At 54.8% G+C, this 56,636-nt stretch carries 55 protein-coding genes (2 of these 55 running past the window's edge); 19 read left to right on the top strand and 36 right to left on the bottom strand.

The genetic code is table 11. The features are described 5' to 3' along the window. The 4 genes in view from potD to potA are tightly spaced (each overlapping or abutting the next) and all read right to left on the bottom strand, a layout consistent with a single transcriptional unit that may run on beyond the window. Positions 1-322, bottom strand: partial view of a spermidine/putrescine ABC transporter substrate-binding protein PotD gene (gene potD / locus I6L58_RS03750; RefSeq protein WP_088207491.1) — the start only. Its footprint begins 713 nt before the window's first position; only the first 322 of its 1,035 coding nucleotides appear in the window; it begins with the start codon at positions 320-322; its stop codon lies beyond the left edge, outside the window. Next, positions 319-1,110: a spermidine/putrescine ABC transporter permease PotC gene (potC, locus tag I6L58_RS03745; RefSeq protein WP_006174735.1), complete on the bottom strand. Its 792-nt coding sequence runs from the start codon at positions 1,108-1,110 to the stop codon at positions 319-321. Before potC ends, potD begins: the two co-directional genes overlap by 4 nt. Beyond that, entirely contained in the window at positions 1,107-1,964 is an 858-nt protein-coding gene (potB, locus tag I6L58_RS03740) for a spermidine/putrescine ABC transporter permease PotB (RefSeq protein ID WP_088207490.1), read from the bottom strand. Before potB ends, potC begins: the two co-directional genes overlap by 4 nt. After that, positions 1,948-3,096: a spermidine/putrescine ABC transporter ATP-binding protein PotA gene (gene potA / locus I6L58_RS03735; RefSeq protein ID WP_176399413.1), complete on the bottom strand. Its 1,149-nt coding sequence runs from the start codon at positions 3,094-3,096 to the stop codon at positions 1,948-1,950. The genes potB and potA overlap by 17 nt, the downstream gene beginning before the upstream one ends. A 237-nt stretch (positions 3,097-3,333) precedes the next feature. Here potA and pepT point away from each other — a divergent pair, with 237 nt between their 5' ends. Together pepT and I6L58_RS03725 are read left to right on the top strand one after the other, a co-directional pair. Further along, positions 3,334-4,557: a peptidase T gene (gene pepT, locus I6L58_RS03730; protein ID WP_088207488.1), complete on the top strand. Its 1,224-nt coding sequence runs from the start codon at positions 3,334-3,336 to the stop codon at positions 4,555-4,557. Positions 4,558-4,660: 103 nt separating this feature from the next. After that, entirely contained in the window at positions 4,661-5,152 is a 492-nt protein-coding gene (locus I6L58_RS03725; RefSeq protein ID WP_088207487.1) for an REP-associated tyrosine transposase, read from the top strand. A 91-nt stretch (positions 5,153-5,243) separates the two neighbouring features. Here the strand turns inward: I6L58_RS03725 and I6L58_RS03720 are convergent, their stop codons facing one another. The 8 genes from I6L58_RS03720 to rluE all read right to left on the bottom strand — a co-directional run bounded on the left by I6L58_RS03720 (position 5,244) and on the right by rluE (position 13,051). Next, the gene (locus tag I6L58_RS03720; protein ID WP_058609123.1) at positions 5,244-6,365 is read right to left on the bottom strand and encodes a ribosomal protein uL16 3-hydroxylase; all 1,122 of its coding nucleotides are present in this window, start codon (positions 6,363-6,365) and stop codon (positions 5,244-5,246) included. 91 nt (positions 6,366-6,456) lie between these two features. Further along, the gene (gene phoQ, locus I6L58_RS03715) at positions 6,457-7,920 is read right to left on the bottom strand and encodes a two-component system sensor histidine kinase PhoQ (protein WP_088207486.1); all 1,464 of its coding nucleotides are present in this window, start codon (positions 7,918-7,920) and stop codon (positions 6,457-6,459) included. Continuing rightward, positions 7,921-8,592, bottom strand: coding sequence for a two-component system response regulator PhoP (gene phoP, locus I6L58_RS03710; protein ID WP_042320504.1), 672 nt, complete (start codon positions 8,590-8,592; stop codon positions 7,921-7,923). 122 nt (positions 8,593-8,714) lie between these two features. Continuing rightward, a complete protein-coding gene (gene purB / locus I6L58_RS03705) occupies positions 8,715-10,085 on the bottom strand; it encodes an adenylosuccinate lyase (protein ID WP_006174750.1) in 1,371 nt (456 codons plus the stop codon). A gap of 19 nt (positions 10,086-10,104) precedes the next feature. After that, complete coding sequence (hflD, locus tag I6L58_RS03700; protein ID WP_006174752.1) at positions 10,105-10,734, bottom strand: high frequency lysogenization protein HflD; 630 nt, start codon at positions 10,732-10,734, stop codon at positions 10,105-10,107. 27 nt (positions 10,735-10,761) lie between these two features. Continuing rightward, a complete protein-coding gene (mnmA, locus tag I6L58_RS03695) occupies positions 10,762-11,874 on the bottom strand; it encodes a tRNA 2-thiouridine(34) synthase MnmA (protein WP_006174754.1) in 1,113 nt (370 codons plus the stop codon). A gap of 40 nt (positions 11,875-11,914) precedes the next feature. Further along, positions 11,915-12,388: an NUDIX hydrolase gene (locus tag I6L58_RS03690; protein ID WP_058609121.1), complete on the bottom strand. Its 474-nt coding sequence runs from the start codon at positions 12,386-12,388 to the stop codon at positions 11,915-11,917. A gap of 9 nt (positions 12,389-12,397) precedes the next feature. After that, positions 12,398-13,051, bottom strand: coding sequence for a 23S rRNA pseudouridine(2457) synthase RluE (gene rluE, locus I6L58_RS03685; RefSeq protein WP_088207485.1), 654 nt, complete (start codon positions 13,049-13,051; stop codon positions 12,398-12,400). A 117-nt stretch (positions 13,052-13,168) separates the two neighbouring features. On the opposite strand from rluE, the gene icd reads away from it, so the two are divergent. Next, positions 13,169-14,419 (top strand): NADP-dependent isocitrate dehydrogenase, encoded by a 1,251-nt coding sequence (gene icd, locus I6L58_RS03680; protein WP_006174760.1) that lies wholly within the window; start codon positions 13,169-13,171, stop codon positions 14,417-14,419. A 207-nt stretch (positions 14,420-14,626) separates the two neighbouring features. Here icd and I6L58_RS03675 read toward each other — a convergent pair whose 3' ends face one another. The 4 genes from I6L58_RS03675 to I6L58_RS03660 all read right to left on the bottom strand — a co-directional run bounded on the left by I6L58_RS03675 (position 14,627) and on the right by I6L58_RS03660 (position 19,513). Beyond that, complete coding sequence (locus tag I6L58_RS03675; RefSeq protein ID WP_254082145.1) at positions 14,627-15,610, bottom strand: fimbrial protein; 984 nt, start codon at positions 15,608-15,610, stop codon at positions 14,627-14,629. Positions 15,611-15,684: 74 nt separating this feature from the next. After that, on the bottom strand, positions 15,685-18,048 hold the full coding sequence (locus tag I6L58_RS03670; RefSeq protein ID WP_088207483.1) for a fimbria/pilus outer membrane usher protein: 2,364 nt from the start codon (positions 18,046-18,048) through the stop codon (positions 15,685-15,687). A 172-nt stretch (positions 18,049-18,220) separates the two neighbouring features. Continuing rightward, positions 18,221-18,898: a fimbrial biogenesis chaperone gene (locus tag I6L58_RS03665; protein WP_140418793.1), complete on the bottom strand. Its 678-nt coding sequence runs from the start codon at positions 18,896-18,898 to the stop codon at positions 18,221-18,223. 60 nt (positions 18,899-18,958) lie between these two features. Then, a complete protein-coding gene (locus I6L58_RS03660) occupies positions 18,959-19,513 on the bottom strand; it encodes a fimbrial protein (RefSeq protein WP_058609074.1) in 555 nt (184 codons plus the stop codon). Positions 19,514-21,610: 2,097 nt separating this feature from the next. On the opposite strand from I6L58_RS03660, the gene I6L58_RS03655 reads away from it, so the two are divergent. After that, positions 21,611-21,856 carry a DUF2543 family protein gene (locus I6L58_RS03655; RefSeq protein ID WP_058609071.1) on the top strand — a complete coding sequence of 82 codons (246 nt, stop codon included), beginning with the start codon at positions 21,611-21,613 and terminating at the stop codon, positions 21,854-21,856. Positions 21,857-21,879: 23 nt separating this feature from the next. Further along, positions 21,880-22,569 carry a hypothetical protein gene (locus I6L58_RS03650; RefSeq protein WP_088207481.1) on the top strand — a complete coding sequence of 230 codons (690 nt, stop codon included), beginning with the start codon at positions 21,880-21,882 and terminating at the stop codon, positions 22,567-22,569. Here the strand turns inward: I6L58_RS03650 and I6L58_RS03645 are convergent. After that, a complete protein-coding gene (locus I6L58_RS03645; RefSeq protein ID WP_088207480.1) occupies positions 22,561-24,057 on the bottom strand; it encodes an EAL domain-containing protein in 1,497 nt (498 codons plus the stop codon). The two genes, I6L58_RS03650 and I6L58_RS03645, sit on opposite strands and share 9 nt — an antisense overlap. A 423-nt stretch (positions 24,058-24,480) precedes the next feature. On the opposite strand from I6L58_RS03645, the gene I6L58_RS03640 reads away from it, so the two are divergent. Beyond that, positions 24,481-24,729 (top strand): GlsB/YeaQ/YmgE family stress response membrane protein, encoded by a 249-nt coding sequence (locus I6L58_RS03640; RefSeq protein WP_088207479.1) that lies wholly within the window; start codon positions 24,481-24,483, stop codon positions 24,727-24,729. Between the two features lie 55 nt (positions 24,730-24,784). Here I6L58_RS03640 and I6L58_RS23040 read toward each other — a convergent pair whose 3' ends face one another. Genes I6L58_RS23040 through I6L58_RS03625 form a run of 3 tightly spaced genes read right to left on the bottom strand, consistent with a single transcriptional unit; the run spans position 24,785 to position 26,032 of the window. Continuing rightward, positions 24,785-24,838: a hypothetical protein gene (locus I6L58_RS23040; protein ID WP_390881724.1), complete on the bottom strand. Its 54-nt coding sequence runs from the start codon at positions 24,836-24,838 to the stop codon at positions 24,785-24,787. 21 nt (positions 24,839-24,859) lie between these two features. Further along, a complete protein-coding gene (locus tag I6L58_RS03630; RefSeq protein WP_042319583.1) occupies positions 24,860-24,958 on the bottom strand; it encodes a YoaK family small membrane protein in 99 nt (32 codons plus the stop codon). A gap of 45 nt (positions 24,959-25,003) precedes the next feature. After that, positions 25,004-26,032: a sensor domain-containing diguanylate cyclase gene (locus I6L58_RS03625; protein WP_058609068.1), complete on the bottom strand. Its 1,029-nt coding sequence runs from the start codon at positions 26,030-26,032 to the stop codon at positions 25,004-25,006. A 301-nt stretch (positions 26,033-26,333) separates the two neighbouring features. Here I6L58_RS03625 and I6L58_RS03620 point away from each other — a divergent pair, with 301 nt between their 5' ends. Both I6L58_RS03620 and I6L58_RS03615 read left to right on the top strand, forming a co-directional pair. Then, on the top strand, positions 26,334-26,591 hold the full coding sequence (locus I6L58_RS03620; protein ID WP_042320506.1) for a putative hemolysin: 258 nt from the start codon (positions 26,334-26,336) through the stop codon (positions 26,589-26,591). A gap of 80 nt (positions 26,592-26,671) precedes the next feature. Then, positions 26,672-26,983, top strand: coding sequence for a hypothetical protein (locus I6L58_RS03615; protein WP_006174793.1), 312 nt, complete (start codon positions 26,672-26,674; stop codon positions 26,981-26,983). Here I6L58_RS03615 and I6L58_RS03610 read toward each other — a convergent pair. After that, a complete protein-coding gene (locus tag I6L58_RS03610; RefSeq protein ID WP_006174794.1) occupies positions 26,978-27,322 on the bottom strand; it encodes a DUF488 domain-containing protein in 345 nt (114 codons plus the stop codon). The genes I6L58_RS03615 and I6L58_RS03610 overlap by 6 nt on opposite strands. Positions 27,323-27,473: 151 nt before the next feature. On the opposite strand from I6L58_RS03610, the gene I6L58_RS03605 reads away from it, so the two are divergent. Continuing rightward, positions 27,474-28,181 (top strand): CTP synthase C-terminal region-related (seleno)protein, encoded by a 708-nt coding sequence (locus tag I6L58_RS03605; RefSeq protein ID WP_006174795.1) that lies wholly within the window; start codon positions 27,474-27,476, stop codon positions 28,179-28,181. Between the two features lie 33 nt (positions 28,182-28,214). Here I6L58_RS03605 and I6L58_RS03600 read toward each other — a convergent pair whose 3' ends face one another. Next, positions 28,215-29,402 carry a CynX/NimT family MFS transporter gene (locus I6L58_RS03600; RefSeq protein ID WP_058609066.1) on the bottom strand — a complete coding sequence of 396 codons (1,188 nt, stop codon included), beginning with the start codon at positions 29,400-29,402 and terminating at the stop codon, positions 28,215-28,217. Positions 29,403-29,501: 99 nt separating this feature from the next. Here I6L58_RS03600 and I6L58_RS03595 point away from each other — a divergent pair, with 99 nt between their 5' ends. Then, positions 29,502-30,293, top strand: coding sequence for an AraC family transcriptional regulator (locus tag I6L58_RS03595; RefSeq protein WP_088207905.1), 792 nt, complete (start codon positions 29,502-29,504; stop codon positions 30,291-30,293). Here I6L58_RS03595 and I6L58_RS03590 read toward each other — a convergent pair. The 3 genes from I6L58_RS03590 to I6L58_RS03580 all read right to left on the bottom strand — a co-directional run bounded on the left by I6L58_RS03590 (position 30,277) and on the right by I6L58_RS03580 (position 34,214). After that, complete coding sequence (locus I6L58_RS03590) at positions 30,277-30,723, bottom strand: DUF441 domain-containing protein (protein ID WP_006174798.1); 447 nt, start codon at positions 30,721-30,723, stop codon at positions 30,277-30,279. The genes I6L58_RS03595 and I6L58_RS03590 overlap by 17 nt on opposite strands. 107 nt (positions 30,724-30,830) lie before the next feature. Beyond that, positions 30,831-32,867 (bottom strand): glycoside hydrolase family 31 protein, encoded by a 2,037-nt coding sequence (locus I6L58_RS03585; RefSeq protein WP_088207478.1) that lies wholly within the window; start codon positions 32,865-32,867, stop codon positions 30,831-30,833. A 15-nt stretch (positions 32,868-32,882) separates the two neighbouring features. Further along, a complete protein-coding gene (locus I6L58_RS03580; protein WP_058609064.1) occupies positions 32,883-34,214 on the bottom strand; it encodes a glycoside-pentoside-hexuronide (GPH):cation symporter in 1,332 nt (443 codons plus the stop codon). A gap of 283 nt (positions 34,215-34,497) precedes the next feature. On the opposite strand from I6L58_RS03580, the gene yoaI reads away from it, so the two are divergent. Together yoaI and I6L58_RS03575 are read left to right on the top strand one after the other, a co-directional pair. Beyond that, positions 34,498-34,602, top strand: coding sequence for a small membrane protein YoaI (gene yoaI, locus I6L58_RS22995; protein ID WP_088207477.1), 105 nt, complete (start codon positions 34,498-34,500; stop codon positions 34,600-34,602). A 186-nt stretch (positions 34,603-34,788) separates the two neighbouring features. Continuing rightward, a complete protein-coding gene (locus I6L58_RS03575; RefSeq protein ID WP_088207476.1) occupies positions 34,789-36,828 on the top strand; it encodes a TonB-dependent copper receptor in 2,040 nt (679 codons plus the stop codon). Positions 36,829-36,844: 16 nt separating this feature from the next. Here the strand turns inward: I6L58_RS03575 and I6L58_RS03570 are convergent, their stop codons facing one another. The 3 genes from I6L58_RS03570 to yeaG form a co-directional block, all read right to left on the bottom strand. Next, positions 36,845-37,345, bottom strand: a complete 501-nt coding sequence (locus I6L58_RS03570) for a YbaK/prolyl-tRNA synthetase associated domain-containing protein (RefSeq protein WP_088207475.1) — start codon at positions 37,343-37,345, stop codon at positions 36,845-36,847. A 114-nt stretch (positions 37,346-37,459) separates the two neighbouring features. Continuing rightward, positions 37,460-38,743, bottom strand: coding sequence for a YeaH/YhbH family protein (locus I6L58_RS03565; RefSeq protein ID WP_042319587.1), 1,284 nt, complete (start codon positions 38,741-38,743; stop codon positions 37,460-37,462). A 73-nt stretch (positions 38,744-38,816) separates the two neighbouring features. Then, on the bottom strand, positions 38,817-40,751 hold the full coding sequence (gene yeaG, locus I6L58_RS03560) for a protein kinase YeaG (protein ID WP_006174806.1): 1,935 nt from the start codon (positions 40,749-40,751) through the stop codon (positions 38,817-38,819). A 432-nt stretch (positions 40,752-41,183) separates the two neighbouring features. Here yeaG and I6L58_RS03555 point away from each other — a divergent pair, with 432 nt between their 5' ends. Further along, the gene (locus I6L58_RS03555; RefSeq protein WP_006174807.1) at positions 41,184-41,930 is read left to right on the top strand and encodes a MipA/OmpV family protein; all 747 of its coding nucleotides are present in this window, start codon (positions 41,184-41,186) and stop codon (positions 41,928-41,930) included. A 699-nt stretch (positions 41,931-42,629) separates the two neighbouring features. On the opposite strand, the gene I6L58_RS03550 is transcribed toward I6L58_RS03555, so the two are convergent. Both I6L58_RS03550 and gapA read right to left on the bottom strand, forming a co-directional pair. Next, positions 42,630-43,514 (bottom strand): D-hexose-6-phosphate mutarotase, encoded by an 885-nt coding sequence (locus I6L58_RS03550; protein ID WP_088207474.1) that lies wholly within the window; start codon positions 43,512-43,514, stop codon positions 42,630-42,632. A gap of 75 nt (positions 43,515-43,589) precedes the next feature. Then, the gene (gapA, locus tag I6L58_RS03545; RefSeq protein WP_006174810.1) at positions 43,590-44,585 is read right to left on the bottom strand and encodes a glyceraldehyde-3-phosphate dehydrogenase; all 996 of its coding nucleotides are present in this window, start codon (positions 44,583-44,585) and stop codon (positions 43,590-43,592) included. 341 nt (positions 44,586-44,926) lie between these two features. Here gapA and msrB point away from each other — a divergent pair, with 341 nt between their 5' ends. Continuing rightward, complete coding sequence (gene msrB / locus I6L58_RS03540) at positions 44,927-45,340, top strand: peptide-methionine (R)-S-oxide reductase MsrB (protein ID WP_006174812.1); 414 nt, start codon at positions 44,927-44,929, stop codon at positions 45,338-45,340. A gap of 41 nt (positions 45,341-45,381) precedes the next feature. Beyond that, complete coding sequence (locus I6L58_RS03535; RefSeq protein WP_006174813.1) at positions 45,382-45,654, top strand: YeaC family protein; 273 nt, start codon at positions 45,382-45,384, stop codon at positions 45,652-45,654. A gap of 48 nt (positions 45,655-45,702) precedes the next feature. Here I6L58_RS03535 and I6L58_RS03530 read toward each other — a convergent pair whose 3' ends face one another. From I6L58_RS03530 to sppA, 4 genes are all read right to left on the bottom strand, one after another. Beyond that, positions 45,703-46,956, bottom strand: a complete 1,254-nt coding sequence (locus tag I6L58_RS03530; RefSeq protein WP_088207473.1) for a glycoside hydrolase family 18 protein — start codon at positions 46,954-46,956, stop codon at positions 45,703-45,705. Positions 46,957-47,155: 199 nt separating this feature from the next. Continuing rightward, complete coding sequence (gene pncA, locus I6L58_RS03525; protein ID WP_058609059.1) at positions 47,156-47,797, bottom strand: bifunctional nicotinamidase/pyrazinamidase; 642 nt, start codon at positions 47,795-47,797, stop codon at positions 47,156-47,158. A 9-nt stretch (positions 47,798-47,806) separates the two neighbouring features. After that, positions 47,807-48,823, bottom strand: coding sequence for an asparaginase (gene ansA / locus I6L58_RS03520; protein ID WP_088207472.1), 1,017 nt, complete (start codon positions 48,821-48,823; stop codon positions 47,807-47,809). Positions 48,824-48,881: 58 nt separating this feature from the next. Beyond that, positions 48,882-50,738 (bottom strand): signal peptide peptidase SppA, encoded by a 1,857-nt coding sequence (gene sppA / locus I6L58_RS03515; RefSeq protein ID WP_088207471.1) that lies wholly within the window; start codon positions 50,736-50,738, stop codon positions 48,882-48,884. Between the two features lie 167 nt (positions 50,739-50,905). Here sppA and I6L58_RS03510 point away from each other — a divergent pair, with 167 nt between their 5' ends. The 3 genes from I6L58_RS03510 to I6L58_RS03500 all read left to right on the top strand — a co-directional run bounded on the left by I6L58_RS03510 (position 50,906) and on the right by I6L58_RS03500 (position 54,535). Continuing rightward, a complete protein-coding gene (locus I6L58_RS03510) occupies positions 50,906-51,457 on the top strand; it encodes an NAD(P)H nitroreductase (protein ID WP_006174818.1) in 552 nt (183 codons plus the stop codon). Positions 51,458-51,573: 116 nt separating this feature from the next. Further along, positions 51,574-52,617 (top strand): selenide, water dikinase SelD, encoded by a 1,044-nt coding sequence (gene selD, locus I6L58_RS03505; RefSeq protein ID WP_058609057.1) that lies wholly within the window; start codon positions 51,574-51,576, stop codon positions 52,615-52,617. 4 nt (positions 52,618-52,621) lie between these two features. Further along, positions 52,622-54,535, top strand: coding sequence for a DNA topoisomerase III (locus I6L58_RS03500; protein WP_058609056.1), 1,914 nt, complete (start codon positions 52,622-52,624; stop codon positions 54,533-54,535). Between the two features lie 91 nt (positions 54,536-54,626). Here I6L58_RS03500 and gdhA read toward each other — a convergent pair whose 3' ends face one another. Further along, the gene (gene gdhA, locus I6L58_RS03495) at positions 54,627-55,970 is read right to left on the bottom strand and encodes an NADP-specific glutamate dehydrogenase (RefSeq protein WP_058609055.1); all 1,344 of its coding nucleotides are present in this window, start codon (positions 55,968-55,970) and stop codon (positions 54,627-54,629) included. A 227-nt stretch (positions 55,971-56,197) separates the two neighbouring features. On the opposite strand from gdhA, the gene I6L58_RS03490 reads away from it, so the two are divergent. Further along, the gene (locus tag I6L58_RS03490; protein WP_042319595.1) at positions 56,198-56,470 is read left to right on the top strand and encodes a YnjH family protein; all 273 of its coding nucleotides are present in this window, start codon (positions 56,198-56,200) and stop codon (positions 56,468-56,470) included. Here the strand turns inward: I6L58_RS03490 and I6L58_RS03485 are convergent. Further along, positions 56,430-56,636, bottom strand: the 3' portion of a protein-coding gene (locus I6L58_RS03485; RefSeq protein WP_072208768.1) for a pyrimidine (deoxy)nucleoside triphosphate diphosphatase. The gene runs 210 nt beyond the window's last position; 207 of the gene's 417 nt are visible here — the last part of the coding sequence; the start codon falls outside the window, past its right edge; its stop codon occupies positions 56,430-56,432. The genes I6L58_RS03490 and I6L58_RS03485 overlap by 41 nt on opposite strands.

The raw sequence follows: 56,636 nt of genomic DNA, 5'->3' as shown, positions 1-56,636 counted from the left end.
GATCGAGGTTTGAAAAATTGCTTAGCTTCGTTTTGTCGATCTTCTGGATCATGCCCTCTTTGCGCATCTTATCGACGAAATAGGTCGAAGGAACCACCAGATCGTACGCACCCTCTTTATACGTTTTGAGCTTGGCGTACATGGTTTCGTTCGACTCATAGGTCGAGTAGATCACTTTGATGCCGGTCTCTTTAGTGAACTGCTCCAGCAGGCCTGGCGGCACATACTCGGTCCAGTTGTAGAAATAGAGCGTTTTGCTGTCATCAGCGTGCGCCGCACCCATTCCGAGCACCAGCGCCGCAGCGGCGAGCATTTTTTTCATTTCATTGTCCCCTGAGATTTTGTTTTATCACGCGCAATAAGCTGGCTGGCAATCACCAGGACCAGCGAGAGCACCAGCAGGATAGTCGCCAGCGCGTTCACCTCCGGTGAAACACCGACTTTCACCATTGAATAGATCTTCAACGGCAATATTTCATAGCTCGGCCCCGTCACGAAGGAGGAGACCACCACGTCGTCCATCGACAGGGTAAAGCTGAGCAGCCACCCGGCCGCAACGGCAGGCATCGCCAGCGGCAGGATGATTTTACGCAGGATTGTCATCTCGCTGGCACCCAGGTCTTTAGCCGCCTCCAGCATGCGCACGTCGAAGCCTTTCAGGCGCGCAAAGACGGTCACCACCACAAACGGCAGGCAGAAGGTGATGTGCGAGAACAGCAAAGACCAGAAGCCCAGCTGCACGCCCAACAGCATAAACAGCACCAGCAGCGAAATCGCCATGACGATGTCCGGCGACATCATCACCACAAACAGCATGCCGCTGACGAACGGCTTGCCGCGAAAACGGTAGCGATAAAGCGCCACGGCGGTGAGTGAGCCAATCAGCGTTGAGAAGGTGGCGGAAAAAATCGCCATCGTCAGCGAGTGCTGGGCGGCCTGTAACAGGCTGTCATTGTTCAACAGCAGGCTGTACCAGTTGGTGGTAAACCCCTTCCAGCCGATCCCGAAGCGCGAGCTGTTAAACGAATTCACGATCAAAATAATAATCGGAATATAGAGATAAGCATAAATGGCGGTCATAAACCCGCCGCGAAGCAGTCGACCGATCATTCCAGCTCCACCCTTTTATTCAGCATACGCGACGCGCGCCAGTAGACCAGCAGCATCAGGCCCATCACCACCGTTAGCGTAATACTCGTTGCCGAGCCAAACGGCCAGTCGCGGATATTGAGGAACTGGCTCTTGATCACGTTACCAATCAGCAGGTTTTTTGCCCCGCCCATCAGGTCAGAGACGAAGAACAGGCCCATCGCGGGCAGCATCACCAGCAGGCAGCCGGCGACAATGCCCGGCATGGTCAGCGGAATGATGATGCGGATAAAGGTCTGCAGCTTACCGGCACCGAGATCTTTCGCCGCTTCCAGCAGAGGCTTATCCAGCTTTTCAATGCTTGAGTAGAGCGGCATCACCATAAACGGCAGCAGGATGTAGACCAGGCCGATGATGACCGCGCCCGGCGTATACATGATGCGGACAGGGGTATCGATCACCCCCAGCCACAGCAGGAACTCGTTGAGATAGCCTTTGGTGCTGAGGAAAATTTTCAGCCCGTAAATGCGGATCAACGAGTTCGTCCAGAACGGAACAATCAGTAAAAACAGCAGCAGAGGCCGCACCTTTTGCGGCAGCCGGGCCAGGAACCAGGCGAACGGGTAGCCCAGCACCAGACAGGCAACGGTGGCGATCAGCGCCATGTTGAGCGAGTGAAGGAGCACGTCAAAATAGAGCGGATCGAGCAGACGCGCGTAGTTATCCAGCGTAAAGACCAGCGTGACGAAGTGAGTATCGTCGCGGGTCAGGAAGCTGGTGGCGATAATCATCAGGTTGGGTAAAAAGACGAACAGCACAAGCCAACCGACGATCGTGGCAATCACCACCTTCTGGAATTTACTTGTGTTCTTCATCAGCCAGTACAACCTCCCAGCTTTCTACCCAGTTGATGACCATTTTCTGATCGAGGGAGTGGTCAAAGTCAGGATCGTCCTCGTTAAAGAACTCGCTGACCATCACCATCTTGCCGTTTTCCAGCTCCACCACGGATTCGAGCGTCATTCCTTTATAGTTGCGCTCGCGGATATAGCCAATTAAGCCTTCCGCCTCGGTGTTGTCGTGGATCTCATCGACACGCAGGTCTTCAGGGCGCAGCAGGACGTTGAGCTTTTGGCCCCGCTCGACGGGGAAATTCACGGTGATATTGCACTCGCGGCCTTCCACGCTGGCGCGCACCCGCTGGTCGTCGAGACGTTCAATGACGGTTGCATCAAAGATATTGATTTCACCAATAAAGCTGGCGACAAACAGGTTTTTCGGCTCTTCGTAGATCTCGCGTGGGGTACCGTCCTGCTCAATTTTGCCTGCGCGCATCACCACGATACGGTCGGACATGGTCAGCGCCTCTTCCTGATCGTGAGTGACAAAAACGAAGGTAATGCCGAGCTTTCGCTGCAGGGCTTTCAGCTCGTTCTGCATCTGCTTACGCAGCTTGTAATCCAGCGCGGACAGAGATTCATCCAGCAGAAGCAGGCGCGGTTTATTGACCACCGCCCGGGCAATGGCAACGCGCTGCTGCTGGCCGCCGGAGAGTTGGTGGGGTTTACGCTGGGCAAACTCTTCCAGCTGAACCATTTTCAGGGCCTCGTTGACGCGAGGAGGGATTTCGCCAGCGGGCGTTTTTTGCATCCGCAGGCCAAACGCCACGTTCTCGAACACGGTCATATGCGGGAATAACGCATAGCTCTGAAAGACGGTATTAACGTGACGATCTTCGGCAGGAACCTCGGTGATATCCTGGTTCTCAAGGTGAATATGGCCGCTATCGACGCTTTCCAGCCCGGCGATAAGGCGCAGGACGGTGGTTTTGCCACAGCCAGAAGGGCCGAGCAGCGTGAGAAACTCACCGTCTTTGATGGTCAGATTGAGATCGGAAATGACATCTTTACCATCGAAACTTTTACGAATTCGTTCCAGCTTCACCAGCGGTGAAAGGGAACGGGGTTGTGTTTTCAATTTTTGCGCTGTCCCATATAGACGCTTCAGGCAGCAGACCGAAGCGGGGTTTGTGTGTAACCACCTTGGTGACTCGTAATGAGGGCGGACATTCTACGGCAAACCCATTGAATCGCCAATCCTTCTCACTGATCCATAAGCTACATTTATTAACGTATAACGATACAAACGTAAAAAGTTCTCGTTTGCGGGATAAAAGTGACCTGACGCAATATTTGGGTTTTGATGCTTATTGATAATGTTGTCACAAAAAGTGAGGGTGACTGCATGGATAAATTACTTGAACGTTTTTTACAGTACGTTTCGCTGGATACCCAATCTAAACCGGGTGTCCGACAGGTGCCCAGCACCGAAGGCCAGTGGAAGCTATTAAACCTGCTGAAAGAGCAGCTTGAGGCGCAGGGGCTGGTCAACGTCACGCTCAGCGATAAAGGCACCGTGATGGGCACGTTGCCAGCGAACATCGACGGGGATATCCCGGCGATTGGTTTTATCTCCCATGTCGATACCTCACCTGATTTTAGCGGTAAACACGTCAATCCGCAGATTGTCGAAAACTACCGCGGCGGGGACATTGCGCTGGGAATTGGCGATGAAGTGTTATCCCCGGTCATGTTCCCGGTGCTGCATCAGCTGTTGGGGCAGACCCTGATCACCACCGACGGCAAAACGCTGCTGGGGGCGGATGATAAAGCCGGTATCGCCGAAATCATGACGGCCCTGGCGGTGCTGAAGGAAAAAAACATTCCCCACGGTGATATCCGCGTGGCGTTCACGCCGGATGAAGAAGTCGGAAAAGGGGCCAAACATTTCGACGTCGAAGCCTTTAACGCCCAGTGGGCCTATACCGTCGACGGTGGTGGCGTGGGCGAACTGGAGTATGAGAACTTCAACGCGGCCTCGGTCACCATCAAAATCGTCGGTAACAACGTTCATCCCGGCTCCGCCAAAGGGGTGATGGTTAATGCGCTGTCGCTTGCCGCACGCATTCATGCCGAGGTTCCGGCAGAAGAAAGCCCGGAGATGACGGAAGGCTATGAGGGGTTCTATCACCTGACCAGCATCAAGGGCACCGTGGACAGCGCGCAGATGCACTACATCGTGCGCGACTTTGACCGTAAAGCCTTTGAAGCCCGCAAGCGTAAGATGATGGAAATTGCTAAAAAGGTCGGCAAAGGGCTGCACCCGGATTGTTATATTGAGCTGATCATCGAAGACAGCTATTACAACATGCGCGACAAGGTAATGGAGCACCCGCATATTCTTGAGATCGCCCAGCAGGCGATGCGTGATTGCGACATTGAGCCGGATCTCAAACCGATTCGCGGCGGCACCGATGGCTCACAGCTTTCCTTTATGGGACTGCCGTGTCCAAACCTGTTTACCGGAGGCTACAATTACCACGGCAAGCACGAGTTCGTCACGCTGGAAGGGATGGAAAAAGCGGTGCAGGTGATTGTGCGGATCGCGGAGTTGACTGCGAAACGGTAGGTGCTTTTAGCCGGGTGGCGGCTACGCCTTACCCGGCCTACGTTTATGGATTTTGTAGGCCCGGTAAGCGCAGCGCCACCGGGCTTTCAGGCAAGGAGCACCCATGTCAAACTACCGTCGTCATTACGTCTCCGGCGGAACCTGGTTTTTCACCGTTAACCTGCAAAACCGCCAGAGCGATCTGCTCACCCGCCATATCCAAAGCCTGCGTGCTGCCACGGCAACGGTTAAACGTTCTAAACCCTTTCACATCAACGCCTGGGTCATCCTCCCGGAACACATGCACTGTATCTGGACCTTACCGGAAGGGGACTGCGACTTTTCTGGCCGCTGGCGCGACATTAAAAAGACCTTCAGCCGCAACATTGAGATGCGCCACATCTGGCAACCCCGTTTCTGGGAGCACACCCTGCGTAATGAGGAAGATTACCGGCGGCATATGGATTACATCTACATCAACCCGGTAAAGCATGGCTATGTCCGGCAGGTCACCGACTGGCCGTTTTCAACCTTTCATCGTGATGTCGCCGAAGGGCTATATCCGGTGGACTGGGCGGGAGAGACAGACGATTTTATGGCGGGGGAGCGGAAGTGAAAAAAGCCGGGTGGCGGCTACGCCTTACCCGGCCTACGTTTATGGACTTTGTAGGCCCGGTAAGCGCAGCGCCACCGGGCATAATCGCGACTCAGTCCTCAAAGAACCAATACCCGCTGTTCACCAGCGCGGACAGCATCGCAAGGAAGGAGGGATCTTCAAGTGCGTCACCGAAGATATCCGCCGTTAACACCATATGGCTGGCGATCGCGTCCAGTGCCGGGCGGTGCGGGGAATCCAGCTTCTCGCCGTTGACGAAAACGTCCTCACCAATGCGCAGCACGCGTAAACCTCCCAGGCGAACCAGCTTGTCACCCTGCTGCAATGCATCGTAAATTTCATCGGCCTGATACGGCGGCTCCGGCGGTGCGACGTCAAGCTCGTGTCGGGACTGGCTGACAAATTCGCCGAACCACTGCCTGAAATGCTCCGGCTCGTTGATCAGATCCAGCATCATGCCGCGCAGCTTATCCAGCTCCTCAGGCAAAATATCGGCCGGATGTTCACGTGCAGGCACATCCGGATCGCTGTAACGGTAGCTGCCCAGCTCGCGCTGTAAAACGTAGTCGGCAAAACCGCTGATCATCTCGCGGCCGCTTGGGGCGCGGAACCCGACGGAATAGTTGAGCGAGTTTTCCAGGGAGTAACCCTCATGCGGGAATCCCGGCGGAATATAGAGGATATCGCCCGGTTCCAGCTCTTCGTCGATGATGGCCTCGAACGGGTCCACCTGAAGCAGGTCGGGGTGCGGGCAGTGCTGTTTCATCGGCACTTTCTCACCCACGCGCCAGCGGCGACGGCCTGTTCCCTGGATGATAAACACGTCATACTGATCCAGATGCGGACCTACGCCGCCTCCCGGCACCGAGAAGGAGATCATCAGATCGTCCATTCGCCAGTCGGGCAGGGCGCGGAACGGACGCATTAACGCCGCGGTCGGTTCGTGCCAGTTGTTTACCGCCTGAACCAGTAACGACCAGTTGTTTTCACCCAGGTGATCGTAGCTTTCGAAAGGACCATGGCTGACCTGCCATTTTCCGTCCTGGTGGCTCACCAGACGGCTGTCCACTTCGTTTTCCATGGCCAGACCGGCCAGTTCGTCAGGGGAGATAGGGTCGACAAAATTGCTGATCCCGCGTTTCAGAACGACCGGGCGTTTTTGCCAGTAACGTTCGATAAACTCGGGCCAGTTAAGCGTTAAGTGATAATCCATGTTTTTTTATTCCGCAGGCTCTTACTGAGACGGATTATAACGGAAGGACGGGAGCCTGCGTGCGAGATCATCGCTTTTTTCACATAACGGCTTAACTATTATCCGATGTGGGCTGCTGACGGCCAAAAATCACTTCCATTCGCGCGCCGCCGAGCAGGCTATCGCCGGTGTCTATCTTGCCATCGTATTGATCGACAATCTCGCGTGCGACGGATAATCCCACGCCCTGGCCGGGTCGCAGGGTATCGGCACGCTGTCCGCGATCGAAAACGACGTCGCGTTTGTTATGGGGAATACCGGGACCATCATCCTCGACGATAATGTGCAGCTCGTTATCCGTCTGGCGGGCGGAGACTCCCACAAACTCCAGGCAATATTTACAGGCGTTATCGAGCAGGTTGCCCATCACTTCCATGAAGTCATTTTTTTCACCGACGAAGCTGATCTCCGGCGAAATATCCAGGCTAATGTTCACCCCTTTACGCTGGTAAACCTTGTTCAGCGCCGACGTCAGGTTATCCAGCAGCGGAGCGACCGGGTGCAGTTCGCGGCTGAGCAACGCGCTGCCGGAGCGCATGCTGGCCCGGTGCAGGTAGTAGCCAATTTGCTGGGAGATACGGCTGATTTGCTCCAGCATCACCGGCTCGGCCTCGTCGACGCTAAGCTTTTCGCCGCGCATCGACCGCAGCGTACTCTGCATCACCGCCAGCGGCGTTTTCAGGCTATGGGTAAGGTCGGTAAGCGTGGTGCGGTATTTATCATAGCGCTCCCGCTCGCTTTTCAGCAGACGGTTGAGGTTACGCACCAGGCTGGTCAGTTCGCGCGTGGTTTCGGGGTTAAGCTTCTCACGATGATGCTCTTCCAGCTCACGTACCTCTTTCGCCAGCGACTCAATTGGGCGCAGGCTCCACCACGCGGCAATCCATAGAAGCGGGATCACCAGCAGCAGGTTGGCCGCCAGAACGTACACGAACCAGCTCCAGACCTTATAAGAGCGTTTAAGCTCAACCGGGATCGTGTCGATCACCACGATAGTCAGCTGTGGCATATTCATGGTGGCAGGATAGAGATTAATGGCGACGGAGTGGGTCATTTCTGTGTCGTCATCATCCTCGCGGATCTCGTTCAGTTTTTGCTGCAGAGAACGATCGTCGCGCAGCAACACGCTGGAGGCGTTAAGGTCGGCCTCAATCTCATGAAAACCGTTGGTCTTGAGCCATTCCGGTCGAATACGCTTTTTCAGCCACGGGACATCGCGCTGGGCCCACAGCAGTTTGCCTTTTTCGTTATAAATCATCGCCAGCGTCGGACTTTGCTGGTTCAGGTGTTCAGGCATGTCCACGGTGATGTGGTTATCTTCCCACTTCGCCAGGGTGTAAAACAGGTTACTTTCGCCACGTAGCAGGCGGAAGGTCGTTTTATCAAAGCTCACGCTATAGCCGACCAGCGCCACCATCCCATAAGAGAGGGAGAGCACCAGCACCACGGCTGCGGTGGCCAGCAGAAAGCGAACCCGCAAAGAGAGGGGGAAAAGATGGCGTACGATCCCTTTCATTTAGCGTAATTCGAACAGATAGCCCTGACCACGCACCGTCGTGATCACATCCTGCGGATACTGTGCCTGAATTTTTTTGCGTAAACGTCCCATCAGCACGTCGATGGTGTGGCTTTCACGCAGCTCCGCATCGGGATAAAGCTGGAGCATTAAGGAATCTTTGCTGACGACCTTGCCGTTGTTGCGGATCAGCGTTTCCATAATCGTGTATTCAAACGCGGTGAGTTTAATCACCTCATCGTTAATCGAGAATTCACGACGGGAGAGGTCAACCTGGAACGGCGGCAGGGAGATAACCTGCGAGGCCAGCCCGCTGTTGCGGCGCAGCAGCGCCTGCATACGTGCGGCCACCTCTTCAATATGAAACGGCTTGGTGACGTAATCGTCCGCGCCTGCGCTGAGGACTTCTACTTTGTCCTGCCAGCCTTCACGGGCGGTCAGCACCAGCACCGGCAGGGAGACGTCATGGCTGCGCCAGCGACGGATCAGCGACAGACCGTCCTCATCGGGCAAACCTAAATCGACGATGGCGATATCCGGCAGGTGTTCATTGAGATAATAATCCGCTTCTTTCGCATCTTCGGCATCGTCCACCTGATGTCCCATCTCCTGAAGCTGCACTTTCAGGTGGTGGCGTAGCAATGCGTTATCCTCAACAACCAATACGCGCATCATCTGTTCTCCCTAAATAAATGGTATGAATAGTTTAACGCCGATTATGTTGTTTTGGGGATAAACATTGAATAAACCAGTGAAAAGCAACCCCCTTTTCAGGCGAAAAGGGGGAAGGGAGATTACTTCAGCTCGTCAACCATGGTGGTTGCGCGGCCAATGTAATTGGCAGGAGTCATCGCTTTCAGGCGGGTTTTCTCTTCTTCCGGCAGTGCCAGACCGTCGATAAACTGTTTCATGCCTTCTGCATCCACACGTTTCCCGCGCGTCAGCTCTTTCAGTTTCTCATACGGTTTTTCAATGCCGTAGCGGCGCATAACGGTCTGAATCGGCTCTGCCAGCACTTCCCAGTTGTGATCCAGTTCGTCCAGCAGACGGTCGCGGTTCACTTCCAGCTTGCTCACACCCTTCAGGGTAGACTGATAGGCGATCAGCGCGTAGCCGATACCCACGCCGAGATTACGCAGCACCGTGGAGTCGGTCAGGTCGCGCTGCCAGCGGGAAACCGGCAGTTTGCTCGCCATGTGCTGCAGTACGGCATTCGCCAGGCCCAGGTTGCCCTCGGAGTTTTCGAAGTCAATCGGGTTAACCTTGTGCGGCATGGTGGAAGAGCCAATTTCACCGGCGATGGTTTTCTGCTTGAAGTGGTTAAGCGCGATATAGCCCCACACGTCGCGATCGAAGTCGATCAGAATGGTGTTAAAGCGCGCGATGCAGTCGAACAGCTCGGCGATGTAGTCGTGCGGCTCAATCTGGGTGGTGTACGGGTTCCACTGAATGCCCAGAGAGGTCACGAACTCTTCGCTGAACTGATGCCAGTCCACTTCCGGGTAGGCGGCGATGTGGGCGTTATAGTTACCTACCGCGCCGTTGATTTTTCCGAGGATCTCAACCTGTTCCAGCTGGCGATACTGGCGTTCCATACGGTACGCCACGTTGGCCATCTCTTTACCCATGGTAGAGGGAGTGGCTGGCTGGCCGTGAGTGCGGGAAAGCAGCGGAATATCACGGTACTCTACGGTCAGCGCTTTTACCGCATCAATGATTTTGCGCCAGTAAGGCAGCACCACGTCTTTGCGTGCGGTGGAAAGCATCAGCGCGTGTGACAGGTTATTGATGTCTTCAGAGGTGCAGGCGAAGTGGATGAATTCCGACACCGCCTGCAGCGCAGGGACGCTTGCCACTTTTTCTTTCAGGAAATACTCAACCGCTTTAACGTCGTGGTTGGTGGTGCGTTCAATTGTTTTAATGCGCGCGGCATCTTCTTCGCTGAAGTCGGCGACGATTTTATCGAGGTAATCGTTTGCCTGGGCGTCAAAAGCAGGAACTTCCTTGATTGCTGCCTGAGCGGCCAGCTTTTGCAGCCAGCGCACTTCTACCTGTACGCGGAACTTCAGCAGACCGTATTCGCTGAAGATCCCGCGCAGCGCGCTGACTTTATCGCCGTAGCGTCCGTCGACAGGGGAAACGGCGGTCAGTGAGGATAATTCCATAATTCGCAACTCCGGGAGGTTAACAATGAGCAAGAATTTGTTTTGCCTGAGTTGTCAGGCGTTGACGAGAAAACATTAACTGCAGGCGGCCACCGCCAACCTGATGCCACAGCACGGCGGCACGAATGCCAGCCAGCAGCGAAGCGCGAACTTTCGCCTGCACCTGTGGGCTTTGCAGAACGGCAGGGGAGCCGGTGACCTGAATACGCGGCCCCAGCGGGCTGATCACGTCGACATAAATACCGGCCATGGCGCTCAGCAGGGTTTCAGACTGCAGATCAAAGTGATCGAGCTGGCGTTGAAGCCCCGCGATGCGATCGCCCAGGGTATCCAGCGCACCTTTCGCGGCGCTGAGCTTACGCTCCAGCACCATCAGGCTTAAGGTGTAGCGAGTCAGTTCGGCGTTTAAACCCTGGCGACTGCTGGCATTGAGCACGCCGAGTAAGGTTTCAAGACCGAGGCGAAGGTTCGTCTCACTGCCGCCGAAAACCCCCAGCGTGGAGCCGGGGTTGAGGTCGATAACGCTGTTAAGTGAAACGTGCAGGGCGTCAGCGTCGCAATGACCCTGATGCGCTAACTGTTGCACCAGACGGGCTGACTGGCAAATTCCTGCCAGCGCCAGGGTGATGTCGTAATAGTTCTTCGCCACACGTTCTCCTTTATGTGTGCAATCGTGTTAAACAGCGGGCAGCGGCAGGCGCTGTTCAATGATCCCACCGCCCAGGCAAATTTCACCGCTGTAAAACACCGCGGACTGGCCCGGCGTGACGGCGGCAACCGGCTCGTCGAAACGTACGTCAATGCGATCGTCGTCGAGCGCGGTGACGGTGCAGGGAATATCGGTCTGACGGTAGCGCGTTTTCACCGTGCAGCGCAGGGTGCCTTTTACCGGCTCGCGATCGACCCAGTGCAGCTGCTGCGCAATCAGCCCTACGGACATCAGGCGCGGATGGTCATGGCCCTGAGCGACAATCAATATATTGTTTTCGACATCTTTGTCGACCACGTACCACGGATCTTCGCTTCCCTCTTTGGTGCCGCCAATACCCAGCCCTTTACGCTGACCAAGGGTATGGTACATCAGCCCCTGATGCTGACCGATTTCATCGCCGTCAACGGTGACGATTTTGCCCGGCTGTGCAGGGAGATAGCGCCCGAGGAATTCACGGAATTTACGCTCGCCGATAAAGCAGATGCCGGTCGAGTCCTTTTTCTTGGCGGTGATCAGGTCCAGCGCTTCGGCGATTTTACGCACTTCCGGCTTTTCCAGTTCGCCAACCGGGAACAGACTTTGGGCGATCTGTTCGTGGCTCAGCGTATAAAGGAAGTAGCTCTGATCTTTATTGCCATCCAGACCGCGCAGCAGCTGGCTTTTGCCATTCACATCTGCACGACGCACGTAGTGGCCGGTCGCAATATAATCTGCGCCCAGGTCTTCAGCGGCGAATTCCAGGAAGGCTTTAAATTTGATCTCTTTGTTGCACAGAATATCCGGGTTTGGCGTGCGGCCCGCCTTATACTCTTCGAGGAAGAGTTCAAAGACGTTGTCCCAGTATTCTGCGGCAAAGTTAACGGTGTGTAGCTCAATGCCGAGCTTATCGCACACGGCCTGCGCATCGGCAAGATCCGCAGCAGCGGTGCAATATTCCTCGCCATCGTCTTCCTCCCAGTTCTTCATGAACAGGCCCTCCACCTTATAACCCTGCTGTTGCAACAGGTAGGCGGAAACGGAGGAATCGACACCGCCGGACATGCCGACGATCACTTTTTTCTGGCTGTTATCTGACATGGAATACTCACGACATTGAACTTCAAGGCGGCGTATTCTATCACGCCACCCCACCATTGACACCCTCTGTAAACGGCCAGTTAAACTCGCCGATAACCTCAAGCGGCAGGCGCGCGGCGGACTGCCAGCAGCGGATGCTTTCGGCAACCAGCGGCGAGCGCAGGTTTGGCGCGTTCAGGATCTCCTCGGCAGTGACCCACAGGCAGCGATCGATATCGTCATCGTGCGGTTCAGTAGCGCATGTTTCGTTAAGTTCGACGGCAAATAAGAAACGCAGGAAAGGGGTATGGTCCGGGGCAATCCACTGGTGCATACGGACGAAATGCTGCGGTTCGGCGTGGATCCCGGTCTCTTCCCACAACTCGCGTCTGGCAGCCTGTACCAGCGTTTCGTCGGCTTCAAGATGCCCGGCAGGCTGGTTCCACAGCGCCTTGCCGTTGATGGTCTCTTCAACGACCAGGAATTTGCCCTGCGCGTGCACCACGCAGGCGACCGTAACATGCGGTTTAAACATCATTTCTCCTTAAGGGGCAATGTCTCGCCATGCGCCGTTTGCCAGGGAATCCAGCGTGTAGCGACCCATGGCGTAGCGGATCAGGCGCAGCGTAGGGAAGCCAACGTGGGCCGTCATGCGGCGCACCTGACGGTTACGGCCTTCATAAAGGGTGATTTTGAGCCAGCTGGTCGGAATCGATTTGCGCTCGCGAATGGGCGGATTGCGCGGCCATAACCACTCGGGTTCGCTGACAAGTTCAACTCCGGCCGGAAGCGTGGGGCCATCGTTTAACGTCACGCCCGTGCGCAGTTTCGCCAGGGCGTCTTCATCCGGTTCGCCCTCAACCTGCACAAAATAGATTTTTCCGGTACGTTTCCCCGGCTGGGTGAGCGTCGCCTGAAGTGCGCCATCATTGGTTAAGACCAGTAAGCCTTCGCTATCGCGATCGAGACGACCGGCGGCGTAAACCCCCTGAACGGGGATGTAATCCTTGAGCGTGCTGCGTCCGGCTTCGTCAGTAAACTGCGGCAAAACATCGTAGGGTTTATTGAACAGAATCACCCGCGTTGGCTGGGTTTTCTTTGGGCTTCTGGTGGCTTGTTGTGAGCTGAATCGCTCAACCCGGTGTTTTCTAAAAGAAGTTTTCTTCATGGTATTTTCAGGCTGTATCAATTGCCGCATTATAGCCTAATAACGAAGACCTTTCATGGCGTCGGACAATCAGGTACTATCGGAAGGCTCATTACAATTTATTAACATAAGATCAGTAACAACCAGAAGCGCTCGAAGGAGAGGTTAATGGAAAGCAAAGTAGTTGTTCCGGCGGAAGGTAAAAAGATCACCCTGCAAAACGGCAAGATTAACGTTCCTCACAATCCAATTATCCCGTTCATCGAAGGTGACGGTATCGGTGTAGACGTTACCCCGGCAATGCTGAAAGTGGTTGATGCCGCTGTTGAGAAAGCCTACAAAGGCGAGCGTAAAATTTCCTGGATGGAAATTTACACCGGTGAAAAATCAACGCATGTTTATGGCCAGGATGTCTGGCTGCCAGCCGAAACGCTGGACCTGATCCGCGACTACCGCGTAGCCATTAAAGGCCCACTGACCACCCCGGTCGGCGGCGGTATTCGTTCCCTGAACGTCGCACTGCGTCAGGAGCTTGACCTGTACGTGTGTCTGCGTCCGGTCCGTTACTATCAGGGCACCCCAAGCCCGGTTAAACATCCTGAACTCACCGACATGGTTATCTTCCGCGAAAACTCAGAAGATATTTATGCGGGTATCGAGTGGAAAGCGGACTCTGCTGATGCAGAAAAAGTGATTAAATTCCTGCGCGAAGAGATGGGCGTGAAGAAAATTCGCTTCCCGGAACATTGCGGTATCGGCATCAAGCCGTGCTCCGAAGAAGGGACCAAGCGTCTGGTTCGCGCAGCCATTGACTATGCTATTACCAACGACCGTGACTCCGTGACCCTGGTTCATAAGGGTAACATCATGAAATTCACCGAAGGCGCGTTCAAAGACTGGGGCTACCAGCTGGCGAGCGAAGAGTTCGGCGGTGAGCTGATCGACGGCGGCCCATGGCAGAAAATCAAGAACCCGAACACCGGTAAAGAGATCATCATTAAAGATGTGATCGCCGATGCGTTCCTGCAGCAGATCCTGCTGCGTCCTGCCGAGTACGACGTTATCGCCTGTATGAACCTCAACGGTGACTACATCTCCGATGCGCTGGCTGCACAGGTTGGCGGTATCGGTATTGCGCCAGGCGCAAACATCGGTGACGAGTGCGCGCTGTTCGAAGCGACCCACGGTACTGCACCAAAATATGCAGGCCAGGACAAAGTGAACCCAGGCTCTATCATCCTGTCCGCAGAAATGATGCTGCGTCATATGGAATGGTTCGAAGCCGCAGACCTGATCGTTAAAGGTATGGAAGGCGCGATTAACGCGAAAACCGTAACTTACGATTTCGAACGTCTGATGGAAGGCGCGAAACTGCTGAAATGCTCAGAGTTTGGCGACGCGATTATCGCGAACATGTAATCCAGAGTATGGGTTAAAGAAGAACGGGAGCCAGCTGGTTCCCGTTTTTTTTATTAGTGTTCGAATGGTTATCAAAACCGCTCATTCAAGCCAGGCCAAACGCATCAACATAGCCCTTAAAAAAACAAAGCCATTCAACTTAAATGACCGGCATTAGGCCGGCGGGCTCCTTTCGCTTATCGCGCATCAGACCATTTAAATTAAGAGTTAACGATAGGTCATGGTAAATGATGCCGTGGCGCTCACCGAGCCTGATTGTGCATTCGCTGAGGTCATGTAATATGCGGCCTTGAAGGGAATATTGACGACCTCCCCTGGCGAGGCTGCCGTGCCATATTTGATAAGTTTGCCGAACTGAACGGGCGCATCGTTATATTTTAGCTGAATGCCCAGACCTTTTGCTGTCGAGTTGCTATTTAACCCCAGTACGCCGTTGGCTGGATCGGCAAGCGGGCTGACGTTATCCAGAGTGACATTTACTGCGGTCTGTTCACTACAGATAAGCGGTATGGAAAACGTCACCGAATTTTGGGTGCTGCCCACGCCATTGAACTTCGGCAACAGCGCAATACCCATATTAATATTCAGGTTTTTATCTTCAATCTGACAGGATGCGGTGCTGATATTCATCGGCGAAAATATATACTTATAAAGCGGCAGGCGTTGAATGTTATTGCTGACCGGCGTGCTGTATTCCATATTTAGCGTCAACGCGGGTATAGAGCCCGTTAATGGGGTGGTGCTAGTTTTGATCAGTTCAAAGGTATCTGTGAAGGTTGATACCCCATTCTGAAGGACCCCTCGCCTCCAGCTCGCGTTATTCAGGTTCATCCTGGAGACAAACTCGCTGGTTCCGGTAGTGCTGGAAAAGTTTTTCCATCGGATGCCGATGCCCGGGACCTCCGTCGCCCGAACGTTGGCCAACGGAGAGGCGCCATAATCCGCATTTGCTCCAGAGAGCTGAATAAACCATGAGCCATCGTATCCAATTTGCTGCCCCTCAGGGTCACATTTTATGGGATTACGGGTGGTTAGCGTTGCTAATACCGTCCCTACGGGCGCATCCCGCTGAACGACGATATTGTGATCGAAGTTGACCGTTACGTCGTTTGCAGAACACAGCGCAAAAGCATTCATAGAGATAGCGCAAACCATAGCAGCCGTCGCGATTTTAAATACGGTGGACATCATATGTTCCTTCATTTTAGGCGAGGCGTAAGCCTTCTCTCGCAAAAGTAATAATGCGAATCAACGCAATCAGAAAGTTAACGACATGTCGCGGTAGTACGATGAATTTTACCCGGTAATACGTTCAAGGTTATTTTGGCGCGGCAGGTTTTTGCTCCCCACTGTACCGTTATGCCATCACCGTCGTTCAGGCCACTCATATAGACTTCGCCGTCATTCCCCACAATGCTCATCGCATCGCTTTCGTTGAGCTTTACCATCGCGCCAAAGGGCACAGGCGTGTTCTGATACATCAGCGTTATCAAGGCACGGACTCCCGTTCGCGCCTTGAACGTAGCGCGTACCACGGCACCGCGCGTAGGCACAACCTTGACCACGGATTCGGCAACATCCACATCTGCTCCCAGTGAACCGGTGTCAATTGCAATACGGTTTTCCTGATAGGCACTGGCATAGGGCACCACTGCGTATCCGCGCCAGTCCGTTTTCACGCCGGGGTTATTGCGAACTCTCACGCCGGATGCACCCTGCGCTTCCAGTAGCACAACGGTATCTCCCAGCGGCTGAGAGAATGTCACGCCATGGTTATGGCCGACGATCCCACCCTGCAGGCCAAAATTCAGCTGGCTGTTCTGTCGACTGTGGTTGTAGCCCGCGCTCACGGTGCCGTAGCCGCCCTTATAGGTACCACTCAGAGAGCTTCTCGATTCCCCGCCCGACGAGGTATAACCCTGCTGGACCAGGTAGCTCAGGTTATTATCGGCGAGCGCGGTGCCGCTCAGTCCGACCTGGTGCGTCTCAGCGCCGTTCTTTTGCATATTCACGCTGTAGCTGGCCCAGCTTTGCGGCAGCCATTTGCTCAGCGGCACCTGCAAACTAAAGGCTACAATCTGATCTTTACGGTCTTTGCCCGGCGTTTCGCTGTAGGTGTAGCCGAGCGAGTAATTAATATCGCTAATACTGGTGTTAAAACCGGTGCTGACGTTGCGTTCATAGCCCCGCTTGCTCCAGTAGTCTTGTTGGTATGCCGAAATATAAAAGTTACCCCAGGTTTGTAGCGACTGGCTAAGGTTGAGCTGCAGGCGGCTCCGCTTGTTGTAGCGCTGGCTGCTAAATTCATTCACTTCCTGAAAGGTATAAAATCCCTCTGTAGAGTAGCGATAGCTGGCGAGCGTCACGGTGGTGTCGGTTGTGGCCACCGTTTTAGAATATTGCACGCGATAGGACTGTCCCCGGCTGCGGCGTTTTTTCTCATCAACGAGTTTGCTATCGGCAACGGTTATGTCGGCCGACAGTGAGCCTATATCGCCAAAGCTTAAGCCGGTACCCAGGACCCCGGACGCATAGTTACTCGCTCCCAGGAGGCCGCCGTACAGCGTGAGATTATTGGAGAGGCCATAGGCCATCGTGCCCAGACCGAATGAGGGCGTTTGGGCACCACTCTTCGTGGTTCGGTACTCTCCTCCGCTCAACGCATACTTTACGCGTCCTTCCCGCAACATGACGGGAACCGCAGAGAAAGGCTGCACAAAATGCTGGACGCTGCCGTCGGCTTCGGTGACGGTTACGTCCAGATCGCCGCTCGCCGACGTAGGATAGAGATCGCGAATTTCAAAGCTGCCGGGCGCCACGTAGGTTTGATAAACCGTGTAACCGTTTTGCTTCACGGTAACCGTAGCATTGGTGCGGGCTATCCCCCGAATGATAGGGGCGAAGCCGCGCAAGCTTTCCGGTAGCATCGTGTCGTCAGAAAAAATCTGTGCGCCGCGAAACATCACGCTGTCAAACACGTCGGCGGGAGTACTGGTTTCCCCCAGTTGAAACTGCGCTCTCAAAAACTGGACGTCGCGGCTCAGGGTGGTATTCAGCGACGAAAATGACTGTTTTCCGTTGTTCTTCGTCGCGGTGCTGTAGTTACGCAGGCGCCACGGCCCAACGTTAATGCCGCTTTGCAGGTTGGTATAAAACTGATCCTGGGTATCACCGTCCCTGCTCCAGTTGCGCGATCCATTGATGCTGTAATTGACCAGCAGTGCAGAAATGCCCTGGTTCCAGAGCGACGTGTCAACGGTGCCGCGCGCGCGCGCGCTAAGCGCCGACTGAGGAATAGAGATATCCAGTCTCTGCTTGTCAAAATTCAGCCGGGTGGTGGCATCCGGTATAAATGCGCCGGGATCGGTAATAATGGCCTCGGCCGGCAGCATGGCTAATTCAGGAAATGCATCAACCCTGGCGCCGAGTGATTCCAGCATTCCACGGTTAAGCTCAGGCGCCAACCCGACTCCGTTTACAGGTATAAAAGAGATATTTTCCGTTCGAATATAATTTTCATTAAGCCATATTTCTACCCTGTAGGTACCGGGTAACTGCTCTCCACGCTCGAAGCGTGCCAGATCGATGCCCTGGGACGTCGAGTGTGTTTTTTCAAGCGCATCTGCCATGAAATAAAGATCGCCTGCGGCTGCGGGAAAAACGCCCAAAATAAAAGTCGCTATCGCCGAGAGTCGACTTGCGCGGTGTGGCAACGAACCAGAGAAAAATGTATTTCGAGAATAAGAAAAAGTATTCACCTTGCTTACCTGCGAGAGTGACATAACGCGTTGATAATATTTTTCATTTCAGCGTTTGGCGCTTTTCTGTCGTGACGCCACCAAAATCATTTATGGCTTTCCAGCTAACCTGTTTTCCACTGCCAGCCACCGTTTCGGTACTAAAGGGTGAAATCATTGGAGGCTGGGTAATAGTTTTATTGCCAACCTTTAATGAATAAAGCGAAACATAAAACGGCGTCGGATTATTAATTACCAGACGTCCGTCGTGGGACTTAAACGTTAATTGTGTCCATGCCTCATCTGCTTTTTCTGACGCCAGGGCCGCAGGTCGGAAAAAAAGCTTCATCCGCGTCTTAACGGCAATCAGCAGTCGATTTTCATCGGAGCGGGTCATTGAAGGAATAGACTTAACGTTAAGCCAAAAAACAGATTCGCGATTTTCAGGGAGCACTTTCTCGCCTGTATAAATGACTCGCAGCGCATTTTCATGGCCACCATCGAGGCGGAAAAGCGGCGGTGTCACAATAAAAGGAACCTGCTCTTTCGAGTTCTCACTTAACTCAACCCATGACTGAATTAAATAGGGTACAGCATCCTGACTATTGCTCACAGGGAGTGAGGCTTCGTTTTCAGTCTCATTATAAACTAAGCGAGTTCCGCCGACGGTAATGCTGGCCTGACCCATCATGGAGAACAAGCAAGCGCTTAATAATATAATCGTTCGAATAAGTTGACTCATCCTTCTTCCCCGACATTCCAGCAAGAGACAACAGGGCGCACCTAAGGTACGCCCGGCGTATTACTGATAGGTAATGGTAAAATCTGATGTTGCGTTTGCAGTACCCGCAACCACGGCAGCCTGCGTCGCCTTATATTTCGCCACGAAAGTCATCTTATTACTGTTAGCGACTTCTTCGCCTGCGCTAGTGTCAAGCGTGATGCTCCTGGATTGGGTAGCCAGCGGAATCGCGGTGATGCCATCTTCTTCATAAAATGCAACGCCAACGCCTTTCGCCGTTTGACCGCTGTTCAGCGCAAGAATACTGGTGTCCGAACTGTCCGCATTCCCATCAAACTTGATGGAGGCAGAGGTCACGGCCGCAGGGCAGTTGTTCAACACAATGCTGAAGCGGGTTGCGGCAGCAACGGCCCCGGCCGCGTTGAACGAGCTTTTCGGGATTTTGCCGAGATTGACGGTTTGATTTGCCGTATTGGTATCAATCGTACAGGCCGAATCCAGAATGGTACCGGTAAAATTGATCTGTCCATCGGCTGCGACGGCTGCAAAAGTGATTCCAGAAACGGCTGCAGCCGCGACCATATTTCGAAAGACACTACTTAACTTCATTTGCATAGCTATATATCCTCAGGATTGAAGGTATCTGCGCAAAATTAAATTTTGCGCAGGAAGGGCGGAACAAGGCCGCAAAATAAGAGTTTTTCGTTCGATGCAATGAATAATGATTATTTATCTATTAGCACCTCAGGTTTTGCGTTGATAAAAGTAATATAAGCTGTTTCATCTCCAGTCCATTGCCTAATGCCAGACGATTTCGCACGTAGTAATTCTTATTGGTTTCATATTTATTTCTTATCCGATACTGGCTCGTCGATTCATCATAAACCCTCAGTAGAAAATTTAAATGATCGTCTGACAGTCGCATCGATAGCCTCTGGTAAAGCATGTCTTTTAATACGCATGGACTTTCTGTTGTCCGATGTTTAGAGGCGCGCTCGCACAATTGCTTAAGATCTTTAAGCGTGGTGACGAGTCGGAAAATTTTTAAAAAAACGTTCCCCGCATTATCCTCAGGCGCAATAAAATAGGTTAGGCGTAGCAGCCCCCTTGCCGCGAGTCGGTAATAGAGCCATCGAATGTTCTCGCTATTTTCTCCTATCGTATCGATAAGAATGTAGGACTTGTCCAGGATGGTCGCGCTTACTAAAAATTCCAACCGGTTGTCAAAGTAGAATACTTCCCCCCTGGCTGAGGTCAACGAAGTAATTGCCTGCCTCATTGGGAAGTTTCGTGAAAAAACTAATAGCGCCGTCAAAATTCATTCCTTATGTAATTTTTCATTGTCATTGTGAAGAAGGTTTGAAAACATATATGCGCTCTAAAGATTCGCAGTCTATTTTGTACGCTTTCCCATACATTCTTGTAAAAGGGTATCGTTCAAAGCCCACGGTATTAAACGCGTTCTGGATTTTTTTCATCATGGACAACAAATAGGATTTCGAGCACCGGAGTCCATAATCATCAAAAACGTGTACGATAATGTCATTATCGTACACAATTTCACTATCCATCCCCGCCAGGAGATACTCGAACAGTCTCGCTTTCGTCGTACCGAATCTTTTAATACGTCCATTCTTGGTATTGATAAGCGTTCTTGTTGAAAGCCGATACTCAAGATGTTGGAAAATCGTGTATCCATACAGAAGCTCGTCAGAGACAAAAGGCACAAAGACTCCTTAGAAGTTTATCTTTCCCATTTCCATGTCGGCGCCTTCTCCATTCGAAAGGTTTTCGGTGTTCATCTGATGCAATGAAATGTTATTAAAATGGAGAAAATGTGACAATGGGACTAATTTATCAAAGTAAAACACTGCAAAAGGCATTAAATGCGACACAAAAATCCATTTGGTGAGATTTTTTAAGTTTAAAAACACAAATGTTGCATTGATGTTTCAAGGCGTCGCATTGTAGAACATAAAATTTACAAAATTATTTTTAACTAAAATTCACATATAAATAGCAAAAAGACCTGCAAAAAATAAACAACATTTTTAAATCAATAAGTTACAAAGGTAACCTAATTCTGTTAAACCTAATCTTAATAGGGTTAATTTAGGATTTTTCATGACAATTTTTGCGATTTTTCCAAGCGAAAACTGACAAAAGTTGAAATTTATTTACATTTTAAAATGCTTTAAGTGCTTCGCAATGCAAAAAAAAGCATAAAAATCAATAACATGTTAAGAAAGACCGTCCCGGATCAATTTTCTCAACTCGAATTAACAATAATGACCGATGCGTTTTACAGGCAAAACAGACCTGGCATGTCATCATTTTTGCCCGCAGATCACCGGAGGACGAGTGAAAGGAAGTAGATATACGGCAGCATAATGCTTTCGCCTGGCACCACCCTATGGGACGAATAAAGTTTATGTGACACTCGTACTGCTCCAGAATGAAATCAGAGCAATAAGTGCAGTCTGGTCTTTCACGGTGATGACATGGAATGGTTTGAATCCGCAGACCGGATTGTTTAAGACATGAAAAGCACAATTGTTGCAAACATGTCATCCAGATTCTGGGTTATGAATAACGGGAGCCGTTGGGTTCCCGTTTTTTTTTATGTCGAACAGACTCGCCAGGGGCAGGGGGCATTCTCTATACTCGACTGCTGGCTTACACCATTACTCACGCTCACATAAGAGACATGCTATGAACAACGACATTCCACTGAAATATTATGACATTACAGATGAGTACGCGACGGAAGCGGCCGAACCGGTTAATGAAGAGGAGCGTACGCCGCTGGCACACTATTTTCAGCTGTTGATCACGCGCCTCACGGATAGCGGGGAGATCAGCGAAGAGGCGCAAAAGGAGATGGCTGAGCAGGCCGGTATCAAGGCCAGCCGCATCGACGATATCGCTAACTTCCTGAATACCTGGGGCAACGAGTAGGCCATCAATAACCGGTAGGTGAAATGGACGCATCAGACCTGGACGCGCTTTACGACTCGACCAGCAGTAGCACGCTGGCGCGGTGGCAAGAGCACGCTGACACCGACGGCCCGATACCTGCGTACTACGCACCGCATAAATTTGCCCTGGCAACGGGGTTTCAGCCGCCGATGTCGGCGGAAATCACCGGGCTTTTCACTGCGCTGCATACGCTCACGCACCACGATCCGCGTGCGGATCTTCAGCCCGTGGACGGTTTCCATTTTACCTTTTTACCGTTGACGTTACCGCTTTATGAGGCTCATCAACACCTTCCGTCGCATGTCGAGGCGCTCCCCCACGCATGGGCACCTTATGACGGGCAATCCATCAGGATCAATGAATTAAGGCTGGTGGCCTTACCGGGACAACTGCTGCTGGCCGGCATACCTAACCCGACGGCAGTGGCCTGGCGCAAGGCTTTTTGTGAGGCAGTTCTTAACACGCCGTGGAGAAACGAGCTGCTCGCCAGACATGAAAATGTGCCCCTGCCAGCGCCGTTCTGGCATACCACGCTGCTGCGCTATCAGGCTGCTCGTATGCCGGAATATCTCAGGGTGTTTTTCCTGCAGCATCGGACGCAGCGCTACGGGGACGTGGCGGGAAAACTCCAGCTGGTGCGTATCAATTACAACTGGACGGCGCGCTGGCCCGTTGGGGCCACTTCAGCGTGATGTGCTCGTCAGCCGTTTTGATAATTCTTCAATGGTCAGGGACTTTGAGAAATACCACCCCTGAATCAGGGCGCTGGGATAGCGCCCGGCGATAAAGCGATACTGCGCCTCATTTTCCACCCCCTCAAACACCAGCGTCTTATTGAGCTTTGAGAGCGCGTCGCTGAAAATAACAAAAATGTCCCGCTTGTAATGCTCGTTAATACCATCCACCAGCGATTTATCGATTTTGATCTCGTCGTACTCAAGGTCCGACAGCCTGGCGAGATTCGAATTTTGTACCCCAAAATCGTCTATCGAAATATTTATGCCCGCTGAATGTAGCGCCTTGCAAAAATCCTCCAGTATACCCGCGTGTGACACCGCATTTTCAGACAGCTCGATTTTGATTAACGACAGCGGGATAGCATTCAGCTGGCACTCACGGCGGATCAGATCGATAAACTGCCCGTCTTCAATTTCCGTCCGGCCCACGTTAAGGGAGATCATCAGCTGATGCTGGCGGGCAAGTGGCGCAATTTCGCAGAGAGATTTTTTGATCATGTTGCGGTAGTAGGTGTTATACAACCCGATCTTTTTAATCAACGGAATAAAGAGTTCAGGCGAAACGTCCGTATGCGCGTTGTCCCGCCAGCGGGATAACACTTCTACACCCACGGTTTTATGACTGCTGATTTGCACGACCGGCTGGTAGTGCACATCGATGGTGTTGTTTTTCACTGCCCTGACCAGCGTCCGCTCAAGCGAGGATCGGTCTTCATAGAGCCGAATCGAAAACAGCGTCAGGGAGAGCCAGATAAAATAGAAAACCACGCACAGGAGAATAAAGACCGTAACGGATAAGGATGCCAGACCGGCATCATGATGTTTTACCGTCACGCAGAGATCCCAACGCGTACTGCACTGCGTCTCGCTCAGCGTAAATAACGATGACCGTAACCAGCTACGCTGATCCGATGGCGCGGTTGAGAAGAAGGTTCTGCCAAAATCTTTGGTTGTTGAGCTGAGCGAATAGGTTGCGGTGACGGGGCTGAATTTATCGTAGGCGTGTTGCGAGGTGAAAATAATCACATTGTGATAAATCGCCGCGTTGCCGGTGAAAAAATCAGGCTGCGAGAATTGCGCCAGGGTAAAGCCGTTGGGGGTGGTATGAAGTTCGGCTGGAAGCGCAACCGGGGAGGGCAGCTTGCCCCAGAAAGCCGTGCAGATGACGTGCCCGTCTTTAATTATGCCAATGTCATCAAAATAGAGGCTGTTGAGCTTTATTTTCCTGAAGCCGTCCAGGCTCGCGTTATCGCACCCCTGCGAGGACGTGCGCTTGAGCGTGCTCGCCACGCTCAGGGTTAGGCTTTCAGAGTAGCGTAAAAACGTATGGGCAATTTCATGCTGCTTACTCTGCTGCTGTTCGACGATAACCGCATTAACAGCGTAGAGAGACAGCAGAACCAACTGTGTTGAAACGATCGCAACGGCAATGATCTTTTTCATTTTCCTGTGTCCTGTCAGCTCCCTGAGGCCGAAATTTTAACACAGGGCTGAACAGGGACAAGCCTGATGATCCTGGTGGGGAGCGTTGGCTTTTGCCTGGCGGGTGAGGGAGGGCCTGCGCCACGCGATGCGTCAGGCAAAAAAAAGCCCACTAAAAAGTGGGCAAGAAATACTGGAAGCAATGTGAGCAATGTCGTACTGAATACCTGAGTGTTTTGCTCAACTATTCAGTATTGAGAAAGATAATCTTTCTCAACTGAAGATGCAACCCCAGGTTTCGTGTGGAGCACGATTTTTTTTGATAGCTCATTAAACAGGCAGTCAGGCACTGTGATGCTTATCACAAATTTCCTTTCTGAAATCCTGTGCTATGCTTTTCCGTGTTGTTGATTTAACGACAAAAACCATACGGAGAGGAAAGCTATGGGAATTTTATCCTGGATTATCTTTGGTCTGATTGCGGGTATCCTGGCGAAGTGGATTATGCCGGGCAAAGATGGCGGTGGTTTTATCGTCACCGTAATACTGGGTATTATCGGCGCGATGGTTGGCGGCTGGATCAGCACCCTGTTCGGATTCGGTAAAGTGGACGGATTCAACTTCGGCAGTTTTGCCGTCGCGGTGATTGGTGCGCTGGTTGTTCTGTTTATCTACAGAAAAATCAAAAGCTAAGTTCAAGATGCGTTGAAAAAGGCTGCCTGATGGCGGCCTTTTTTATGCGCGGGTGTCACCACCAGCCAAGCTGCGTTCCGGCAACGGCGACGACAGCCACCAGCAGCATAATAATTGTTGTCTTTCTCATTTATGCCCCCGGCGCGGCGTAACCACCGACAAAAAACCATGCCAGAAAAACTAACGCCGTGATAAAGATCACGACCGGGAAGAGGATTCCGATTCTCATGCTATCACCTGTTTCGGTTTATCAAACGCCCCAGAGTGTACGGGGTTAATCCATCATGAGAAAGCCTGTTTTGCTTTTCCCTTTTTTATCCTGATACATCGCGATATCCGCCGCACGCAATGCGCTGTCGGCATCGGTTTTGGCTGGATCGACGGCAATCACCCCAAGACTCGCACCGGGATAAACGATATGTACGTTATCCAGCCGGTACTCACCGGCAATACAGGCGCTCAGTCGGGTTTTAAGCGGGGTTATCTGCGCGTGTTCATCGTCAATGTCGCAAACGCTCAGACAGGCCACCATAAACTCATCGCCCCCCAGCCTGCCGATAATATCGTCCTGGGTTTGTGCCGCCGTCAGGCGTTTACCCACTTCAATCAGGAAACGATCGCCGGTTTCGTGTCCATAACGGTCATTAATGGATTTGAAATCATCGAGGTCGATAAAGGCAATAATGACGTGGCGCTTCAGGTGCCGCGCCAGCGAGAACAGGGTGTTGAGGTTCTCAAATATCGCGCGTCGGTTGGGTAACCCGGTGAGGGCATCCGTGTAGGAGTGCGCAATAAGCGCCGCGTTGGCTTCCCGTAACTGGGAAAGGAGGGACTCTTTCTGGATGTACTGGGCAATCAATCCTGCAAACAGTCTCAGTACCTGCTCGGCGCGATCGCTGAGCTGCTTTTTCTGCGTGCTGGTCGCGCACAGCGTACCGTACAGCGAGCCATCAGCAAGATAGATCGGGATACTGGCGTAGGTGGTTATCCCCAATGCCTTCGCCGCGTCGCAGTCGGCCCAGCGCACAGCCACCTCGTTACTGAAAATCGCATTGCTGTCCAGCGCCCGCTTGCACAGCGTATCGCCCCAGGGGACGCTCAGTCCTTCGGGGATCTGCATCTGTTTGCTGTTGCGGGCGTACAAAATATGCTGCAGTCGCGCGCTGATATCGACTTTCGTCAGGTAGGTCGACTCCATGTCGGTCACAATCTCCAGCATTTCCAGCAGCTGGCGAACAAGGCTTTCAAGAGATTGCTCGGTAGAGAGGGTTTCAGAAACCCGGGCAAGGATAGTATCCGACATGACGTAGATAAACTCCCATGCAGAAGACGTCCGCATCTGCATGTTATGCTGAAATTTTAGACTTCAGCCATAGTAAAACATGAATATAAGAAATTTTATATATTCAGAAAGGGGGGGCGAAAAGAAAAAAAGCCCCGATGGTGAACCGGGGCAAAACATCTTGATTACGGAATGATGTTCTCTGGTCATATCGAGAACAGGCATGAGATTACGCATCAAAAGTGCAGTTATGATGGAGAAATCATGGAGAAAGCGCGGCCGACCCGTTACCCTAACGTTCATGAAATTCAGGAGGATGAAAATGAAGAGATATTTGCTACTGGCTCTGGCCTTGCCCCTTGCCGCGTGTACCACCCATTCCACACCGCCCGACGCGCCGAAACCGCCGCAGACCATCGGCATGGCCAATCCCGCCTCTGTCTATTGCCTGGAAAAAGGGGGAGAGCAGATCCCCGTTCAGAGCCCGCAGGGTGTCCGCACCGAGTGTAAACTGCCCAGTGGCGAGGTGATTGAGGAGTGGGAGCTCTTCCGTCGCGATCATCCGCAACCTGCCAGGTGACAGCGGTATTAAGAGTACGCTACACTTCTCTTTAGGATTATTCTTAGCCAGTTTCTGGCCCTTATGACCACGAGAGAAGTATGTTTCAGCTAAAACCGGGCAGCCTCGCGATAATCATCGGTGCCCGCACGACGGCAGGGCGTCGTAATATCGGTAAGTCTGTAGAGTTGTTTGGCCTGTGCCAGCCGGGCCAGCGTTTTGTGAACCCGGTAAACGGCGTGATGACGCAGTTACCCACTACCTCAGAGCGCGCGCTTTGGCTGGTTACGGGCGATGTTTACGCCTTCGATAACCAGCACGGCTTTGCGTTCGTGCGCCCGGAACATCTCATGCCGCTTACTCCGGATAACGCCCTGCAAACGCAGGATGAGCAGGCGCTTACGCGTTCATAAATGACGCAGCCAGTCCGCCAGCACCAGGGCGTGATTCTGCGTTTTATCTTTTGCGCCGTAGAGCAAGGTAACGGTCTGATTTTTTGCCCGTTCAGCAAGGCGCTGGCCTTCATCCCGATGGTGCGCCAGCTCCTTTTTGTATGCCTTGCTAAAGGCCGTAAAGTCGATCGTTTCGCTGTGAAACGCCTTGCGTAACTCGCCTGATGGGGCGAGCGTCTTACACCACTCGTTACAGTCGAGGTCGGTTTTTTTCACCCCGCGTGGCCACAGCCTGTCCACCAGCACCCGGTAGCCATCTTCCGCACTGGCCTGCTCATACACGCGTTTAATCTGGATCATTTTCCCTCCTTAATGCCGCAATGTGTTCGCGGGTTCACTATAGCACCTCAGGTATGCCCACCCAATTTAAGGTATTGTGAGAACTGCAAAAGATCGGTAGTCTGAGGTTCCTTATGTTATTGAATACTCCACAGGCGTAAGGAATCCCCCCATGGAACATCTTCCGGTTAAAACGACGCTGCGCATTGCGCTGGTCGGCGATTACAATCCCGAGGTTATTGCGCACCAGGCCATCCCGCTGGCTATTGACGACGCTGCCGCTGTTCTGGAGCTCACGGCGGACTACGACTGGATTGCGACGACCGAGCTGACCAGTCCCGAAGATCTGGTTGGCTACGATGCCATCTGGCTGGTGCCTGCAAGCCCTTATAAAAACACGCAGGCGGCCTTTATTGCCGCGCGCTACGCGCGTGAAAACAGCGTTCCCTTCCTGGGCACCTGCGGCGGGTTCCAGCATGCGCTGATTGAATACGCGCGTAACGTACTGGGCTGGGATGATGCGAGCCATGCCGAGACCGACGCGGAAGGGCGATGGGTTATCGCGCCGCTGGCCTGCTCTCTGGTTGAGCAAACCGACGTCATCGAACTGCGCAGTAATACCCTGATTGCCAAAGCCTATGGCAAAGACGAGATCCGCGAGGGATATCACTGCAATTATGGCGTGTCAGCGGAATTTGCGCAGGAGCTGGAGAGCGGCGCTATGCGTGTCACGGGCTGGGATGAAAATGGCGAGGTCCGCGCAGCCGAGCTTGTGGCGCATCCTTTCTTTGTGATCACCCTGTTCCAGCACGAGCGTGCTGCGCTTGAGGGACGTCCGGTTGTGCTGGTGCAGGCGATGCTGCGCGCCGCACGGGAATAAAAAACAGGCAGACCACCGGGTCTGCCTGAGTCGTTAGCGGGGCGCGATGACCCGGTCACGCCCGGCAAACACGCCGCACACGGCCATCACTACGGCGGCCAGCGCACAGGCCAGCAGTGGGATGTGCCAGTCTCCCGCCGTATCATGAATTTTCCCCATCAGCGGCGGGCCGGATGCCGCAAGCAGATAGCCAATCGACTGCGCCATTCCCGACAGCGCCGCCGCCTGGTGCGCAGAGCTGGCGCGCAGGCCGATAAACGTCAGGCCAAGGATCATCGTGGCCCCGGAGCCAAAACCAAACACCAGCGTCCACACCACCGCCATATCAGGCGCAAACCAGAAACCTGCCGCGCTGACGGCGCACATCAGGGCCACCAGCCCGGCGATCCCGCGCTGATCGCGCAGCCGATGGAGGATCAACGGCACGGCAAGCCCGGGTACGGCGGTCGCCAGTTGAAGCAGTCCATGCATGGAGCCCGCCTGGGTTTCGCTATAGCCGTGGCTAATCAGGATCGCCGGCAGCCAGCCGATAATGACGTAGTAGATCAGCGAGTTGATGCCTAAAAACAGCGTCACCTGCCAGGCCAGCCCCGAGCGCCAGATGGCGCGGTTGTGCAGCGCACCGGCCCCGGTCACCGTGGCGGCAGGCGCCTGACGCCACTGGGGTAACCACAGCAACAGCGCCGCCAGCGGAAAGATCATCAGCATCAGCAACGCGCCGTGCCAGCCCGCGCCACCTAACGCCAGGGGCACAATCAGCGCAGAGCCTAGCGCAGCAGAGGCCCCCATCGTCAGGGAGTAGGCGCCGGTCAGTTTCGCAACCTGGCCCGGAAAATCACGCTTGATAAGCCCCGGCAGGAGCACGTTACCCAGTGCGATACCGCAGCCGATCACCGCCGTTCCGACGAACAGCAGCGTGGCGGACGGCAGGGAACGCACGCCAATTCCCGCGCAGATCAACAGCATGGCGATGAACAGGCTGCGCTCCATGCCGATGCGTCGGGCTACGCCTGCAGCAAGCGGTGATATCAGCGCGAACGCCAGTAAAGGCAGGGTCGTCAGCAGGCCGGTTTGCGCTGTACTAAGGCCATAGTCCTGACGGATGGTGTCGAGCAGCGGCGCGGCACCGGTAAAGGTCACGCGCAGCGTTGTGGCAATCATCAGGATACCTGCGATCAGCAGCGCACCCTGTTTTCCTGAAGTGCGAATAGCAGTAGTCATTATGTTCTCATACGTTCAAGCGAGGGCACACAATACCGATTTTCTGCGCGGTTGAAATCAGGCTAAAATGACAGTTTATCGCTAAAATCGGACAATATGATGAACAGTCTCGGCCTGGATGGCTACGATCCGGACAGCCAGCACGATGCGGCAGTGGCGTTTCGCATCCGCGTCGTCGCCGAGGAGCAGCACATTGCGCTGCACCAGCACCGCAAAGGCCAGCTGATCCTGGCGCTGGGGGGCGCGATAACCTGCGACGTCGCAAACGCCATGCTGATGGTACCCCCGCAGTACGCGGTGTGGATCCCCGGCCAGATGCCCCACAGTAATACCGCCACGCCCGGTGCACAGCTGTGCTTTTTGTTTATTGAACCCGGCACGCTCGGCCTGCCGGAGCGCTGCTGCACGCTCAAAATATCACCGCTGGTGCGGGAATTGATTCTGGCCCTGGCGGATAAAGCCCGGGAGCAGCTGCATGAGCCTGCCACCGCGCGGCTGGTGGATGTGCTGTTTGACGAGCTGCCGCTGCAGCCCCAAGAGCATCTCCAGCTGCCTGTCTCTCCGCATCCCAAAATCCGCATGATGAGCGAGAAAATGGCGAAAGAGCCGGCGGCCTGGCAAACACTGGGGCAGTGGGCAAGCCATTTTGCCATGAGCGAGCGCAACCTGGCGCGGCTGGTGGTCAAAGAGACCGGGTTGAGCTTTCGTCGCTGGCGGCATCAATTGCAGCTGATTGTCGCGCTGCAATTATTGATTGGTGGGAAGTCGGTACAGGACGCGGCACAGTCGCTGGGGTATGACTCGACCACCGCGTTTATCACCATGTTTAAAAAAGGATTAGGCCAGACTCCGGCGCGCTACATCGCCAACCTGACTACGACTTCCCAATAAACAGCGAGACAAGACCGGCGGCAATCAGCGGCCCCACCGGTACGCCACGAAAGAGGGCCACCCCCAGCACCGTGCCCACCAGTAAACCGGCCACCAGCGAGGGCTGGCTGCTCATCAGCGTGACGCCGCGCCCACCCAGCCACGAGACAAATACCCCGACCGCAATCGCCACCAGCGATTTCCAGTTGACGAAGGAGTGCAGCAGCGTGGAGGCGGGAAGCGTACCGCTGGCGATGGGAGCCATCACCCCGATGGTCAAAATGATAATCCCGAGGGTAAGCCCCTGTTTTTCTATCCACGGGAAGAAGGTGTTCAGCGGGGTCACGCGGACGATGATCAGCACCAGAATAGAGATCGCGACGGTGGTGTTATGGCTGACAAAACCGAGCGCAGCCAGGGCCAGAAGAATGAGCAGAGTAGGGTCAAACATGACGGGATCCTTGCCAAAAAGAGTAAGCCTGCTAACTTTACGCGCAAACGCGAAAGCAAGCAGGCTTTTATAAAAAAATCCTCTATTTTTTGGGCGCTTGCCCGATCTTAACCTACCAGTTCGCTGACCAGCGGGCTGCCTTCACGGACAAATACCGGGATGGTGTCGAGGGCAGCAGGCACGCATACGCGTGCGCCTCCGGCATAGCGCTCACCGTTCAGGGCAATCCAGCCGTGCCCGGCAGGGAGCCACACCTCGCGTTCACGTTGGCCCGCATGCATCACCGGCGCCACGAGCAGATCTTCGCCAAACAGATACTGGTCTTCAACTTCCCAACTTTGTTTCTCCTGTGGATAGTGCCAGAACAGTGGGCGCATCAGCGGGTCGCCGTGCTGGTGGGCGTTTTCATACAGTGCATCAATGTACGGACGCAGTTTTTCGCGCACGCTGAGCCAGTGCTGCATGATGGCAAAATTATCCTCTCCGTAGCTCCACAGCTCATTAGGCGAGCCGCTGTTGCACTGGGGGATGCCGTCCCGGTAGCGTTCCGGCGGCTGAATTTGCGGTTCACGATAGCCGTGCATGCGCAGAACCGGGGTGAACACCGCCCACTGGAACCAGCGGATCAGCAGTTCGTGAAATGCCGGATCGTTAACGTTACCGCCCTGGAAACCGCCGATGTCGGTGGTCCACCATGGGATGCCCGCCAGCCCCATATTCAACCCGGCCGCGAGTTGGTTACGAAACGCGTGGAACGAGGAGTGAACGTCGCCCGACCACGCCAGCACGCCGTAACGCTGGCTTCCGGCCCATGCGCAGCGCACCAGGTTAACGATGTCGGTTTCACCGTTCGCCTGCAGACCATCGTAAAAGCCCTGGGCGAAGTCTCTCGGATAGCGGTTGCCCACCTCCAGCACCGGTCCTGCGTAGTAGCGATAGTTGTCGAAGTCATAGGCCCGGTATTCCGGTTCCGCCTCGTCCAGCCAGAACAGCTTGATGCCCAGGTCGTAGTAATTTTTTTTCACGGTGTCCCAGACAAACTCGCGCGCCTGCGGGTGGGTGGCGTCGAAGAAGGTGGTGTTGCCCATAAAGTCGAGATTCACCTGCACGCCGCGTTCGCTGCTGACCAGCCAGCCCTTGGCCTTCATCAGCGGATAAAGCGGGCTTCGCGCCTCTACCGTCGGCCAGACCGAGACCATCAGGGCAATGCCCAGCTCGCGCAGTTCATCGACCATCGCTTTGGGATCGGGCCAGTCGAGGGGATCAAAGCACCAGGTGCCCTGATTTGGCCAGTGGAAGAAGTCGATCACCATCACCGAGAGCGGCAGGTGACGACGGCGGTATTCGCGTGCCACCTCCAGCACCTCCTGCTGCGTGCGGTAGCGCAATTTGCACTGCCACAATCCGCTGATAAACGCCGGTGCCTGAGGCGGCGCGCCGGTTGCTTTTACATACTGGCGGGTGATGTCGGCCACCGTATCCGCAGCGGTGATCCAGTAGTCCATCTCGCCCGTCACGCGGGCACGCCATTCGGTCTGGTTTTTGGCGAAGCTGGCCTCGCCAATGGCCGGGTTGTTCCACAGCAGGCCGTAGCCGAGGCTGGATTGCATAAACGGCACGCTGGCCTGGGAGTTACGCTGCGCCAGCTCCAGCGAACAGCCTTTGAGATCCAGCCACGGCTGCTGGTACTGGCCCATGCCGTAGATACGCTCATCCGCGCGCGATTCAAAGCGCACCGTCAGCTGATACTTACCGCCCGCCAGCGGCTTAAATTCACGGCCATCCAGCTTCAGGGCGCTAACGTATTTATCCTGGCTCTTTTCACTGGCGCCGATGCCGACCGTTGAACGTTGCCGCCACATCTCCTCTAACAGCAGCTCACCGCGCGCGTTATAAAATGCCAGCTGGCCCTTCAGGTTGAGCGTGGCGAGAATATTCCCGTTGCGCAGGGTCAGGCGTTCGGCTTCCGCCGTGATCTCGGCGGAACAGGGCGACGCGGGCAGGAGTGCCTGCAGTGCGTCGCTGAAATCCGCAGCGCAGGTTGCCCGGACGCGCAGGCTGTTCTCGCCCCAGGGTTCAATACGCAGGATCTGACGTTCAAAACGCCACTCAATACTGTTGGAATGTTGAATCAGCTCACTCATAAATAGCGCGTCCTTTTAAACGGGGTGTTTGGCGAGTTGGATAGTTTTCATAGTGTTATCGTCGAGCCTGTACCAGCGCAGCGTGGCAAACGCGCAGAGCGACAGAATGCCGGGCACGAGGGTGAACAGCGCGATGATGCAGTACATCGCGGTGGTGGTCTGTTCCGGGGCGTTCGCCACATAGCCGCTAAAGCCCAGGGTCCAGCCGACGATGGCGCCGCCGATCGCCATGCCGAGCTTCAGTACGGCGAGGAACGTCGAGAAGATCACCCCGTCCATGCGCTTGCCTTGCTTCCATTCGCCGTAGTCGGCTACGTCAGCCATCATCACCCACATCAGCGTAGTGGTAGCCTGGTAGAGCGTGGAGACGATAAAGGTGAGCGGCACCAGGACCAGCACCGATTTAGGGGCAAAGAACAGGCCGATACTCAACACGCCCGCGAGCACCGAGCAATAGCCGAACATCTGCACCTTGCTGTAGTTTTGCGTCAGCCGTTTTGCCAGCGCGCTCCCGGCGGCTTTACCTAAAATATGCGCGCCCAGCATCCAGATAAAATAGCTGGCGCTGCCAAGGTAATAGGTGACGAAATACATCATTGCCCCGAGGCGAATAACCCCAAAGCCAATATTGGTTAATACCAGAACGGCAACCACGCGCCACTGATCGTTACGGAATAAATCCCGGAGCTCAGACAGGTAATTATTATGGGTAGGCGGGGCATTAATGCGTTCACGGGTATTCGCAAAGCAGATCCAGAACATAATCACTGCCACGGTTGCCATAATCGCCATCGCCCAGCGGTAGCCCAGTAATTTATCGTCGCCTCCAATAAATTCTGCCAGCGGCATCATAAAGAATGTCGACAGTGCGCCGCCCAGCGTGGCGAGGAAAAAGCGGTACGACTGCAGGGAAATACGGGCATCGTTATCAGGGGTAATCACCGCGCCCATGGAGCAGTACGGAATGTTAATGGCGGTGTACATCAGCATCATCAGGGTGTAGCTGACGGTTGCGAAGATCATTTTACCGTGCAGGTCGAGTGACGCCGGCACCGCGTACGTCAGCAGGCAGCTTGCGCCAAAAGGCAGGGCCAGCCACAGCATCCACGGGCGGAATTTCCCCCAGCGCGTGCGGGTTCTGTCGGCGATATAACCCATGGCCGGATCGATAATGGCATCCGCCGTGCGCGCCAGCAGGAACATGGTGCCGACGAATGCGGCAGGCAGCCCGACGACGTCGGTATAATAAAAGGTGAGAAAAATGATCACGTTATCCAGCCCGATATGGCTGGCCATATCGCCGAGTCCATAGCTGATTTTTTCTTTGCGGGTAATCTTATCGGTCATGGTAATCGCCTTGCCCGTATGAGGTTATTTATGATGTGTTGTCATAACTATGTTTAACCACGCCCGCCCGGTTCACAATTGCGAGATTTGGCAACGGAGTTATGGAAACTCCTTTTCGTGATACCGGTAACAAATTAACGTAACGAATAATGATTTTGCGGCGCGAGCGGGACTGCCATTCACGAATCGTTTCAGCGTCAGCGTCTTTATTCCGTCGTGGAAATGTCATACCGCTGTCATTATCTGGCGCTACAAAAGAGAAAAGTCGCCCCGGAGAGAGAAAATGAACGATCCCGCCTTTGTTGATATGCTCTGTATTTCAGGAACCTTTTTTACCATTGCGGCAATCCTGGTGGCATCGGTATTATTTCTTGAACGCCACGGTTAACCTCCCTTACTGACAAGTTCGCGTACCTGCATTACCCTTCTTTTTCAAGTCTCTTATTCACTTCATATTCTCCTCAGTCGTCGTTGTTCCGGGCAGCCCGTCCCTGCAAAATTTTATGCCTAAAACTCGTTCAGCCGGACAGCTGTTTTCGGCGGGACATCATTCTTTTATTCCCCGGGCTTACGAATGGAAAACGACCTTTTTAAACCTCATCCGCTGGTATTATCGCTGCTGGTGGCGTTGTCATGCTCTTCGGTTGCGGCAGAGACCAACCCGGCGGCGCAGTTAAACGATGATGATGTGATCACCGTAACGGCACCGGTGCTCTCGCCGCTGGAAGTGGTGACATCGCCAAAAACTCCGCGCCAGCCGGTGCCAGCCAGCGACGGCTCGGATTATCTGAAAACCATCCCGGGGTTTAGCCAGATCCGCAACGGGGGCAGTAACGGCGATCCGGTGTTTCGCGGCATGTTTGGCTCACGCCTGCGCCTGTTAACCAACGACAGCGAAATGCTCGGAGCCTGCCCGTCGCGTATGGACGCGCCCAGCTCGTATATCTCCCCTGAGAGCTACGACCTGTTGACGGTCACCAAAGGGCCGGAAACGGTACTCTGGGGGCCGGGAAACTCCGCCGGGACGGTACGGTTCGAACGCGAACCGCCGCGCTTTGATAAAGCCGGAATCAAAGGTGACGCCAGCTTCCTTGCGGCCTCAAACGACCGTTTCGACGAGAACGCTGACGTCAGCTTTGGTAATGAAGATGGCTACGTGCGCCTGAACGGCAACAACTCAACGTCTGGCGATTACAAAGACGGCAATGGCGATCGCGTGGCCTCGAAGTGGGACAAATGGAATACCGATATGGCCATCGGCTGGACGCCGGATGCCGACACGCTGCTGGAGCTGACTGCCGGGCAAGGTAATGGCGATGCCAGCTACGCCGGGCGCGGGATGGACGGCTCACAGTTCAAACGTGAAAGCCTGGGGCTGCGCTTCAAAAAAGAGAATATCGGTGAGGTATTCGACTCGCTGGATATGAGCCTGTACTACAACTACGCCAACCATATCATGGACAACTACTCCATGCGTTCATCATCGGATATGTCTTCCGGCACCATGGGTGGTATGCCGATGGGGACAATGGACATGTCGATGCCAATGGACAAGCAGGTCGATCGCCGCACGGTGGGTGGCAGAATGATGGGTACCTGGCTGTGGTCCGATTTCCAGCTGCAAAGCGGCGTTGATATGCAAACCAATACCCATCGCAGTAACGAAGAGGATGAGGACGCAGGCTGGCAGGAAGATGCCCGCTTCCACGATTACGGCACGTTTGGCGAGCTGACCTGGAACGCCACCGACCTGAGCAAAATCATTGGCGGCGCGCGTCTGGACAAAGTGGAGGTGGACAATTATTCCGGCGTGGGCAGCAGCAGCCGGGATGACACGCTGCCGGCGGGCTTCCTGCGCGTTGAGCATAACCTCGGCTCTGCGCCTGCGATGGTCTACGCCGGTTTGGGCTACACCGAACGCTTCCCGGACTACTGGGAACTCTTTTCCCCGACCTACGGGCCGGACGGTACATCCGATGTTTTCGACAATCTTAAACCGGAAAAAACAACGCAGCTCGATATTGGCGCGCAGTATAAAGGGAAGCACACCACCGGCTGGATCTCTGCCTACGTGGGTCGGATCAACGACTACATCCTCTTCCTTTACGATCCAGACGACAGCCATGTCAGCCAGGCGGATAACGTTGATGCCACCATTATGGGCGGCGAAATGGGCGCATCCTATCAGCTAAACGATCAGTGGAAAACCGACGCCACGCTGAACTACTCGTGGGGAGAAAATACTGACGATAACCAGCCGCTGCCGCAGATGCCGCCCCTGGAAGCGCGTCTGGGTCTGACGTGGGAGAAGGGCGACCTTAGCTCAACGGGGCTGTTGCGCATGGTCAGCCCTCAGCACCGGGTGGCGCTGAACGAAGGCAACGTGGTGGGGAAAGACTTTGACCAGAGTGCGGGCTTTGCGATCGTCTCCGCCAACGCGGCCTACAAAGTGAATAAGAACCTTAAGCTCAGTAGCGGCGTCGATAACCTGTTCGATAAAAGCTATAGCGAGCACCTCAACCTGGCGGGGAACAGCAGTTTTGGCTACTCCTCCGACACGCCGGTTAACGAGCCTGGTCGCACCTTCTGGGCAAAAATGAACGTCACCTTCTGACGCTATCCAGCCCGGCCTACTGGCGGCGAAACGCCACCAGCTCGGGCCGGGCGATACGCAGATAATCCTGGGTATCCATTATGACCGATTTTTCCAGCAGCCCGGCGTTGAAGGCGATTTCATCAAAACGCTCAAACAGCAGTGGATCGGCAACCAGCGTCAGGTCCGGGTGAAAGCTAAACGGCGGGATCGCGCCAAACACGCAGGCGGTGAGGACATCGACCTCGGCCGGGCTGGCGAGAGAGGCCTTTGACCCGCCGAAATGGCTGGCAAGCTGGCTCAGGTCGGCCTGCAAATCAGCCGCCAGGATCGCCAGAACGTGTTTTTTCACGCCGTTTCCCTTCACCTTGCACACCAGCGCTTTTGCGCCCTGGCCGAGCGCGGTGCCGCGGATTTCGCTTACCGCTTCGCATTTTCCTACCGCGTCGTGTTCCATCACGCGAAAGCGCGCACCCTGTGCGGTGAGTAACGCAATAAGCTGCTGGTGGGTGGTTGTCCCCATGGTTTCATCAGACATCGTGATTTCCCTGTTAAACGCCAATACGCAACTGACTACACTAGCACAGATGGCGTAACCGGGGGGAGAGAGGACAGAGAGTGAAAACAGCCAGCGGAGCCGCTGGCTGTGGGGTCAGGCATTGCTGGTGGCTGATTGTTTCTGGAACAGCTCCCGGAACACCGGATAAATATCATCCTGGTCGCGGATATGCTGCATCGCAAAGTTATCGAACATCGACTGCAGATGTTCATATTCGCGCCACAGCGTCTGGTGCGCGCGTCGGGTGATTTCGATATAGCTGTAGTAACGTACTACCGGCAGAATTTTTTTCGCCAGAATGTCGTGGCACAGCGGGGAATCGTCCGCCCAGTTATCGCCATCGGACGCCTGAGCGGCATAGATGTTCCATTGTGCCGGGTCGTAACGCTCTTTCACCACGTCATCCATCAGCTTCAGGGCGCTTGAGACGATGGTGCCGCCGGTCTCCTGCGAATAGAAGAACTCGTGTTCATCCACCTCTTTGGCCTGAGTATGATGGCGGATATAGACCACTTCCACGTTCTTATAGGTTCTGCTCAGGAACAGATAGAGCAGAATATAAAACCGCTTCGCCATATCCTTGGTAGCCTGGTCCATCGAGCCGGACACGTCCATCAGACAGAACATGACGGCCTGGCTGGAAGGTTCAGGACGTTTTTCGTAGTTCTTGTAACGTAAATCGAAGGTGTCGATAAACGGTACGCGGTCGATCTTCGCGCGCAGTTCCGCGATCTCCTTACGCAGGCGCTCCTCTTCCAGCAGTTGCGCCGGTTCGGTGTTTTCCACCACCTTCAGGCTGGTTTCCAGTTCGCGTAGCGCCCGCCGTTTACCTGCGGTCATCGCCGTGCGTCGTGCCAGCGAGTTCTGCAGGGAACGCACCACGCTGATATTGGCGGGCACGCCGTTGGCGGTGTAGCCCGCGCGATGGGTCTTGTATTCGTTAAGCTGTCGGTGCTGATTCTTTTTCAGGTTGGGCAGGGCCAGATCCTCAAAAAGCAGATCGAGATATTCATCTTTCGAAATCTGGAAGACGAACTCATCCTGACCTTCGCCGTCCTGGCTGGCCTGGCCTTGTCCACTGCCGGAACCGCCGCCACCGCCCTGAGGACGTTCGATGCGGTCGTTCTGAATAAAGTGATCGTTACCGGGATGGACGCGATGGCGCAGGCCGCCTCGTCCCTGATGAAACATCGGTTCACTGATGTCATCGGTTGGAATGGAGACAGATTCGCCGCTGTCGACGTCGGTCACCGAGCGTTTGTTGATGGCCTCGGAGATCGACTGTTTAATTTGCGCTTTATAACGACGCAAGAAGCGCTGGCGATTCACCGTGCTCTTGTTTTTGCCGTTAAGACGCCGGTCAATGAACCAGGTCATAGTTCCCCCGTACTGCATTTGCCAACTTGCATGTTGTCGGCCCGGTAAGCGCGAGCGCTACCGGGCACTTGTTTTAGGACGATTTGCGCACGCGCAGGTACCACTCGCAGAGCAGGCGAACCTGTTTGCGGGTATAGCCTTTCTCCATCATGCGGTCGACAAAATCGTCGTGCTTTTTCTGCTCGTCGGTTGAAGTTTTGGCGTTAAACGAAATGACCGGCAGCAGCTCTTCGGTATTCGAGAACATTTTCTTCTCGATAACCGTGCGCAGTTTTTCGTAGCTGGTCCAGTTCGGGTTACGTCCGTTGTTGTGCGCTCTGGCACGCAGAACGAAGTTCACGATCTCGTTACGGAAGTCTTTCGGGTTGCTGATCCCGGCAGGCTTCTCGATTTTTTCCAGCTCGGCGTTCAGGGATTCACGGTCAAACAGCTGGCCGGTATCCGGGTCGCGGTACTCCTGATCCTGGATCCAGAAGTCGGCATAGGTGACGTAACGGTCGAAAATGTTCTGACCATATTCCGAATAGGATTCCAGATAAGCCGTCTGGATCTCTTTGCCAATAAACTCGGCGTATTTCGGGATCAGGTAGCCTTTAAGGAACTCAAGATACCGTTCGGACAGCTCCTGCGGGAACTGCTCGCGTTCAATCTGCTGCTCCAGAACGTAGAACAGATGCACCGGGTTAGCCGCCACTTCAGCATGGTCAAAGTTAAACACGCGGGAGAGGATTTTAAACGCGAATCGGGTAGAAAGACCGTTCATCCCCTCATCGACGCCGGCGTAGTCCCGGTACTCCTGATACGACTTCGCTTTCGGGTCGGTATCTTTCAGGCTTTCACCGTCATACACGCGCATTTTCGAATAGATGCTGGAGTTTTCCGGCTCTTTCAGGCGTGACAGGATAGAGAAGCGCGACAGCGTTTCCAGCGTTCCCGGTGCGCAAGGCGCATGCACCAGTTCACTGTGGTTGAGCAGCTTCTCGTAGATTTTAATCTCTTCAGAGATCCGCAGGCAGTAAGGCACCTTGACGATGTACACGCGGTCAAGGAACGCCTCGTTGTTCTTGTTGTTACGGAAGGTGACCCATTCTGATTCGTTCGAGTGCGCCAGAATGATGCCGTTAAACGGCAGGGCGGAGATACCTTCCGTCCCGTTATAGTTCCCTTCCTGCGTGGCGGTCAGCAGGGGGTGCAGCACCTTGATAGGCGCTTTAAACATCTCGACGAATTCCATGATCCCCTGGTTCGCCCGGCAGAGCGCGCCGGAATAGCCGTAGGCATCCGGATCGTTTTGCGCGTGGTGTTCCAGCTTACGGATATCGACTTTACCGACCAGCGCCGAGATGTCCTGGTTGTTCTCATCACCCGGTTCCGTTTTAGCGATGGCGATCTGTTCCAGAATCGACGGCCACACCTTCACAACGCGGAATTTGGTGATATCGCCGCCAAACTCATGCAGGCGCTTCGCCGCCCACGGCGACATGATGGTTCCGAGGTAGCGATGCGGGATGCCAAACTCTTTATCGAGGATCTGCGCATCTTCCTGCGGATTAAACAGGCACAGCGGATGGTCATTCACCGGGCTGCGCTCGCCGTTGGCACTGAGCACGTAAATCGGCACGCGCTGCATCAGCGCTTTCAGGCGTTCGGCCAGAGAGGATTTACCGCCCCCGACAGGCCCCAGTAAATAGAGGATCTGTTTCTTCTCTTCCAGGCCCTGAGCGGCATGCTTGAGGTAGGAGACGATTTGCTCAATGGCATCTTCCATGCCGTAGAACTCTTCAAACGCCGGGTATCGGGCAACCACCCGATTCGAAAAGAGACGGGAAAGCCGTGGCTCAAGGGCAGTGTCAACCATGTTTGGCTCACCAATGGCCATCAATAGCCGTTCTGCCGCATTGGCATAGGCACTGCGATCTTGCCGACAAATGGTAAGAAACTCCTGCAGTGTGAACTCTTCGTCCTTGGCAGCTTCATAGCGCTGGCGATAGTGATCGAATATATTCATGGCATGCCGTCCTTTCGTTTTTTAGCACAGGAAAAGAGCCGTTCGTATGAGTAGTGGAGGCTCCCGGAAGAGTATTTCTCGCACCTCACTGCCAGAGCAGCAACCTGTATGCCAGGTCGAACGCTAAGCACTGCAGGGTGTTCAGCAAAATCTCCTCTTAAATTAAAGCGTAGATGGCATTTGCAAAACTTGCATGCCGGTAAAATCCAATTTCAATGACATATCAATAACTCATCCAAAAAAATCCATGGATGAGATAAGCCGAACGGGCATTTGTCATTACGCGTTCACATGACTGAAAGCAGGCTGTCATCTGAAAAGTAAAAAATAACAGGTTAATTAACGTGTTTAGTGGGTAAAAAATTTGAGGATAGATGTAAATGGCGGTTACACTTCACCCGCTGATTATTTGACTACAGGAAAGAATGGATTGTGACCAAACTCAAACTTCTTGCATTGGGCGTACTTGCCGCCACCGCAGTTAGCACCGCACAGGCGGAAAGTCAGTGGACCGTTGGTGCGGGCGTGGGAGTCATCAACAGCCCATACAAACAATACGATCGCGATGTTTATCCCGTTCCGGTTGTCACCTATGAAGGGGATAACGTTTGGTTCCGTGGCCTGGGCGGCGGCTATTATCTGTGGAACGATACGTCAGATAAACTCTCCATCATGGCGTATTACGATCCTACGCACTTCCGTCCGGGCGACAGCGACAGCCGTGCGCTGCGCGAACTGGACAAGCGTAAAGGCACCCTGATGGCGGGTCTCTCTTACGTCCATAATACCGAGTATGGTTTCCTGCGTACCGCGCTGGCAGGCGATACGCTGGATAACAGCAACGGCTATATCTGGGATCTGGCGTGGCTTTATCGCTACAACAACGGCGCGCTGACCATTACCCCGGGTATTGGCGTGCAGTACAGCAGCGAAAACTATAACGACTACTATTACGGTGTTTCTAAAAACGAATCCCGCCGCAGCGGCCTGAAAAGCTACGATGCGGACGATGGCTGGGATCCGTACCTGGAGCTGAGCGCCAACTACAACTTCCTTGGTGACTGGAGCGTGTACGGCACTGGCCGCTACATCCGCCTGAGCGATGAAGTGAAAGATAGCCCAATGGTCGACAAGTCCTGGTCGGGTATCTTCTCGGTGGGTGTGACCTACAAGTTCTGATGATGCACGGTGAACGTGCATAATGAGTATCACAACGGGGCGCTTGCGCCCCGTTTGCTTTAGGCTGGTGCAACCAAACAGGAGAGTGATATGAGCGTAAAAACCGTGACATTTTCCGGACAACGTCCGCTGCCTTCCATCCGCTCATCAATGAGATTGCCCATCGGCGTCCATTGAACATGTTAAAGCGAATGCGGGCGCGTTAGATATTCTGCTGACTGCGGCTTTTCCCTCTCCCCGGGGGACTGAGGAATCCCCAGAAATTACAGCCAGGCACAGAATACTCCCTCTCCATTCAGGGAGAGGGCTGGGGTGAGGGGGAACATACGGCTGTGGTGGTTATTCCGTTCACTTTACGAGCCTTGCTACTCTGGAATCACACGACTTGTGAACGTGTTAAGGAGGCTCACCGCCGCCTCCTTAACAATCCGGGCTCCCGGCAAAGAAAATCGCCGCTTCGCGGTGCCTTCGGCTAATCCCTTCCGGCTTATCGGGGACGGGCGGAGGCAACGTCCCTGTAAATCCGCCCTCTCGGCGCATCCCTGCGCCTCGCCCCGGCCGAAAGGCAAACGCCTCAGCGATTTTCAGCCGGACCGGGATGCCGCTTTAACTTATTTATTCTGTTAATAAAATCCTAATCGCTTCCGGTTAAAAATTTTCTGGGGAACCCTCTCCCCGAAGGGAGAGGGGCGTTTCGTCTTAGCGCTTAACGATGCTAATGGTCTGGCCTAAACGAGACGGATTTTCTTCACTGGTTTTCTGCGGCGCGGTCACGCAGGCGGTTTCTACACAGACAAAGGTCTTGTAGCCGTCATCCGGCACGTCGGCCATGCTGACGGAGAGCGCCGGACCGGGGTTCCAGCCCACCACGTTGCTGTGGTGATGGTGTACAACGTTGATAGCGCGATTCAGGGCGCTGTCGTGAATCACGCTACAGGCTTCCGGATGCAGGTACACGCGGTCGGTGCGGTCCGGGAAGGTCTGTACGCCGTCGTCCAGTTTGCCCTCTTTGGCGTTATCGACTTTGTCGATAAAGGTATCGCCGAGTCCACTCACCTTGACCGCGCTGATGTCACCCACGTTGAAATAGGTGTGCAGGGCACTGGTGGTTTCGTACTCGCCGTGAGCTTCCAGCTCGATTTCGCAGGTTTTACCCAGTTTGAAACGCGCGTACAGCGTGAAGTCATGCGGCCACAGAGCGCGAGTTTCATCATTCGCCTGAAGCTCAAAGGTGAGCACCGCGCCATTGTCATCATCATTGTGGGCTTTCAGCGTCCACTGCTGGTTGCGGGCAAACCCGTGCGCCGGCAGACCCTGCTGCGCGGCCGGGCCAAACCACGGCCAGCAAACAGGTACGCCGCCGCGAATGGCTGCGCCTTTTTTAAAAGAGGTCGCTTCGCTCAGCCACAGCGCTTCGTCTTCACCCTCGGGTTTCCACGAGAGAAGATGCGCACCGTTCAGAGCGATTGAAGCCTTGACGCGCGGGTGGTCTACGACGATCACGTCAGCACCGTCAATCTGACGGCGGGAAAGCACAGGGGTAAGTTGTTCGACTACCGGAAGTGCAAATATTTTATTAATCATTCAGCAATCCTCTGTCTTTAAACAATAAAAAAAGGCGACCGAAGTCGCCTTTTTGGATCAGGTTCTCATCTCAACTTATTTGGAGATGTGAGCGATCAGGTCCAGTACTTTGTTAGAGTAGCCGGTTTCGTTGTCGTACCAGGAAACCAGTTTAACGAAGTTGTCGTTCAGCGCGATACCTGCTTTAGCATCGAATACTGAAGTGCAGACTTCGCCGTTGAAATCGGTAGAAACAACGTCGTCTTCGGTGTAGCCCAGAACGCCTTTCATTGCGCCTTCGGAAGCAGCTTTGATTGCTTTCTTAATTTCTTCATAAGAAGCAGCTTTTTCCAGACGAACGGTCAGGTCAACAACGGATACGTTAGGAGTTGGAACGCGGAACGCCATACCCGTCAGTTTGCCATTCAGTTCTGGCAGCACTTTACCTACAGCTTTAGCAGCACCGGTAGAAGATGGGATGATGTTCTGAGCCGCGCCACGGCCGCCGCGCCAGTCTTTGTGAGACGGGCCATCAACGGTTTTCTGGGTTGCGGTCGTTGCGTGAACGGTGGTCATCAGGCCTTCAACGATACCGAAGTTGTCGTTGATAACTTTAGCCAGTGGTGCCAGGCAGTTGGTGGTGCAGGATGCGTTGGAAACGATGTCCTGGCCAGCGTAAGTTTCGAAGTTTGCACCGCGAACGAACATTGGGGTGTTGTCTTTGGAAGGACCAGTCAGAACAACTTTCTTCGCACCCGCAGTGATGTGTTTACGTGCAGTTTCGTCGGTCAGGAAGATACCGGTTGCTTCTGCAACAACGTCAACACCGATTTCGTTCCATTTCAGGTTAGCTGGGTCTTTCTCAGCAGTCACGCGGATGGTTTTGCCGTTAACAACCAGGTGGCCGTCTTTCACTTCAACGGTGCCGTTGAAACGACCGTGAGTTGAGTCGTACTTCAGCATGTACGCCATGTATTCAGCGTCCAGGAGATCGTTGATACCAACGATTTCGATGTCAGAACGTTCCTGAGCAGCACGGAAAACAATACGGCCGATACGGCCAAAACCGTTGATACCTACTTTGATAGTCATATATTCCACCAGCTATTTGTTAGTGAATAAAAGGTTGCCTGTAAAATTACAAAAACCTTACGCAGCGTCAAGCGGAATCGTGTCAATCATTGCGACAAATCAATCCTATGACCAACGTTTGTGCGACTGACTCGCCTCACTTTCCCTTTGAGCTAGCAACCACATGGGGGCTGCGCCCGGAATTTTAAAGGCCTCTCAGGAATAAAGTGTGAAATAGATCACAATTGCCTGTCCGCCTTTTCGCGACTAATAAGTTTAGAACAAAAGTCTACGCGCAGGTGTTAATGTTTTGTTAGAATCGGGGTTAAAAGATGTCTGTTTCTACAGCGAGATGTGAGCATATGTCGAACCAACGTAACCCCGAAGATCTGAAAAAAGACCTGACCGAGATGCAGTTTTACGTGACGCAGAATCACGGGACTGAACCCCCATTCACCGGGCGTTTGCTGCACAACAAGCGCGACGGCGTCTACCACTGTCTGGTGTGCGATGCCCCCCTGTTCAATTCACAAACAAAATATGATTCCGGCTGCGGCTGGCCGAGTTTTTATGAGCCAGTAAGCGATGACGCCATTCGTTATCTGACCGACTCGTCGCACGGCATGGTACGCACCGAGATCCGCTGCGGTAACTGTGATGCGCACCTCGGACATGTCTTCCCGGATGGCCCACAACCTACGGGCGAGCGTTTTTGCGTTAACTCTGCGTCCATGAGCTTCACGGATGACGAAAACGGCGACCAGACCAAAGGTTGAAGAAACGATTCAGCAAATTATTCCTTTGAACGGGAGACATCGTGAATATTGATGACATGATCGGCGGAATGACGCAGGAAATTTATCAGCGTCTGGTCACGGCGGTCGAGCTGGGAAAATGGCCGGATGGCGTGGCCCTGACGCCAGAGCAAAAAGAGAACAGCCTTCAACTGGTGATGTTGTGGCAGGCGCGCCATAACACCGACGCGCAGCACATGACGATCGACACCCAGGGGCAGATGGTGATGAAGAGCAAGCGGGAACTGAAGGAAGATTTCGGCATTGCGCCGAAGCCGATTGCCACCTTCAAATAGTGCTCTCTGAGCATGCCGGGTAACGTTGACGCCACCCGGCTGCTTCACTTAGTGCTTAATCCCCAGCGATGTCGCCAGCTGCTTCGCAAGCTGGTTGTTATCGTCCGCGCCATACTCCCAGAACATCGCCCCGGCCAGACCTTTCTCCTTGATGTAGTCCGCTTTGAGCGCCACTGAGCGTGGGTTCTCATAAGAGAGGGCAAACAGCGCCTTACCGTTGGCAGACGTCACGGAGAGCCACGGCACTTTCGCCTGATCGTCCCAGTGCTCCGTAAAGCGTTTCTGCGGATCGTTCAGCAGCTTTTTCACGATGTCGTTGTACTTCACATAGGTGTCTTTGGTCAGGTCATAACCGAGAGATTTGAACAAACCGATCTCCTGTGGCCCGAAATAGGGCTGTGTCACCGGATTTTTCTGCGCATCCGGTTTGCTCCAGTCGATGCCCGGCTCCACGGAGCGTTTTGGAACGCGGCCATAAAAACCGATCCCGAGATTCATCTGCTGGGGTTTCACGCCGGCAGCCAGGTAGTTGTTGACCACAAAATCGACGCTGTATTTATCGGCCGCGGCGACCGTTGGCCAGGCGCTGGAGTCATACAGATTGGCATTGAAGTACTGAGTGCCGTACGCCATGTCGTAGGTCATCAGATTGATGTAGTCGAGCAGGGGGGCAACCGCTTTCATGTCAACCCAGCTTTTCGGACTTTCCGCATTCGCCCCAACGGCAATCGTAACCAGCTTCTTATCCCCGAAAGCATCGCGCAACCCTTTCAGCAGCGCGGTGAAATTATCCCGGTCCGCCGGTTGGCTGGCGACCAGCCCCCACGCACCGTTCACCGGAAACTCCCAGTCGAGATCGATCCCATCCAGACCGTATTGATTGACGATCTCCTGCGCGGAGCGGATAAACACCGCGCGCGACGCCTGGGTTGCCGCCGCGCCGGAGAAGCCGCGCGCGCCCCAGCCGCCGACGGAGAGCAGTACTTTCAGGTTCGGGTTCTGTTTGCGCAGGGCAGGGATCAGCGCCAGATCGGACGCCACTTTTGGCGAGAGCCAAATCTGGTGCAGTTTTGAAGGATCTTTCAGCGCGGCGTTGGTTTCGTCTTTTTCATCGTTGTAGACCAGACCAAACGAGTAGTTGAGGTGGGTTATCTGGCGCACGTCGAGCGTGTTGATGTCGCCGCCCGGTCCGGCGGTTACATCGCCGCCGCCGTTGAAATAGCCGACGGACATCAGAGAACTGGCGGAAGCAACCGACGCGCAAAGCAAGGGCAATGCTGCCAGCAAGGGCAAACGTTTCATACAATTTCCTCTTTGACTAAACAATAGTAACCACGCCACGGAAAGGCGTGGCGAAAAAACAACCGGAAAAGAATAGCATTGCCGCTTCGCCTGAGATGCGAGGGAGTTCACTTTATGAGGGATTAGAATGAAATGCCGGGTAACCCGGCCAAAAGACAGGGTAGGCCGGGTAAGCGTTAGCGCCACCCGGCTAAAACGCTTACGCCTGCGTTTCCTGCCAGTCAGCCAGCGTATACAGCGTGGCGCCTTCCGCGGCCATATCCATAAACGCCTGGGCGCTGTCCTGCGGCTGAATGTTCACGCCGCGACAGCCGTCGGTTATCACGCTGACGGTGTAGCCAAGCTGCAACGCATCCAGCACGGTGAACTTCACGCAATAATCCGTTGCCAGCCCCATAACGATCAGCTCGGTGATTTCATGGTGCCGCAGCCACGCGTCCAGCGCCGTTTTCTGACGATGACCGTTGTCGAAAAAGGCGCTGTAGCTGTCGATGGCCGGGTTTTCCCCTTTATGGAACACCGCATCAATGGCTTTCTGATTAAGCAGCGGGTGCAGCTCCGCGCCCTCGGTCTGCTGTACGCAGTGATCGGGCCAGAAGGTTTGCGCCAGTCCGTCCAGTTCACCCTGGCTGTAAGGCTCAGCGTTGTGCTGGCTGGCAAAGCTACCGTGGTTGGCCGGATGCCAGTCCTGGCTTGCTACTACCGCTTCGCCGCGTGCTTTACACCAGTCGATCAGCGTATTCGCCACGTCAACGGTGCTGTCGCCTTCCGCGACGGCGAGCGCGCCGCCCGCACAAAAATCATTTTGCAAATCGACCAGTAACAGAGCGCGTTGCTTCATAAAGCCTCCTTATTCGTCCGGGGTCAGTTCGCCGCGCAGGTTTTGCATCATCGCGCGGCGAATGGACGCTATGTCCAGATCCTGACTCAGTAAATAGTGAAGTTTAGTCAGCGTGGCCTCGACGGTCATATCAAAACCGCTAATTACGCCCGCATGGGCCAGCGCGTTGCCGGTGGCGTAGCCGCCCATATTCACCTTGCCGGACATGCACTGGGTCAGGTTGACCACCACGATCCCGCGATCGCTTGCCTCCTGAAGCTCTTTCAGGAACTCACTGTTTTGCGGGGCATTACCCACGCCGTAGGAGCGCAGGATCAGCGCCTTCACCGGCTGGCGCAGGAAGTTGCGCACCACATCGGCCGAGATCCCCGGATAAATGGTGACCACGCCAATCGGCTGCGGCGTGATCGGGTGGACGATCAGCTCGCCTGCGGTATTGGGTGCCGGTGGGGTGCCAAGACGACGAATATGAATGCCCGCTTCAAGCAGCGGCGGCAGGTTGGGGGACGCAAACGCGTCGAAGCCATCCGCGTGCGCTTTCGTCGTGCGGTTACCGCGATAGAGACGGTTATTGAAGAACAGGGACACTTCGTTAATCGGGTAGTTGGCCGCAACGTACAGGGAGTTCAGCAGGTTGATCTGCCCGTCCGAGCGCAGTTCCGCCAGCGGAATTTGTGAGCCGGTGACGATAACCGGTTTACTCAAATTCTCGAGCATGAACGAGAGCGCCGAGGCGGTGAAGGCCATCGTATCGGTGCCGTGCAGGATCACAAACCCATCGTAGTCGTCGTAATGGGCTTTGATGTCTTCCGCAATATGCTGCCAGTCTTCCGGCGTCATGTCGGAGGAGTCCATCAGCGGCGCATACTCGTGAATGGTAAAGTCAGGCATTTCCGGGCGGTGGAACTCCGGCATCAGGGCAAGCTGACGCTGGAGATGGCCGGAGACCGGAATATAGCCGTTTTCGGAACGCTGCATACCAATGGTACCGCCGGTATAGGCGACGTAAATCGATTTCTTCTGCATGAGGTTGAATTCTGTTGCTTAAACGAAAAATCCCCTCTTCATGGAAGAGGGGACGAATTTAACGGACGTTAGCACAGGTCAGACAAAACGCGTAACGGCTTTGCGGGTCGTTAAAGGCCGCGAGTTTGTCGCTCTCCGCCTTCATCGCTTTTGCCGCAGTGGCGACAGGCGCAGGCAGATAAGCCTGCATCGCTTCAGGCAGCATCGCGCGCACGGAAACGGACATGCTGTTCATCACCATATCGAAGAACGATGGCTCGTCCTGATAATAGTCCACATGCCACTGCTTGAGTTTTGCCAGCTCTGCCGCTTTTTTCACGGCGTCATCGAAATCACCCAGGCTGTCTACCAGACCGTTGCTTTTCGCATCCTGACCGGTCCAGACGTGGCCTTGCGCAATCTGGTCAATCTGCTCTGGCGTCTTTTTACGAGAGTCTGCAACCAGGGTGATAAAGCGCTTATACCCGTTCTCAATGCTGAGCTGCATCATTTCCGAGACTTCCGGTGGCAGAGACTTGGTTACCGAAACATCGGCCAGCGGTGAAGTGGCGACGCCATCGGTATGCACGCCGAGATAATCCAGGCTGTTTTCAACGGTGTTAATGACCCCGAAGATACCAATTGAGCCAGTCAGCGTGCTGGGGTTAGCCACGATGTAGTTCGCAGGCGTGGAGATCCAGTAGCCGCCGGATGCTGCCATTCCGCCCATCGAGACCACCACCGGCTTACCTGCGGCACGCGCGGCGGCCAGCTCGGCGCGGATCACCTCAGAGGCGCTGACGCTGCCGCCTGGGCTGTTTACGCGCAGAACAATCGCTTTCACATTCGGATCGAGACGCGCATCGCGGATTTGTGATGCGGTCGTATCGCCGCCCACGTTCCCCGGCGTTTCCTGGCCGTCCATAATCGCGCCGTTAGCAAAGACCACCGCGATGCTGTCACCGCTGTCATCCGGTTTTTTCGCCGCGTAATCGTACATGCTGATGGCGCTGTAGTTTTTGTCCTCTTTACTCCAGCCAAACTGTTTGGTCAGCGCTTTTTCAACGTCAGCGCTTGAGCCGAGCGCGTCGACCAGCTTGTTGTCGAGAGCATATTTGGCGGTATCACCGTCGGCCTTACGCAATCCGTCCAGCACGCCCTGCGCGCCAGGGAAGACTTGCTCTTTGGTGATTTGACGGTTCGCGGCGATGGTGCCCAGATAGTTTTGCCACAGCTCGCCAATCCAGCGGCTGTCCGCTTCACGGGCCGCAGGCGACATATCGTCACGGATGAACGGTTCAACGGCAGATTTATAGGTGCCGACGCGGAAGACGTGGGTTGTGACTTTCAGCTTGTCGAGCAGCGATTTGTAGTACAGGCCGTTGGTCGCGAAGCCGTGCAGGTCAACCGTGCCCTGCGGCGAGAGCCAGATTTTATTGGCGAAGCTTGCCAGATAGTATTGCCCCTGGCTGTAGCTGTCGCCGACGGCAATCACCGGCTTACCGGCGTCACGGAATTCGCGCAGCGCTTTGCCGATGTACTGCATCGACGGCTGATCGGCCCCGGCAAAATCTTTCAGGTCGAGCACGATACCGGTGATGTTGCGGTCGTCTTTTGCCTGGCGGATGGTGTCCACAATATCGAACAGGGAGTTTTCCTGCAGGCGGTCGGAGGTTGCGCCAAACAGCTGGCGGCCAATCACGCCCAGGCGGTTGCTGGTGGACGGTTTATCCACGATCACCCCGGTGATATCAAGCAGCAGCGCACCGCGCGTTGAATGCTGTGCCTGGCTTGTGCTGCTGATGTGCATCCAGATGCCTACGCAAACCAGCACCAGGAAGATGAAGAAAATGTTCATCACCAGGTTGCGGACGAAGTTGAGCAGTCGCCACGTCCATTTAAAGAAACCGGCAAAGATTCGCCAAAGGGTTCGCATGTATTCTCCCTAACCAGAAAATGACTGTTTCCGTCGACACGAGACGGCAATGTGGGGTTATCGTAATGACCCAACCGCCTCTTGTCAGCAGGAATCGCCTGCCGCGCTGTAACAAAATCTGCTGCCGTGTTAATTTTGTGAGCAAATTTCAAGACAGGAGTTAACCAATGGACGCACTTGAACTGCTCGTTAACCGTCGTAGCGCTTCCCGCCTGGCCGAACCGGCCCCTGTGGGGGAGCAGCTGGAAAATATTTTGCGTGCCGGCCTGCGTGCGCCGGATCATGGCACCCTTCAGCCATGGCACTTCTTTATTATTGAAGGTGAAGGACGCGAGCGCTTCAGCGCCCTGCTGGAAAAAGGGGCCGTGGCGGCAGGTCAGGATGAGAAGGGCATCGAGAAAGCGCGCAGCGGGCCATTTCGCGCACCAATGATTATCGCCGTGGTGGCGAAATGCCAGCCTGACCATAAAGTGCCCGTCTGGGAGCAGGAGATGTCCGCGGGCTGCGCGGTCATGGCGATGCAAATGGCCGCGCTTGCCCAGGGCTTTAACGGCATCTGGCGTACCGGCCCGCTGACCGAAAGTGCCGCCGTCCGCGAGGGCTTATCCTGCGGTGAGCATGATAAAATTGTCGGTTTCCTCTATCTCGGCACGCCCCAGCTTAAAGCCTCCAGCACCATAAACGTGCCGGATACCTCGCCTTTCGTCAGCCGTTTTTAATTCCCCGCGCTAAACTGTCTGGATTCTGAGCATCCGCCGCAGAATTCAGACAGTCATACTTACCTCTTTATGGAATGAGCGCTACCATAGCGCGATTGCAATGACAGGAGATGTCCATGAGCGAGCAAACCATTCGTTTAACGCAATACAGCCACGGAGCCGGTTGCGGTTGTAAAATTTCCCCGAAGGTGCTGGAAACCATCCTGCACAGCGAGCAGGCGAAGTTTGTCGACCCGAACCTGCTTGTCGGCAACGAAACGCGTGACGATGCAGCGGTATATGACCTGGGGAACGGCACCAGCATTATCAGCACCACCGATTTCTTTATGCCGATTGTCGATAACCCGTTTGATTTCGGGCGCATTGCGGCCACCAACGCCATCAGCGATATCTTCGCGATGGGCGGCAAGCCGATCATGGCGATTGCGATCCTGGGCTGGCCGATCAACACCCTTGCGCCGGAAATTGCCCGCGACGTGATCGAAGGCGGACGTTTTGCCTGTCAGCAGGCGGGTATTGCGCTGGCGGGAGGGCACTCTATTGATGCACCGGAGCCGATTTTTGGTCTGGCCGTGACGGGCGTGGTGCCGACCGAGCGCGTGAAGCGCAACAGCACCGCGCAGGCGGGCTGCAAACTGTTCCTCACCAAGCCGCTGGGCATTGGCGTGCTGACCACCGCCGAGAAGAAATCGCTGCTCAAGCCGGAGCATATCGGGCTGGCAACGGAAGTGATGTGTCAGATGAACCTGGCCGGTGCGGCGTTTGCCAACATCGACGGGGTGAAAGCCATGACCGACGTCACCGGCTTTGGCCTGCTCGGTCACCTGAGCGAAGTGTGTCAGGGCGCAGGCGTGCAGGCGCAGGTCTGGTATCAGGACGTGCCGAAGCTGCCGGGTGTGGAAGAGTACATTGCGCAGGGCGCGGTACCGGGCGGTACGCAGCGTAACTTCGCCAGCTACGGTCATCTGATGGGTGAGATGCCTGAGGCGTGGCGCGACCTGCTGTGCGATCCGCAAACCTCCGGCGGCCTGCTGCTGGCGGTCACGCCGGAAGCAGAAGCGGATGTACAGGCGACCGCCGCTGAGTTTGGCATCACCCTGACGGCGATCGGCGAGCTGGTTACCGCCCGCGGTGGCCGTCCGATGATTGAGATCCGTTAATTCGATGCGGTTGTTTATTGCCGAAAAGCCAAGTCTGGCCCGAGCCATTGCCGATGTGCTGCCTAAACCGCATCGCAAAGGCGACGGCTTTATCGAATGCGGAAACGGGCAGGTGGTGACCTGGTGTATCGGTCACCTGCTCGAGCAGGCGCAGCCGGATGTCTATGACAGCCGCTATGCCCGCTGGAACCTCAATGACCTGCCCATCGTGCCGGAAAAATGGCGGTTGCAGCCCCGGCCCTCGGTGACCAAACAGCTCAACGTCATCAAGCGCTTCCTGCATGAGGCGTCTGAAGTCATCCACGCGGGTGACCCGGACAGAGAAGGGCAACTGCTGGTGGACGAGGTGCTGGATTATCTTGAGCTGGCCCCGGAAAAACGCCAGCAGGTGCAGCGCTGCCTGATCAACGACCTCAACCCGCAGGCGGTGGAGCGTGCAATTACGCGTCTGCGCGCCAACAGCGAATTTATCCCGCTGTGCGTCTCGGCGCTGGCGCGTGCGCGTGCGGACTGGCTCTATGGCATCAATATGACCCGCGCCTACACCATTCTCGGGCGCAACGCGGGTTATCAGGGCGTGCTCTCCGTCGGGCGCGTTCAGACGCCGGTGCTGGGGTTGGTGGTACGGCGTGATGAAGAGATCGAAAACTTCGTCGCCAAAGATTTCTTCGAAGTGAAAGCGCACATCGTTACCCCGAAGGACGAACGGTTTACCGCCGTCTGGCAGCCGAGTGATGCGTGCGAATCTTATCAGGACGAAGAGGGGCGACTGCTGCACCGTCCGCTGGCGGAGCACGTCGTTAACCGCATTACCGGTCAGCCCGCTATCGTCACCAGCTATAACGATAAACGGGAATCAGAACCCGCGCCGCTGCCGTTTTCGCTCTCTGCCCTGCAGATTGAGGCCGCCAAACGCTTTGGCCTGAGCGCGCAGAACGTGCTGGACATCTGCCAGAAACTCTACGAAACCCATAAACTTATCACCTATCCGCGTTCGGACAGCCGTTATCTGCCGGAAGAACATTTTGCCGGGCGTCACGCGGTGATGAACGCGATTGGCGTCCACGCGCCGGACCTGCTGCCGCAGCCTGCCGTGAACCCGGATACCCGTAACCGCTGCTGGGACGATAAAAAGGTGGATGCCCACCACGCCATCATCCCGACGGCGCGCACCAGCAACGTCAATCTCACGGAAAACGAGTCAAAGGTCTATAACCTGGTGGCCCGTCAGTACCTGATGCAGTTCTGCCCGGATGCGGTATTCCGCAAATGCGTGATTGAACTCGACATCGCCAAAGGCAAATTTGTCGCTAAAGCGCGTTTCCTGGCGGAAGCGGGCTGGCGCACGCTGCTGGGCAACAAAGAGCGTGACGAAGAAAACGACGGCACGCCACTGCCGGTGGTGGCAAAAGACGATGAACTGTTGTGTGAGAAAGGCGAAGTGGTGGAGCGTCAGACCCAGCCGCCGCGTCATTTCACCGATGCGACGCTGCTGTCGGCGATGACCGGTATCGCGCGTTTTGTGCAGGACAAAGATCTGAAGAAGATCCTGCGGGCCACCGACGGACTGGGGACGGAAGCGACCCGCGCGGGGATCATCGAGCTGCTGTTTAAACGCGGCTTCCTCGAGAAAAAAGGGCGCTACATTCATTCAACGGAACCGGGCAGGGCGTTGATCCACTCCCTGCCGGAGCTGGCTGCGAGGCCGGACATGACCGCGCACTGGGAATCGGTGCTGACGCAAATCAGTGAAAAGCAGTGCCGCTATCAGGACTTTATGCAGCCACTGGTCGGGACGCTGTATCAGCTGATCGACCAGGCGCGCAGCACGCCGGTGAAGCGCTTCCGGGGAATGGTTGCGCCAGGCGGCGGCGCGAAGAAGCCGTTTAAAAAGAAAAAGAGCGCGGCAGCCTCTTAAACCGTAGGCCGGGTAAGGCGCAGCCGCCTGCCAAAAAAAGCCCGGTGGCGCTAACGCTTACCGGGCCTCTACGGCGATTCGGCCTGAAATCTTAAATCACACCCTGCCCAATCATCGCATCCGCCACCTTCACGAAACCGGCGATATTGGCACCGCGCACGTAGTTGGTCTGGGATGCCTCACCGCCGTACTCCACGCAGGCGTGATGGATATCCAGCATGATGTGATGCAGGCGCGCGTCCACTTTCTCCGCTTTCCAGCCCATACGCGCGGCGTTTTGCGCCATCTCCAGGCCGGAGGTGGCAACCCCGCCCGCGTTCGCGGCTTTTCCTGGCGCAAACAGCACGCCCGCGTCCAGGAACAGGTCCGTTGCCTCAATGGTGGTTGGCATGTTTGCGCCTTCTGCCACCGCCTTCACGCCGTTGCCAATCAGGGTACGCGCAGCGTCCACGTCCAGTTCGTTCTGCGTGGCACACGGCAGCGCGATATCCACCGGCACTGACCACGGCTGTTTGCCTTCGAGATAGGTCAGGCCAAACTCGCGGGCATAATCGGCCACGCGCCCGTCGCGGCTGGCTTTGATTTCGCACAGGCGAGCCAGCTTCTCAGCCGTAAAGCCTGCTTCGTCCACCACGGTACCGCTGGAGTCAGAGGCCGTAATAACGCGTGCGCCAAACTGCATCGCTTTTTCAATCGCATACTGCGCCACGTTGCCGGAGCCGGAGACGGCCACGCGCATACCTTCAAACCCTAAACCGTGGCGTTTGAGCATCGCTTCGGTGAAGTAGACCAGGCCGTAGCCGGTCGCTTCCGGGCGGATCAGGCTGCCGCCAAACGACAGGCCTTTACCGGTAAAGACGCAGGCGCTGTTGTTGGAGAGCTTTTTCATCATGCCGGCCATAAAACCGACCTCGCGACCGCCCACGCCGATATCACCGGCTGGCACGTCGGTGTCCGGACCAAGATGACGATACAGCTCGGTCATCAGCGCCTGGCAGAAGCGCATGACTTCGCCTTCGCTTTTACCTTTTGGATCGAAATCGCTGCCGCCTTTACCCCCGCCCATCGGCAGGGTGGTCAGGGCGTTTTTGAAGGTCTGCTCAAAGCCGAGGAACTTCAGAATGGAAAGGTTGACGGAAGGGTGGAAGCGCATCCCGCCCTTAAACGGCCCGATGGCGGAGTTAAACTGCACGCGCCATGCGCGGTTAACCTGTACCTGATTGCGATCGTCTACCCACGTCACGCGAAACTGGATCACGCGCTCTGGCTCTACCAGACGTTCCAGCAGGGACAGTTGACGATAGCGCGGATTCGCTTCAAGGAAAGGCCACAGGGTGGTCATGACTTCACGAACGGCCTGCGCGAACTCGCTCTGATGCGGGTCGCGCTGTTGAACATGGGTAAGGAAACTGTCCAGAGAGCGTGTCTGATCCATAGATATAAGAACCTCTTATAATCGTTTGTATATTGGCTTATGCGATTTGTGTTGTTTTTTTGACTATACCACCCGCACGGCCCGCCGAGGCAAGCGGAAATTTGTCGCGAAAGGGAAATTCATTATCCGCCTCGGGTCATAATAAAAAACGATGATGAGATAAATTAAAGGTTCGGCCCGGGTTTACCGTTATAGTCATTATCAGGACCCAACAGGAAGAACCGTCTATGAACCGTTATATCGCCACTGCCTTACTCGCGCTTCTGTCCGCAACGGCGCAGGCCGACCGTATCCGCCCGGACGTGGAGGTGAACGTCCCGCCAGAGGTGTTCAGCTCCGGGGGGCAGCGTGCGCAGCCCTGTAACCAGTGCTGCATCTATCAGGATCAAAACTACTCGGAAGGCGCGGTCGTTAAAGCGGACGGCGTGCTGTTGCAGTGCCAGCGCGATGAACGCACTATCAGCACGAACCCGCTGGTCTGGCGGCGCGTAAAAGCATAAAGGCCTCAAGCAGGGGGATATCCGCTGGCGCCAGGGCGTAGCGCAAGGCCTCCTCGGGAGAGCACCACGCCAGCGCGCTGTGATAGTGTGCGGTGAGTTCTCCGCGCCAGGCGGGAACATGCCAGGCATGCAGATGGATAATCCGCTGCGACACTTCACGCTGGTG

Source organism: Enterobacter cancerogenus (genome assembly GCF_019047785.1).
Lineage (GTDB): Bacteria > Pseudomonadota > Gammaproteobacteria > Enterobacterales > Enterobacteriaceae > Enterobacter > Enterobacter cancerogenus.
This window is presented reverse-complemented; position numbering and strand designations above follow the sequence as displayed.

Bases quoted from the DNA above. Each gene is read 5' to 3' on its own strand.
- I6L58_RS03720 (WP_058609123.1), bottom strand. From the start codon at position 6,365: ATGGATTATCACTTAACGCTTAACTGGCCCGAGTTTATCGAACGTTAC.
- potB (WP_088207490.1), bottom strand. From the start codon at position 1,964: ATGAAGAACACAAGTAAATTCCAGAAGGTGGTGATTGCCACGATCGTC.
- pncA (WP_058609059.1), bottom strand. From the start codon at position 47,797: ATGAAGCAACGCGCTCTGTTACTGGTCGATTTGCAAAATGATTTTTGT.
- I6L58_RS03590 (WP_006174798.1), bottom strand. From the start codon at position 30,723: ATGTTTGACCCTACTCTGCTCATTCTTCTGGCCCTGGCTGCGCTCGGT.
- I6L58_RS03630 (WP_042319583.1), bottom strand. From the start codon at position 24,958: ATGAGAATCGGAATCCTCTTCCCGGTCGTGATCTTTATCACGGCGTTA.
- I6L58_RS03690 (WP_058609121.1), bottom strand. From the start codon at position 12,388: ATGTTTAAACCGCATGTTACGGTCGCCTGCGTGGTGCACGCGCAGGGC.
- I6L58_RS03580 (WP_058609064.1), bottom strand. From the start codon at position 34,214: ATGACCGATAAGATTACCCGCAAAGAAAAAATCAGCTATGGACTCGGC.
- I6L58_RS03600 (WP_058609066.1), bottom strand. From the start codon at position 29,402: ATGACTACTGCTATTCGCACTTCAGGAAAACAGGGTGCGCTGCTGATC.
- I6L58_RS03500 (WP_058609056.1), top strand. From the start codon at position 52,622: ATGCGGTTGTTTATTGCCGAAAAGCCAAGTCTGGCCCGAGCCATTGCC.
- sppA (WP_088207471.1), bottom strand. From the start codon at position 50,738: ATGCGAACCCTTTGGCGAATCTTTGCCGGTTTCTTTAAATGGACGTGG.
- phoP (WP_042320504.1), bottom strand. From the start codon at position 8,592: ATGCGCGTATTGGTTGTTGAGGATAACGCATTGCTACGCCACCACCTG.
- I6L58_RS03550 (WP_088207474.1), bottom strand. From the start codon at position 43,514: ATGATTAATAAAATATTTGCACTTCCGGTAGTCGAACAACTTACCCCT.
- I6L58_RS03725 (WP_088207487.1), top strand. From the start codon at position 4,661: ATGTCAAACTACCGTCGTCATTACGTCTCCGGCGGAACCTGGTTTTTC.
- I6L58_RS03530 (WP_088207473.1), bottom strand. From the start codon at position 46,956: ATGAAACGTTTGCCCTTGCTGGCAGCATTGCCCTTGCTTTGCGCGTCG.
- phoQ (WP_088207486.1), bottom strand. From the start codon at position 7,920: ATGAAAGGGATCGTACGCCATCTTTTCCCCCTCTCTTTGCGGGTTCGC.
- I6L58_RS03665 (WP_140418793.1), bottom strand. From the start codon at position 18,898: ATGAGTCAACTTATTCGAACGATTATATTATTAAGCGCTTGCTTGTTC.
- I6L58_RS03675 (WP_254082145.1), bottom strand. From the start codon at position 15,610: ATGATGTCCACCGTATTTAAAATCGCGACGGCTGCTATGGTTTGCGCT.
- pepT (WP_088207488.1), top strand. From the start codon at position 3,334: ATGGATAAATTACTTGAACGTTTTTTACAGTACGTTTCGCTGGATACC.
- purB (WP_006174750.1), bottom strand. From the start codon at position 10,085: ATGGAATTATCCTCACTGACCGCCGTTTCCCCTGTCGACGGACGCTAC.
- I6L58_RS03620 (WP_042320506.1), top strand. From the start codon at position 26,334: ATGAAGAGATATTTGCTACTGGCTCTGGCCTTGCCCCTTGCCGCGTGT.
- gdhA (WP_058609055.1), bottom strand. From the start codon at position 55,970: ATGGATCAGACACGCTCTCTGGACAGTTTCCTTACCCATGTTCAACAG.
- rluE (WP_088207485.1), bottom strand. From the start codon at position 13,051: ATGCGGCAATTGATACAGCCTGAAAATACCATGAAGAAAACTTCTTTT.
- I6L58_RS03575 (WP_088207476.1), top strand. From the start codon at position 34,789: ATGGAAAACGACCTTTTTAAACCTCATCCGCTGGTATTATCGCTGCTG.
- potC (WP_006174735.1), bottom strand. From the start codon at position 1,110: ATGATCGGTCGACTGCTTCGCGGCGGGTTTATGACCGCCATTTATGCT.
- I6L58_RS03605 (WP_006174795.1), top strand. From the start codon at position 27,474: ATGGAACATCTTCCGGTTAAAACGACGCTGCGCATTGCGCTGGTCGGC.
- I6L58_RS03660 (WP_058609074.1), bottom strand. From the start codon at position 19,513: ATGCAAATGAAGTTAAGTAGTGTCTTTCGAAATATGGTCGCGGCTGCA.
- mnmA (WP_006174754.1), bottom strand. From the start codon at position 11,874: ATGTCAGATAACAGCCAGAAAAAAGTGATCGTCGGCATGTCCGGCGGT.
- I6L58_RS03640 (WP_088207479.1), top strand. From the start codon at position 24,481: ATGGGAATTTTATCCTGGATTATCTTTGGTCTGATTGCGGGTATCCTG.
- I6L58_RS03490 (WP_042319595.1), top strand. From the start codon at position 56,198: ATGAACCGTTATATCGCCACTGCCTTACTCGCGCTTCTGTCCGCAACG.
- I6L58_RS03610 (WP_006174794.1), bottom strand. From the start codon at position 27,322: ATGATCCAGATTAAACGCGTGTATGAGCAGGCCAGTGCGGAAGATGGC.
- ansA (WP_088207472.1), bottom strand. From the start codon at position 48,823: ATGCAGAAGAAATCGATTTACGTCGCCTATACCGGCGGTACCATTGGT.
- I6L58_RS03585 (WP_088207478.1), bottom strand. From the start codon at position 32,867: ATGAGTGAGCTGATTCAACATTCCAACAGTATTGAGTGGCGTTTTGAA.
- I6L58_RS03570 (WP_088207475.1), bottom strand. From the start codon at position 37,345: ATGTCTGATGAAACCATGGGGACAACCACCCACCAGCAGCTTATTGCG.
- yoaI (WP_088207477.1), top strand. From the start codon at position 34,498: ATGAACGATCCCGCCTTTGTTGATATGCTCTGTATTTCAGGAACCTTT.
- I6L58_RS03645 (WP_088207480.1), bottom strand. From the start codon at position 24,057: ATGAAAAAGATCATTGCCGTTGCGATCGTTTCAACACAGTTGGTTCTG.
- I6L58_RS03670 (WP_088207483.1), bottom strand. From the start codon at position 18,048: ATGGCAGATGCGCTTGAAAAAACACACTCGACGTCCCAGGGCATCGAT.
- I6L58_RS03650 (WP_088207481.1), top strand. From the start codon at position 21,880: ATGGACGCATCAGACCTGGACGCGCTTTACGACTCGACCAGCAGTAGC.
- msrB (WP_006174812.1), top strand. From the start codon at position 44,927: ATGTCGAACCAACGTAACCCCGAAGATCTGAAAAAAGACCTGACCGAG.
- I6L58_RS03615 (WP_006174793.1), top strand. From the start codon at position 26,672: ATGTTTCAGCTAAAACCGGGCAGCCTCGCGATAATCATCGGTGCCCGC.
- icd (WP_006174760.1), top strand. From the start codon at position 13,169: ATGGAAAGCAAAGTAGTTGTTCCGGCGGAAGGTAAAAAGATCACCCTG.
- yeaG (WP_006174806.1), bottom strand. From the start codon at position 40,751: ATGAATATATTCGATCACTATCGCCAGCGCTATGAAGCTGCCAAGGAC.
- I6L58_RS03565 (WP_042319587.1), bottom strand. From the start codon at position 38,743: ATGACCTGGTTCATTGACCGGCGTCTTAACGGCAAAAACAAGAGCACG.
- selD (WP_058609057.1), top strand. From the start codon at position 51,574: ATGAGCGAGCAAACCATTCGTTTAACGCAATACAGCCACGGAGCCGGT.
- I6L58_RS03510 (WP_006174818.1), top strand. From the start codon at position 50,906: ATGGACGCACTTGAACTGCTCGTTAACCGTCGTAGCGCTTCCCGCCTG.
- I6L58_RS03655 (WP_058609071.1), top strand. From the start codon at position 21,611: ATGAACAACGACATTCCACTGAAATATTATGACATTACAGATGAGTAC.
- I6L58_RS03625 (WP_058609068.1), bottom strand. From the start codon at position 26,032: ATGTCGGATACTATCCTTGCCCGGGTTTCTGAAACCCTCTCTACCGAG.
- gapA (WP_006174810.1), bottom strand. From the start codon at position 44,585: ATGACTATCAAAGTAGGTATCAACGGTTTTGGCCGTATCGGCCGTATT.
- I6L58_RS03595 (WP_088207905.1), top strand. From the start codon at position 29,502: ATGAACAGTCTCGGCCTGGATGGCTACGATCCGGACAGCCAGCACGAT.